The 57671-nt window shown below is 44.1% G+C and carries 47 protein-coding genes and 4 pseudogenes (2 of these 51 only partly in view); 35 read left to right on the forward strand and 16 right to left on the reverse strand.

Annotated elements, in window-relative coordinates; all coding sequences use genetic code 11:
* Positions 1-881 carry the 3' portion of a sigma-70 family RNA polymerase sigma factor gene (locus tag QMK20_RS02830; RefSeq protein WP_283654504.1) on the forward strand. The gene continues 49 nt to the left of window position 1, outside the view, so 881 of the gene's 930 nt are visible here — the last part of the coding sequence; its start codon lies beyond the left edge, outside the window; the stop codon is at positions 879-881.
* A gap of 92 nt (positions 882-973) precedes the next feature.
* Here the strand turns inward: QMK20_RS02830 and QMK20_RS02835 are convergent, their stop codons facing one another.
* The 3 genes from QMK20_RS02835 to QMK20_RS02845 form a co-directional block, all read right to left on the reverse strand.
* Complete coding sequence (locus tag QMK20_RS02835) at positions 974-1312, reverse strand: DUF4870 domain-containing protein (protein WP_283654505.1); 339 nt, start codon at positions 1310-1312, stop codon at positions 974-976.
* A gap of 378 nt (positions 1313-1690) precedes the next feature.
* Positions 1691-1972: a transposase gene (locus tag QMK20_RS02840; RefSeq protein ID WP_283654506.1), complete on the reverse strand. Its 282-nt coding sequence runs from the start codon at positions 1970-1972 to the stop codon at positions 1691-1693.
* Between the two features lie 29 nt (positions 1973-2001).
* Positions 2002-3171, reverse strand: a complete 1170-nt coding sequence (locus QMK20_RS02845; protein ID WP_283656181.1) for an MGDG synthase family glycosyltransferase — start codon at positions 3169-3171, stop codon at positions 2002-2004.
* A gap of 423 nt (positions 3172-3594) precedes the next feature.
* Here QMK20_RS02845 and QMK20_RS02850 point away from each other — a divergent pair, with 423 nt between their 5' ends.
* Together QMK20_RS02850 and map are read left to right on the forward strand one after the other, a co-directional pair.
* The gene (locus tag QMK20_RS02850) at positions 3595-3783 is read left to right on the forward strand and encodes a hypothetical protein (protein ID WP_007428354.1); all 189 of its coding nucleotides are present in this window, start codon (positions 3595-3597) and stop codon (positions 3781-3783) included.
* A 140-nt stretch (positions 3784-3923) separates the two neighbouring features.
* Positions 3924-4676, forward strand: a complete 753-nt coding sequence (map, locus tag QMK20_RS02855; protein ID WP_283654507.1) for a type I methionyl aminopeptidase — start codon at positions 3924-3926, stop codon at positions 4674-4676.
* A gap of 71 nt (positions 4677-4747) precedes the next feature.
* Here map and QMK20_RS02860 read toward each other — a convergent pair whose 3' ends face one another.
* Positions 4748-6034 carry a hypothetical protein gene (locus QMK20_RS02860; RefSeq protein WP_283654508.1) on the reverse strand — a complete coding sequence of 429 codons (1287 nt, stop codon included), beginning with the start codon at positions 6032-6034 and terminating at the stop codon, positions 4748-4750.
* Positions 6035-6179: 145 nt separating this feature from the next.
* On the opposite strand from QMK20_RS02860, the gene QMK20_RS02865 reads away from it, so the two are divergent.
* Complete coding sequence (locus QMK20_RS02865) at positions 6180-6689, forward strand: GNAT family N-acetyltransferase (protein ID WP_283654509.1); 510 nt, start codon at positions 6180-6182, stop codon at positions 6687-6689.
* Between the two features lie 116 nt (positions 6690-6805).
* Here the strand turns inward: QMK20_RS02865 and QMK20_RS02870 are convergent, their stop codons facing one another.
* Positions 6806-8065, reverse strand: coding sequence for a DUF438 domain-containing protein (locus tag QMK20_RS02870; RefSeq protein ID WP_283654510.1), 1260 nt, complete (start codon positions 8063-8065; stop codon positions 6806-6808).
* A 322-nt stretch (positions 8066-8387) separates the two neighbouring features.
* On the opposite strand from QMK20_RS02870, the gene QMK20_RS02875 reads away from it, so the two are divergent.
* From QMK20_RS02875 to QMK20_RS02925, 11 genes are all read left to right on the forward strand, one after another.
* Complete coding sequence (locus QMK20_RS02875; protein WP_283654511.1) at positions 8388-9107, forward strand: hypothetical protein; 720 nt, start codon at positions 8388-8390, stop codon at positions 9105-9107.
* 38 nt (positions 9108-9145) lie between these two features.
* Positions 9146-9547 (forward strand): GntR family transcriptional regulator, encoded by a 402-nt coding sequence (locus QMK20_RS02880; RefSeq protein WP_283654512.1) that lies wholly within the window; start codon positions 9146-9148, stop codon positions 9545-9547.
* A 26-nt stretch (positions 9548-9573) separates the two neighbouring features.
* A complete protein-coding gene (locus QMK20_RS02885) occupies positions 9574-10482 on the forward strand; it encodes an ATP-binding cassette domain-containing protein (protein WP_283656182.1) in 909 nt (302 codons plus the stop codon).
* On the forward strand, positions 10479-11381 hold the full coding sequence (locus QMK20_RS02890) for an ABC transporter ATP-binding protein (protein ID WP_283654513.1): 903 nt from the start codon (positions 10479-10481) through the stop codon (positions 11379-11381). Before QMK20_RS02885 ends, QMK20_RS02890 begins: the two co-directional genes overlap by 4 nt.
* Entirely contained in the window at positions 11374-12702 is a 1329-nt protein-coding gene (locus QMK20_RS02895) for an ABC transporter permease (protein WP_283654514.1), read from the forward strand. The genes QMK20_RS02890 and QMK20_RS02895 overlap by 8 nt, the downstream gene beginning before the upstream one ends.
* A 496-nt stretch (positions 12703-13198) precedes the next feature.
* Positions 13199-13558: a hypothetical protein gene (locus QMK20_RS02900; protein WP_283654515.1), complete on the forward strand. Its 360-nt coding sequence runs from the start codon at positions 13199-13201 to the stop codon at positions 13556-13558.
* A 23-nt stretch (positions 13559-13581) separates the two neighbouring features.
* Positions 13582-13788 (forward strand): hypothetical protein, encoded by a 207-nt coding sequence (locus QMK20_RS02905; protein WP_283654516.1) that lies wholly within the window; start codon positions 13582-13584, stop codon positions 13786-13788.
* Positions 13789-13846: 58 nt separating this feature from the next.
* Positions 13847-14179, forward strand: a complete 333-nt coding sequence (locus QMK20_RS02910) for an Imm8 family immunity protein (protein WP_283654517.1) — start codon at positions 13847-13849, stop codon at positions 14177-14179.
* 480 nt (positions 14180-14659) lie between these two features.
* Positions 14660-14857 carry a preprotein translocase subunit TatA gene (locus QMK20_RS02915; protein ID WP_283654518.1) on the forward strand — a complete coding sequence of 66 codons (198 nt, stop codon included), beginning with the start codon at positions 14660-14662 and terminating at the stop codon, positions 14855-14857.
* An 892-nt stretch (positions 14858-15749) separates the two neighbouring features.
* A complete protein-coding gene (locus QMK20_RS02920; protein WP_283654519.1) occupies positions 15750-16325 on the forward strand; it encodes a TetR/AcrR family transcriptional regulator in 576 nt (191 codons plus the stop codon).
* Positions 16326-16535: 210 nt separating this feature from the next.
* A complete protein-coding gene (locus tag QMK20_RS02925) occupies positions 16536-17576 on the forward strand; it encodes an NADH:flavin oxidoreductase (protein WP_283654520.1) in 1041 nt (346 codons plus the stop codon).
* Between the two features lie 277 nt (positions 17577-17853).
* On the opposite strand, the gene QMK20_RS02930 is transcribed toward QMK20_RS02925, so the two are convergent.
* Positions 17854-18777: a helix-turn-helix transcriptional regulator gene (locus QMK20_RS02930; protein ID WP_283654521.1), complete on the reverse strand. Its 924-nt coding sequence runs from the start codon at positions 18775-18777 to the stop codon at positions 17854-17856.
* Between the two features lie 89 nt (positions 18778-18866).
* Here QMK20_RS02930 and QMK20_RS02935 point away from each other — a divergent pair, with 89 nt between their 5' ends.
* Positions 18867-20300: a glycoside hydrolase family 1 protein gene (locus QMK20_RS02935; protein WP_283654522.1), complete on the forward strand. Its 1434-nt coding sequence runs from the start codon at positions 18867-18869 to the stop codon at positions 20298-20300.
* 312 nt (positions 20301-20612) lie between these two features.
* Here the strand turns inward: QMK20_RS02935 and QMK20_RS02940 are convergent.
* Positions 20613-21647, reverse strand: a pseudogene (locus tag QMK20_RS02940) (IS630 family transposase).
* Between the two features lie 77 nt (positions 21648-21724).
* On the opposite strand from QMK20_RS02940, the gene QMK20_RS02945 reads away from it, so the two are divergent.
* The gene (locus QMK20_RS02945) at positions 21725-22711 is read left to right on the forward strand and encodes an aldo/keto reductase (RefSeq protein WP_283656183.1); all 987 of its coding nucleotides are present in this window, start codon (positions 21725-21727) and stop codon (positions 22709-22711) included.
* A 135-nt stretch (positions 22712-22846) separates the two neighbouring features.
* A pseudogene (locus QMK20_RS02950) lies at positions 22847-23182 on the forward strand (TetR/AcrR family transcriptional regulator); the annotation flags it as partial.
* Between the two features lie 179 nt (positions 23183-23361).
* On the opposite strand, the gene QMK20_RS27310 reads toward QMK20_RS02950, so the two are convergent.
* Together QMK20_RS27310 and QMK20_RS27525 are read right to left on the reverse strand one after the other, a co-directional pair.
* Positions 23362-23631 carry an SDR family oxidoreductase gene (locus QMK20_RS27310; RefSeq protein WP_349361948.1) on the reverse strand — a complete coding sequence of 90 codons (270 nt, stop codon included), beginning with the start codon at positions 23629-23631 and terminating at the stop codon, positions 23362-23364.
* Positions 23632-23654: 23 nt separating this feature from the next.
* Positions 23655-24115: pseudogene (locus QMK20_RS27525) on the reverse strand (SDR family NAD(P)-dependent oxidoreductase).
* Positions 24116-24985: 870 nt separating this feature from the next.
* On the opposite strand from QMK20_RS27525, the gene QMK20_RS02970 reads away from it, so the two are divergent.
* The 3 genes from QMK20_RS02970 to QMK20_RS02980 all read left to right on the forward strand — a co-directional run bounded on the left by QMK20_RS02970 (position 24986) and on the right by QMK20_RS02980 (position 28216).
* Positions 24986-26383, forward strand: coding sequence for a DHA2 family efflux MFS transporter permease subunit (locus QMK20_RS02970; RefSeq protein WP_283656184.1), 1398 nt, complete (start codon positions 24986-24988; stop codon positions 26381-26383).
* 18 nt (positions 26384-26401) lie between these two features.
* Positions 26402-26839 (forward strand): DUF1064 domain-containing protein, encoded by a 438-nt coding sequence (locus tag QMK20_RS02975; protein ID WP_283654525.1) that lies wholly within the window; start codon positions 26402-26404, stop codon positions 26837-26839.
* Positions 26840-26947: 108 nt separating this feature from the next.
* Complete coding sequence (locus tag QMK20_RS02980) at positions 26948-28216, forward strand: acyl-CoA dehydrogenase family protein (protein WP_283654526.1); 1269 nt, start codon at positions 26948-26950, stop codon at positions 28214-28216.
* Between the two features lie 190 nt (positions 28217-28406).
* On the opposite strand, the gene QMK20_RS02985 is transcribed toward QMK20_RS02980, so the two are convergent.
* Both QMK20_RS02985 and QMK20_RS02990 read right to left on the reverse strand, forming a co-directional pair.
* Complete coding sequence (locus QMK20_RS02985; RefSeq protein WP_283654527.1) at positions 28407-29381, reverse strand: bile acid:sodium symporter family protein; 975 nt, start codon at positions 29379-29381, stop codon at positions 28407-28409.
* A 115-nt stretch (positions 29382-29496) separates the two neighbouring features.
* The gene (locus QMK20_RS02990; RefSeq protein WP_283654528.1) at positions 29497-30378 is read right to left on the reverse strand and encodes an AraC family transcriptional regulator; all 882 of its coding nucleotides are present in this window, start codon (positions 30376-30378) and stop codon (positions 29497-29499) included.
* Positions 30379-30514: 136 nt separating this feature from the next.
* Here QMK20_RS02990 and QMK20_RS02995 point away from each other — a divergent pair.
* The 5 genes and pseudogenes from QMK20_RS02995 (at position 30515) to QMK20_RS03015 (ending at position 41104) form a co-directional block, all read left to right on the forward strand.
* Positions 30515-33866 (forward strand): annotated as a pseudogene (locus QMK20_RS02995) (DUF5107 domain-containing protein).
* Between the two features lie 37 nt (positions 33867-33903).
* Positions 33904-35145 carry a cellulase-like family protein gene (locus QMK20_RS03000; protein ID WP_404580095.1) on the forward strand — a complete coding sequence of 414 codons (1242 nt, stop codon included), beginning with the start codon at positions 33904-33906 and terminating at the stop codon, positions 35143-35145.
* Positions 35146-35167: 22 nt separating this feature from the next.
* A complete protein-coding gene (locus tag QMK20_RS03005; protein ID WP_283654530.1) occupies positions 35168-37525 on the forward strand; it encodes a beta-galactosidase in 2358 nt (785 codons plus the stop codon).
* A gap of 347 nt (positions 37526-37872) precedes the next feature.
* Entirely contained in the window at positions 37873-38667 is a 795-nt protein-coding gene (locus tag QMK20_RS03010; RefSeq protein ID WP_283654531.1) for a Nif3-like dinuclear metal center hexameric protein, read from the forward strand.
* Between the two features lie 82 nt (positions 38668-38749).
* The gene (locus QMK20_RS03015; RefSeq protein ID WP_349361949.1) at positions 38750-41104 is read left to right on the forward strand and encodes a glycoside hydrolase family 2 TIM barrel-domain containing protein; all 2355 of its coding nucleotides are present in this window, start codon (positions 38750-38752) and stop codon (positions 41102-41104) included.
* A gap of 4 nt (positions 41105-41108) precedes the next feature.
* Here the strand turns inward: QMK20_RS03015 and QMK20_RS03020 are convergent, their stop codons facing one another.
* Positions 41109-41321: a hypothetical protein gene (locus tag QMK20_RS03020; RefSeq protein WP_283654533.1), complete on the reverse strand. Its 213-nt coding sequence runs from the start codon at positions 41319-41321 to the stop codon at positions 41109-41111.
* A 203-nt stretch (positions 41322-41524) separates the two neighbouring features.
* Between QMK20_RS03020 and QMK20_RS03025 the strand changes: the two genes are divergently transcribed.
* From QMK20_RS03025 to QMK20_RS03040, 4 genes are all read left to right on the forward strand, one after another.
* On the forward strand, positions 41525-42328 hold the full coding sequence (locus QMK20_RS03025) for an alpha/beta fold hydrolase (protein ID WP_283654534.1): 804 nt from the start codon (positions 41525-41527) through the stop codon (positions 42326-42328).
* Positions 42329-42507: 179 nt separating this feature from the next.
* Positions 42508-43248, forward strand: a complete 741-nt coding sequence (locus QMK20_RS03030) for a LytR/AlgR family response regulator transcription factor (RefSeq protein ID WP_044645367.1) — start codon at positions 42508-42510, stop codon at positions 43246-43248.
* A 1-nt stretch (position 43249) separates the two neighbouring features.
* A complete protein-coding gene (locus tag QMK20_RS03035; protein ID WP_283654535.1) occupies positions 43250-44554 on the forward strand; it encodes an ATP-binding protein in 1305 nt (434 codons plus the stop codon).
* Positions 44555-44677: 123 nt separating this feature from the next.
* Positions 44678-46717, forward strand: a complete 2040-nt coding sequence (locus QMK20_RS03040) for a serine hydrolase domain-containing protein (protein WP_283654536.1) — start codon at positions 44678-44680, stop codon at positions 46715-46717.
* A 73-nt stretch (positions 46718-46790) separates the two neighbouring features.
* Here the strand turns inward: QMK20_RS03040 and QMK20_RS03045 are convergent, their stop codons facing one another.
* The 4 genes from QMK20_RS03045 to QMK20_RS03060 form a co-directional block, all read right to left on the reverse strand.
* A complete protein-coding gene (locus tag QMK20_RS03045) occupies positions 46791-47774 on the reverse strand; it encodes a glycoside hydrolase family 5 protein (RefSeq protein ID WP_283654537.1) in 984 nt (327 codons plus the stop codon).
* Between the two features lie 390 nt (positions 47775-48164).
* The gene (locus tag QMK20_RS03050; protein ID WP_283654538.1) at positions 48165-49358 is read right to left on the reverse strand and encodes a Ger(x)C family spore germination protein; all 1194 of its coding nucleotides are present in this window, start codon (positions 49356-49358) and stop codon (positions 48165-48167) included.
* Positions 49351-50454, reverse strand: a complete 1104-nt coding sequence (locus tag QMK20_RS03055; protein ID WP_283654539.1) for a GerAB/ArcD/ProY family transporter — start codon at positions 50452-50454, stop codon at positions 49351-49353. Before QMK20_RS03055 ends, QMK20_RS03050 begins: the two co-directional genes overlap by 8 nt.
* A gap of 24 nt (positions 50455-50478) precedes the next feature.
* The gene (locus QMK20_RS03060; RefSeq protein WP_283654540.1) at positions 50479-52140 is read right to left on the reverse strand and encodes a spore germination protein; all 1662 of its coding nucleotides are present in this window, start codon (positions 52138-52140) and stop codon (positions 50479-50481) included.
* A 238-nt stretch (positions 52141-52378) separates the two neighbouring features.
* Here QMK20_RS03060 and QMK20_RS03065 point away from each other — a divergent pair, with 238 nt between their 5' ends.
* The 5 genes from QMK20_RS03065 to QMK20_RS03085 all read left to right on the forward strand — a co-directional run.
* The gene (locus tag QMK20_RS03065; RefSeq protein ID WP_283654541.1) at positions 52379-53389 is read left to right on the forward strand and encodes a LacI family DNA-binding transcriptional regulator; all 1011 of its coding nucleotides are present in this window, start codon (positions 52379-52381) and stop codon (positions 53387-53389) included.
* A gap of 403 nt (positions 53390-53792) precedes the next feature.
* Entirely contained in the window at positions 53793-54449 is a 657-nt protein-coding gene (rpe, locus tag QMK20_RS03070; protein WP_283654542.1) for a ribulose-phosphate 3-epimerase, read from the forward strand.
* Between the two features lie 19 nt (positions 54450-54468).
* Positions 54469-54918 carry a ribose 5-phosphate isomerase B gene (rpiB, locus tag QMK20_RS03075; RefSeq protein ID WP_283654543.1) on the forward strand — a complete coding sequence of 150 codons (450 nt, stop codon included), beginning with the start codon at positions 54469-54471 and terminating at the stop codon, positions 54916-54918.
* A 44-nt stretch (positions 54919-54962) separates the two neighbouring features.
* On the forward strand, positions 54963-55922 hold the full coding sequence (locus tag QMK20_RS03080; RefSeq protein ID WP_283654544.1) for a DUF7916 family protein: 960 nt from the start codon (positions 54963-54965) through the stop codon (positions 55920-55922).
* A gap of 140 nt (positions 55923-56062) precedes the next feature.
* Positions 56063-57671, forward strand: the 5' portion of a protein-coding gene (locus QMK20_RS03085; RefSeq protein ID WP_283654545.1) for a beta-glucoside-specific PTS transporter subunit IIABC. It continues 248 nt past the right edge of the window; 1609 of the gene's 1857 nt are visible here — the first part of the coding sequence; it begins with the start codon at positions 56063-56065; its stop codon lies off the right edge, out of view.

Here is a 57671-nt window from a genome sequence, read left to right on the forward strand (position 1 = left end):
TGGAGGAGCTATATCAAAGATATCGTAAATATTCTTTTGCCATTGCTTATCGAATGCTTGGGACAGTGACGGATGCCGAGGATGTAGTTCAAGACTGCTTTGTCGAGTTGAAGAAAAAGCCCCTGGATGACTTACAGAATCCCAAAGCCTATGTAGCGAAAATGACGATGAATCGGTGTCTGAATCTTCTGAACTCTGCCCGTAAGCAAAGGGAGACGTATGTTGGACAGTGGCTGCCGGAGCCGCTTGGTGAGAGCGCAGATCTTCCAGCGGATTGGTTGGAGCGTAAAGATATGATATCTTACGCTTTTCTGGTTCTGCTGGAGCAGCTCAAGCCGATGGAACGGGCTGTTTTTGTGCTCAGGGAAGCTTTTCAATATGACTATAAAGAGATCGCGGAATTACTGGGAAAGACAGAGAGTAATTGTCGTCAACTGTTCAGTCGCTCCCGCCGTATTCTTTCTTCCGAGGAATCTGCCCTTGCCGATTCGGTTAGCAGCAGTACGATGAATCCTTCCAGAATAAAGGTGCTGGAACGTTTTACAGCCGCCTTTCTCGCCTACGATGTTAGCGCTATGCTGGAGCTACTGGCTGAACAGCCCGTATTTGTGGCAGATGGCGGAGGCAACGTGCATACGGTGATGCGACCGATGGTTGTACGCAAAGGCGTTCTCGCTCTGTTAACCTCTCGTCGTGTATTAACCGTATTACGGGAGAGACAGCTGGTCCGCACCGTCATCAATGGTGAGGTACAGCTCGTATTCTTGAAAGAAGGTGCAGTGAGGGAGGTCTTATGCATCAGTCTGGCACCAGACGGGGAGCATATTCAGGATTTTTACTTGATGATCAATCCGGACAAGCTGGGGCATATTCGTGTATGAGCTGAAAAAGGCGACAAGCTACAAAACCTTGATTCCTTCTCAGGATCAAGGTTTTTGCTGTTTTTAAATCTTGGTTAAATATACACATGCTCTCACAACTGCCGGGCTTGATGGAGGGCCAGATCACCCACCCAAGGAAGCTTGAGCCACTTGCCTTGTCCAGCATGAATGATCAGGACGACCCATAAGACGATGCCTGCCAGTGTCAGCAGGGAAGCGAGTAGCGGGCCGAGTAGCGGAATGAGTCCTGCGAGCACATGCCCGATCATAAGGGCTACGAACAGAAAAATGGATTGCAGCGCGTGAAACAGGACGAACCGACTTTTCTTTTCCAGCAACACGAAGGCCAGTGCACCAAGGAATGCGAACAGGTAGCACAGGACAGCCGCTATATTTTCATCCATTCCTGTGGAAGACTTGTAGACTGACATGTAAGGCCAATCCCCCTTTATAAGTTATTCATGCGCAAGCTCCGTACTATACAGGGTATGAGGACAGGAATTAAGGTTATGCCAACCTGCGGCAGAAAAAGTTCAAGCCGAGCATGTGTATAAAAACACGAAAAAGGCCGAACGAATAGGTTTCGCTCAGCCATTTTCAACGTTATCCACAATTTTTGCACATGTTGTACGCAATTTATCCACTGATTCATAATATTTATCCACAAAACAAACAGTTGTTATACACAATTTGTGCACAAGTTGTAGACAACATAGGACATACCCACGCTTTATGCACAGTTTGTGCACAATATATCAACAAGATATACTTATCTGTGGATATTTCATTCAGATACTTTCTTACCCATGTTAACGATCTCCGCGTTGTAAACGACGGCGTGGATGTGTAATTTTACCCTTTTTATCCTCGTCATCCTCTTTAGGGACAAGTCGATCATCGGTACGTCCGTCATGATGATTGTCAAAGGCGTATTCGGTCATTTTCCACTCGGAATCGCCTAAAACAACATCAGAGGGAAAATGCTGTCCCCGATGTAAATGCTGCTCATGTCCGTCCTCATCGACATAAATACCGTCTACTTCTACCTTCTCACCCGTAAGCGGGAGCAAATCCTTTCCTTTGCGTTCCATGGTATCCCCTCCGTCTGGCTTATTCTTCGTTAATTTGTCCGTATGGAAGGGGTTTTATCCACAAGCTGGTGCAAAATATCCTCGGCAATCCGGTCTGCGGGATGAGGTTTGCGCAGTTGCTCAATCGACTGTTTCATTCCTAGAGCGAGAGAGGGATTGGAGATCAGGTCGACGCAAAGTTGAATTAGCTCTTGCGTATTACGGGCAATGCGAGCAGCTCCTTTTTGCTCCAGATACAGGGCGTTATTCAGCTCCTGACCGGGTACAGGCTTGAACACAAGGATGGGTAATCCAGAGGCGATGCTTTCCGAGAGTGTGATGCCGCCGGGCTTGGTAATGACCATATCGCTTGCACGCATGAGTGCGGGAACATAGTCGATGAATCCAAAGATGCGGATACCGGGATGATCTGCATACAGCGCATCCAACTCAGCTTTTAGCTGCGGATTACGTCCGCAAACGATCAGCAGTCGCAGCTGCGGGAGACGGCTCAATTGCCGACAGATGTCCAATATACCGGACATCACGCCATAGGCACCTGCCATGATAAGCAGTGTTGTAGTTCCCGGATCTGACGGAGGGATTGAGTAATCCTCAACCACATCAGCATCTTCTGGATTAGTATCTTCGGCAAATCTTTTATAAAACGAAGCATGAATCGGAATCCCTGTGGCGACAATCCGTTCGAGAGAGATTCCTCGCTGTGCGGCTTCCTGCTGTATATCCTCGGTTGCCACATAGTAGCGGTCGATATCGGGATGCAGCCAACGTCCGTGCAGATCAAAATCCGTAACCACGTTCACAATGGGCAGCCTCATCCCCAATTTGCGGCGTAACGCCGGGAGAGCGAGCTGAGGGAACGTATGTATGACAAGGTCAGGCTTCTCCTTCTCCAGAGTGAGCGCAAGCTGGCGCATCCCAAAGGAATGCAGCACACTGCCAAAGGCTGATTTTGCCTGCATTTCACGGGTTATGTTATAGACCCAACCGTAAAGCCCGGGAATGGTTTTGAAGCTTTGCATATAGACAAATTTCGTTAAATCGTTCAACCAGGGGTGGGATTCAGCCATCAGGTCGAGTAACAGAACCTCGCAGCGTCCGAGCCTCCGCAAACTGTCCATAATAGCTCGGGCGGCTTGCACATGGCCTTCTCCGTAGCTGGCATACAATATTAAAATTTTTGGTGCTGCGGCTTCCATCATGTCTAGCCCCCTATTATTCAATAAGCACATGTAGCTCATTTTCAGGAACGTTCGCATCCATTCTCCTTGTATGTTTATTTATTTTACCCCAAACACATACGCCGCAAAAGCCGATAAATAGGGTATACCCTCCTGTAACAGCCACAGATGGCAACCCGAATATGACGTGTAGCGTAAAATTTGGGTAAATTAGATGTAAAATTTCTGGAAAGCTGAAAGCTGTACCTGAATATGTTATAATGGGGAAGTGATTCAGCCAATAGAAATTCGATTAATAATAGTGTCAGGTACATGCCTTGCATAAGGCATTCCCGACCTGAGCTGCATTAAGACATACTACTTCACTGCATAAGGACATCAATACTTTTCGGCATTCTCTTCAACGGAGCACTTATTTTCAACGTTTTGGGAGGGAGTAACATGGCAACGAAAGGTCACAATGAAGTTAAGGAAAGTCTGCGGGAAATGACTCGAATTTTCCGGCCTAAGGATCCCAAAAAATTTGTAAAGGAATATGTGCGAAAATACCGGATTACAGGAGGGTATGAGGAAGAGTTGACCATGGTGGTGGAAAACGAACTCGGTCGCATAAATTCTTCAGTATCTTAAAGGGTTCGATGACCCGCAAAACATAGAAATCCGACTTTTATAAACCGTCTATCCACAGAGGAGACGGTTTTTTTTGTGTCCGCCCTGCATACAATGGGATAGGTTTAGTGAATTTGTATGCCTAAAGGAGGCGGATTCCAATGGAGGAGATAGCCATACGGACACCAGAGGAAATCGGCTATATGAGGGAGGCCGGACGTATTTTGGCCGATTGCCATCGTGCGTTGGAGAGTCGTATCCTTCCGGGAATGACCACGCTGGAAATTGATGCGTGGGTAGAGCAATTTTTGAGCAAGCGCGGAGCCACGCCTGAGCAAAAAGGCTATAAGGGCTTTCCTTATGCCACCTGTGCTTCGGTCAACGAGGTGGTATGCCACGGATTTCCCTCGGAGCGGGTGCTTCATGACGGGGATATTGTGACCATCGACATCGTCGTCAATAAGGACGGCTGGCTGGCTGACCGGGGCTGGACCTATGCAGTAGGTAACGTCAGTCGCCCGGTAGCGAGGCTGCTACGGCAAACGCATAAGGCACTGGTGCGCGGAATTGAAGTCGCTCGTCCAGGCAGGACGCTGGGGGACATTGGGCACGCAGTGGAAAAAGCCACGGGATGGCGGCGGTACGGCATCGTTAAGCCCTTGATCGGGCACGGTATTGGTCGTCAGATGCACGAGCCGCCAGATGTTTTGCACTATGGTCGTGCCGGAACGGGGGTACCGCTGCGCGAAGGGATGGTGATTACCATCGAGCCGGTATTTACCCTCGGAACGGAGGGGGCTGTATTGTGGGAGGATGATGGCTGGACCATCACCTCGGCGGACGGCAGTTGGGGCGCACAATATGAGCACACGATTGCGATCACGAAGAACGGCCCGTACATTTTGACCGCATAAAGATCGGTACAGCCATAGGGAGCCCCATTTGACCTGGCAAGTGCATGGGCTCTCTTGGCAGGTTTTTTATTTCAGGATGACACGTTCATCGTGTTCAGAGAGATTTTCCGGTAAAGCCACAGATAGATACCTAACTCGACGGGTGAGGAAACGGCCATAACGATTCCTGCCACCTGTCCGTCCAGCCCCGGGAAAAAGGAGATGCATAGAATGAGCGCGAGAATCGCAAAGGAAACGGAGAACAATCTGCCGATGAAAACAGGTTTGGTATTGCCGATCAATATCGACCGTCCTATGAAATATTCTACCCATGGATAAAATGCTACATAGATTGAAAGTATGCGAAGCAATCCTCTCGTCTCCACCAGCAGTTCCCCTTCCAGTCCCAACACATCCCGTAAAATAGGGTCACCTGCAAATTCAAAGGACAACAGCAGCAATAATAACGGCGACAGGGTGGACAGAACGCTCAAAAATATCAGAACCTCCCGACGCTTGCTCGTATAGAATTGAATGACGATCTGATGCAGGGAACTGCAAAACCAAACGAACAGATTCAGGATTTGCAGAGCCACGGAGAAGGAGGCTACGGCCAATAATGGATCGGTTGTATTGTTCAGCGCAGCCTGTATGGACGGATTTAGAACAACCAGCACCAGCGCCGAATACAGCAAGGGGAGATAAAAAGGAAGCAGATGGCTTGCACGGTGGATGGTTTGCTCGCCGTTGTTGGGCGGCAGCTTTCTTTTTAAAATGCGGCCTTCCAAAAAGGTAACGACCAGTTCAATAAAGATACCTGCAATAAAGATGGCAGCACCAATTCGCCCGTCATTTGTCCAGCCTGCCCGAATTAGAAACCAGGATGCGATTAGCATCGCGACAATACGAATGGACGAGCTGAACGTCATCCAGGCCGTACGGTGCTTGTTAATAATAAGACCCTGATAGATGTTGCGGACGGCTACTAATATGTATAGTAGAGTAAGCACCTGAAACACACTCTTGGTGGGTTCGATCAAGGCCGGAGATACGCCAAATACATATTGAAAGATCAGATTACCCGCAGGTGTAAGACCAATACTCCAGCCGATGACCAGTACAGCCGCCGCTACACACGCACATAAAATACCGATGGAGCGAACGGATTGGCGGTCATATCCGAATTTCGTGGTCATCTGTCGTACGGCGGTTAACGGGGTTTCCAGCAGCAGGCACAGGCTAACTGCCACCGCATAGCTGCTCAATGTGAACGAAGGATGCTCCGAGCGCGCGAGCACAGCATTGACGATGACATGGGTCAGCGCGGCAATCAATGATGAGATGCCAAGCGGAACGTAGAATGAAATGATTTTATTCAAGTCAAATCCTCCAGTAATGAATGATGAGTAAAGGGATTGCCGTTGCATCGAACTTCCGTAAACAATGGTAATTCTTATTATAGATCAAGAATGGGCTCGTCGGTATAATAGAGAGCATAATATTGGAAATGGAAGTGGAGCCAAAATGATGATCAGAGAAGCAACGATATCAGATACGGCAGGTATCGCCAAGGTACATGTGGATTGCTGGAGAACCACCTACAAAAATATCATACCCGCCGAGGTTCTGGAACAACTTTCCTATGAGCAAAGAACAGAGCTGTGGAAATCAAATATATCCAGTGAAGACGATCATCAGGTATATGTGTTTGAAAATGAGAAGGGGGAAATCATCGGATTTGTGAGTGGAGGGCCGGAAAAGTCAGGTGAATATCCCCCATATGAGGGAGAGGTAACTGCTATTTATGTGTTAAAAGAATACCATAGTTTAGGATTGGGAAAGCAATTATTCATGCGTCTTCTTCAACATTTAAGCAGTATGAACATTCACTCTGCCATCGTCTGGGTGTTAGCAGATAATCCGGCTCGGTATTTTTATGAACAACTGGGAGCCAAGCTTGTAGTAGAGCAGCATCTTATAAAAATGGGTGACAAAAACCTGAACATGGTGGCTTACGGGTGGGAAAATAAATAGCGGACTGTGCAAATGGAAAGAAGTCTTTCTCTACATGTAATGTGGAGGAAGACTCCTTTGATGTTAACTGGAGGCGACAGGAATACGGCGAGCAATCTTTTTGAAGCAGATGATGATTACTCGGATAAAATCCGTTTCTGCCCTTCCAAGGCACGAATAGGTGCGATGTTTTGCGTGAATTCCAGCGTTCCCAGATAGCGGTCTTCTGCATCACGGATGGCAAAATAGCGGATATAGACAAATTTATCCTTGATCGGAATCCAAAAATCTTCAGCATCCTTGCGGCCAGCCTTAAAATCCTCCAGCAGCTTCTCGACGACATGCACGCTTTGCGGCGGGTGGCAATTCTGCACGGTACGTCCAATGACAGCCTTCGTACGGGCGAAGACCCGTTCTTTACCATGGGAGAAATAACGAACGACATCGTGCTCGTCTATAAATGTCAGATCGACGGGCAGATGATTCAACAGCAGCTCCAATTGTTGCACAGACACAATCCCCGTCTCGAATCGCACAAAGCCTTGGGGAGTTCCTGATGTTCCTTCCTGTTGCTCATCCATTTCCACAGGCTCCTCTGCCCGCTCAGGTATCCATTCCCGCTCGGGAGCGGTCAGGCAGAACCCGATTTCTGCACTTTCACGGGCTATTTTCAGCCACTCATCCTCTGTTAGCTTACCCAGCGCCATCGGCAGCAGAATATTCTCTTCCTTGAATATCATTTCGTTCACTTCGGTCATGATATGGGTGAGCGTCTGCCCAATAAGTTCTTTGTTCCCATTATATTGGGTGAGCAGATTCTTCGCGTCCTTGATGGCGTTACGAATACTGTCGTCCACTCCCCACATTACCTTGGTTGGGCCGAAGATTCCATAGCGCTCCAAATAAGGAAAGACCAAATTTTCTTTACGGCTATAGTGCTTATCAAGATCCAGCAGCAGACTTAAATCCTCCAGCAGCTTGTAAATGATTTTGGGGCTATCATCCTTTTGGAATTGATCTGCGTGCAGTGCGAGCTGGAAGTTGACCAATCGTTCAATCTCCCGATTTTCCAGCTTGAAGGTATGAACGGGATGTCCCGGCTGTTCCTCCGGTCCGGAAGGACGGTGGATATCCTCAATCGAGCCCTTGAATATCGACGTGTGGACGGAACAGAGACGCTGCACCTCCGACACGGGGATTCCTTCCTCGGTAATCAGGGCGTGCTCCATGGCTGAAATTTCTGCCACACTTACCCCTCCAACTGCCACTGCAAAGCGCGCTTTGACTTCATCCACGCTTTTCCCGTCATGTAGTTCCTTCATAATTTCCTTTAATATTTGCTGGCGTTCTGTGAGTTCCTTTGCTGTGTGTTCGCGGTTGTTAATCAGCTCGCTCATAATGGTTCGCTCCTTTATGTTTGAATGCGTTTATCGCCTTGAATGAGAATGTTTATCAGTTATAGGGTAGCATAGGTATTGGCGGGCTTTTGTGATTGTACGCACAATTTGGCGGAGTGGACTGTACGAGCGATAAAGGGCGCCTTTGGGCCAACTTATTTGGAGAAATGTACGGTCTTAGTGTTGACAGATGTGATTCTTAGTTTATATACTGTGTATAAAGATATATACAGTAATAACACTTAATACTGTGACGGTAGCTCAGAAGTCATTGAGGCTGAGACGTCGTTACGGACAGTGCAGAAGGGATCAGGATAAGAAAATGACAATCATGAAGCAGGCATGGATGATCACTCGTCAGGATTTTCGCAATAATCCTTATGTAATGCTGTGGACGTTACTGTTTATTATGTACCTGGGGTTTACCATGAGCTTTGTTGTAAGTATGCAGTTGGGTGAGAGTGGAGCCTTGAATCCGGCAGCCGATTTTGTCATGCTGGTGCTGATTCCGTTTCTCGGATTCATTTATAACCGACGTACATTCAAATATTTGCAGGAAGATTCCTATACGCGCATGCTGGCTTTTCTCCGCATATTGCCTATACCAGTGAGTGCGGTGATTATGAGCCGAATTCAACAGGCGGTTTTGGCGTTTATCGTGAATAGCGTGGTATTTTTTATCCTTCTGTTTACAATTTCAGGTACACTTCGGGTATATGCTGGCACGGGCTTTTTTGTATCGTTTGCGCTCACCTGGATCGGTTACGGGATGCTGATTCAAGCCATTTATATTTATTTGGAGTTTCTTAAAAATGGAAAGGGCTATTTCTGGCTATCGCTTGTGATCATGCTGGTTTGCGGAATAATCGCGATTGCAGTTCGAATATACGGGGTGAACCTGGTATCGACGACGGCATATTTCAGCAAGGAGTGGCAGCTATTATCTCCGCTGATGTGGGGAGCGCTGGCAGCAGGAGCTATCGGCATGTTCGTGTCCTATCGGATGACACTGCGCAGGCTCGTGAAGCGCGATCTGGCTTAGGGGGCGTGTATATAAAGATCAATAAGGGGGAGAAGCAGGTGAACATACCGGTGCAAATTGATGAGAATAGCGCGGAACCGCTGTATGCGCAGATTGAAAAGCAGCTTCGTTCACTCATCGTGACCGGGCAGATTGCAGCAGGAACGCTGCTTCCCTCCATCCGGGAGTTTGCGGGGACACTCAGTTGTAGCGTGATTACCGTCCGGCGGGTTTATCAGGATTTGGAAAACGAAGGTTTGCTTCGTACCCGGCAGGGAACGGGAACCTTCGTAGCTATGGTCGAGGAAGATATGCGCTCAGGCTACCGCCTTAAAGCGGTGACCGAGGCACTGGAGACGGCGATTGATACAGGCGTGGCGGTACAGATGACGGAACAGGAATTGTTGGAGCTTTTCGCAGACATGGTGAAGAGAAAGTATGAAGTCCAAGCGAAGGAGTGAAGCCCGTGGAAACACCAATCATTGAGATGAGCCAAGTCTATAAAAAGCGGGGAAACCGGGAGATCGGACCGATTAATTTGACGATTGAACCGGGATATGTGATTGCTTTGGCCGGACATAACGGATCAGGGAAAAGCACATTGCTGCATCTGCTAACCCAGCTTATCCACCCGGATTCCGGTGTAATTCACTGGTTCGGTCAGGCGTATCCAAATGGTATGTCCGTAGATACGCGGCAGTGGGTTGGATATGTGCCGGAGCAGCCGACCCGTGAGGAAGACCGACTTACAGCAGAAGCAGCAGCGGCTTTTCGGGCATTATGGTATCCGGGCTGGGACGAAACGCGTTTCAAGCGGTTGCTGGAACGCTTTCAGGTCCCGCAGCACACGAGATTATCGCGTATGTCCAAGGGTGAGCGCCGCAAGTTTGAACTGGCTGCTGCCTTGGCACCTCATCCCCGTTTGCTGCTGCTTGATGAACCTTCGTCTGGATTGGACCCTTTTGCATGGAAGATTATGCTGGAGGAACTGCGGGATTGTATGGAAAACGGCAAAACGACGGTTATTATTGCCACTCATATCATGGAAGAGATCAAGCGCCTGGCCGATTATATTGTCCTGATGCATGAAGGAAGGCTGCTCGGTAAGCTGGAAAAGGACCACCTGCTCGAAAATAGCAAGGAAATGTGGTTTGAGGGGACGCCGGAGGAAGCATCGGAGCTGCCGGGAGTTATAGAGACAGAGAGCGAAGGCGGATTGCAGCGAATTGTAACGTTGGCAGCCGGAGAAGCTAGCGCGATATTGGAGCAGGCGGGCATTCGCCCGATTCGTATACGGAGTCTGGAGCTGGATGATATTTTATGGCATTGGTCTGCGGGACAAATCCCGGGAGGTACAGAGATTTTAGGGGAGAAAAAGGGGGCTGGAGATTCATGAGTATGCTGCAATTGGAGCAGGTTGTGAAGCAATATGGCAACCACACGGCGGTTAACGGCATTTCGCTGAATGTGAACGGCGGAGAGATTTACGGACTGCTGGGAGGCAATGGAGCAGGCAAAACGACAACGATGCGCATGGTACTTGGCCTAATTTACCCTGATGGCGGAAGCATTCAATATGAGGGCAAGCCATATAGCAAGGAGCTTCAACGGACGATGGGTTATTTGCCTGAGGAACGAGGGTTGTATCCCAAGGTAAAGGTGAGCGAGCAAATTAACTATTTAGGCAGGCTACGCGGAATGTCGTCCAAGGATGCGGACAAAAGTCTGCGCTATTGGCTGGAACGCTTCGGCGTGCCTGAATATTACAATAAGCGGATTGAAGAGTTATCCAAGGGTAATCAGCAGAAAATGGGCTTTATTGCAGCCGTTGTGCATCGCCCGACGTTGCTCATTTTGGATGAGGCATTCAGCGGGCTTGATCCTGTGAACGTCGAGCTGCTTAAGGATACGGTGAAGGAGCTACGGGACGACGGGGCTGCAATTTTATTTTCGACTCACCGGATGGAGCATGTAGAGGAGCTGTGTCGCCATATTACGATTTTGCATCGTTCGAATACAGTTGTGCAGGGAAATGTGCAGGAGATTAAAGGTCGCTACCCGCGTGAAAAAGTTCGTCTCATCACGACTGGCGAAGTGAACGGACTGGAACAACTGCCCGGCGTGCGCCTTGTAGAGCGAATGGACCAGGGCTGGATGCTGCATATTGAACAGCCGGATGCGGCCAAGTTGATTTTACAAACGGCGTTGGAGCAAACGGATGTAGAGCATTTTGAAATTAAAGAGCCTACGCTGAATGAAATTTTCATACGAGAGGTGGGTGATTCTCATGAATAGACTGGGTACGGTTATCAGTTTTACGTTTCGCCAGAAGGCGAGAACCAAATCTTTTGTCATTACAACGCTGGTGCTGGCATTGCTCATTACCATTGGCATGAATCTGCCGTATCTGATTTCTTTGTTTAAGGGAGAAGGAATGGGTGGTGCAGGGGGTTCCGGTAAATCCGCTGCTGAGCATCATCGTCTGGGACTGATCGCTGGAAGCCGGACTGAGATCGCGGATCAACTGGAGCAATTTACGAAGGCTCAGTCCAATCCGGCAGCTACCTGGGTGCGTTATGACAACGCACAAGCTCCCGCAATGCAGCAAGCTTTGAAAGACGGGGGGCTGCAAGGCTATGTGGAGTTTACACGGCCTACCGCAACGGGAGAAACTTTTCCCAAGGTAGAGTACGTATCGGTTGAAAAAGAGCCGTCCCCGGCTGTAATCACATTGCTGCAAACTGGACTTCAGGAGGCAAAGGTCAAGGCTATGATCGGTGTGAATACCTTGACCAGTGAGCAAGTCCGTGAAATTAGTACGCCTGTTACCGTGCACAGTCGAGAAGTGAACAGTCCCTCTGAGACAGGTCGTGCTGCCGGAACAGAGGACAAAGAAGCTTCCATGATTAACTATGGCTTGGTCTATGTACTCATGATTTTGTTCTTCACCTCGTCGATGATGACAGGCAATATGATTGCCTCAGAAGTGACTTCGGAAAAAAGCTCACGCATCATGGAAATTCTCATCACGAGCGTATCGCCTTTGACCCAGATGTTTGGGAAAATCATTGGTATCTTTCTGGTGGGCTTGATGCAAATTGCTGTTTTTGCCGCTGTGGTGTGCGCCAACCTTATGCTGCCGCATAACAGCGTTATCCTCAGCTCGGCTGGGCTGGATCTGTCGCAGTTGAATACCACAGTGCTTGGATATGGCCTGGTTTTCTACATCCTCGGTTACTTCCTGTACGCGGTATTGTTCGCTGCTGTCGGCTCCATTGTCAGCCGTACCGAAGAATTGGGGCAGGCGGTCATGCCGATTACCATGTTGTCACTGGCAGCCTTTTATATCGGTATCTTCAATATCGCCGCACCTGATACGATGTTCGTCAAGGTCGCCGGGTATATTCCGTTTTTTTCGCCGACCGTCATGCTGCTGCGGATTGGTCTGGAGCGGGCGAGCCTGCTGGAAATCTGGCTGTCACTTGCCATTCTGGTCGCATCCATTCTGTTCTTCGGCTGGCTAGCCGCCAAAATCTACCGTACTGGCGTCTTAATGTACGGCAAGCGTCCTTCGTTCAAGGAGCTGCGTAAGGCGATGAAGGCGTATAAGATATAGGATTGAATTTGATTTGTGTGTGTGGTGTCATAATTATTGAGAAATGAATATTTATGAATTGATATACATTAGTGAAGTTGTTGTATGGTGTCTGAGTAGAAGAAGGTGTCAGAGAAATGGACTATTTGAGGGGACGGCTTTAAAATGACAAAAGAAAAAAATTAAAATACGCTGATGTTGTTGAGTACGGTACTACTGATTGTGTTTGGGATGGCCATGAGTACAACAGGTTCAATGCTAAAGAAGCCGTTCAGGGAGGAATGATGGGCTTGGAAGCCTTACGTGGGACTGTGGTCGTTCGGTAAAAGAAAATAATTTCTTCGAATGGGTGGGTTCAATTGCGAACCTACCTTTTTTTCATTGAACACAGCTATGGTTCTTTCTGTAAACATCTGTCCGATACATACATAAGGATGATTTATTGTTAAATATACCCTTAAAAATTATGATTTCACATATCATTTATATTAGATTTCGGTTTAAGATAACCAGCTACTTGATACGTACAGCCTGTGTAAATGCGGAGGAACAGAGGGCGCGCGAACGGCATGCGATGATGGATTTTCTCGGCAAGGTGTGGACGAGTGCCAGGGGGTATGGAGAAGTACAATCCATACATGACTTTATCAACTATGTAAAGGGAGTCAATCAAGCTTCCGTACAAGCCTATAGCGATATTCCTTCTGATATACGAGAACGATGGTATCAAAGAAACGTGGATCAAGAATTTGAAAAGGCGCTGGATGCTTATTATAATAAGCAGGACCCCTTCACAGATATAGTCTCATTAATGGAACATCAACGGCAGACAGGCAACCATTTCCGATATAGTGACAGAGCTTTGATGAGTTTCTAGGCAGTTCTACTCGTACAGAGGCAATGAATGCTGGTAAAGCATGGGTAGGTGAGGGTGCTAAAGATATTATTGATAAAACGACAGGTGAAATTATTGGTTTTTCAAGTGCAGATGGAATGAGGGCTTTTAGAATTCAATTTAAGCCAGGAGAAAATATGGTAAGAGCAAATTTCCAAGAAAATATCATGATTAGGACAGAACGTAATTATAATAACTATAATAAGACATGAGCACCAAAGCAAATTAGAAATGTTCATATCGATATTTTGGATTAGGAGAGTAGATTAAATGCTTATTATAAAGGCTCTAACAAAGATATATGAGGACTGGGGTGATGATATAGACGATTTTTATATTACTTATCATATAGATATCGGTCCTAAGGACATAAATGGAGCATCAGACTTGTTTTCATTCGAATTAATTAGTCCTAAAGGGTTAGAACGGATGGTAGGTCCAGGTGATGTCATAATCGGACATGGTCATTTTATTACAAGTGACTTTAATGAAAAGATACTTGAAGCAACTTTGAATCGTATTATTAATAAATGCACAGATGATGATATTAATAAAGCATACAATAATCTCTCCAAATACTTTCGTTGGGAGATGGATGAGTAGTAACACATATAACCCATGTAATACCCGTAAAAAGATTTCCCCATTATGTTTGTACGCACATTAATACCTTAATTTTATACCCTAAATAACGTAATAGCGTTACATTGAACAGGTTGATTATGGTCAAATACTACCATGGTTGATCTGTTTTTTCATCTGCTGTACCGCCACAACCCATGCGCACCATGCACCGTCAATTAAGCGGGCAGCAGATAGCGAAGCCAAGCAAAATTCGATTATTCTTACCCTTGCTGATAATGAACCGATCGGAGTAGCATCCAAATAGTGTGACGAGATGCGGAAATCTAATCGAATCTATTCGGGGCTTACCGTTATTAACTAGGCTGTCTTGTTATTAATGAGTAATTCTGATGTGACAAATACAAGAGTCTTCCTAATGCTTCTGTATGTCTGGGTGTGATTCCTGCCTGTAGAGTGTCTAACCTATAAGGGAAAACATCTCGAAAGGAGAATACGTTCATGAATCATCCTGTTAAGGAATGTATTCAGAAGTTAGGGCTAACTCATCGGGCGTTTGTTGTCCTGTATGACATCTCATGGGAAAGGTTTCGTAGTTGCTTGTACGGTTACACCAATTCCATCTCCCGCGCCATCCTGAACGTCATGATACATAACAGCTACGATGAACAGGAAGCACAACAGAAATATCTGTTATGACGAAAGTGGAGAGTACAGCAAGAGGTTCTATCTGATTCAAAATCGTCAAGCTTGCTAATGAGTACATGGTAGTTGAAGAAGTATGGGGAAATGCTAAAGGTTCGGATGGCAGAATTACGCAGGGTGGAATTATGTATAAATACGATATGAATATGGAAATAATGGTGTAATGTGAATTATTTATAAGTAAAATCCAAAGATATTGAGTGGCATGTAGTACAATGGAACAAGGTTTTATATGGTGAAATTGTTTTTATTGCCAGTAATTTGATATAAAGTCGTGCAAAAAGTTAAATTAAGTAACACTAACAACAATAGAAGGGGAGAAAGTCTGGTGGACGAGAAAGTTAAATATATTAATGAGCTGTTCAAATATTTAACACAAAATAATGATACCAAAGAACATCAAACCTTTTTTGCTCTATTAGACAACAGACAGTAGGCATTCACTACAGCGAGGAAGCGATTTTTTTTACTCATAACTATCTATTTAAAAACTATCTAAATAAATATACAGTTAACAGGCCTGCAAATCGATTATCTACACTCATAGCTGACCTTACGTCTATACAATTCGGCGAATTTAGTATTATCGGCCTACTCAGAGTTTAGTAGAAGCTGATTTTTTTATATTTTGATCTACCGCTAGTCATAGAAAACGTAAAGTCTCAACCATAATTATATAAAATACAAAAAGTCTCAAGTTACGATATAATTAATCTCATTTGTAAGCATAAAAACAGCCTATTTTATGCTTTTTTAGTCTCATTTATAAGAATTACTCACACCTTATCAGGCTTCAACTTTTATGGGTTTATTGAGAATGATCACCAAATAGATGAAGAGATATTTTATTGTTGACTACATGGTCAGGAAGTGATAGTTTTACCCTATGAGCAGACCAAGAGAATTTGATGTCGATCGTGCATTGCAGCAGTCTATGGAAGTGTTCTGGAATCAAGGATTCAAGTCAACCTCTTATGAGGATCTTACTCGTACGACAGGGGTCAAGAAGCAAAGTTTGTATTGTGTATTTAATGACAAACGCTCATTGTTCCTCAAAGCGCTGGCACTCTATCGCGAACAGAGCGTAGGGAAATTGAAGAAGATCGAAGCACAAGCCTCATCTCCGCTTGATAAACTGGATTCTTTGCGCCATTCACTTTTAGACGACGAATCCGGCTGCCAAGGATGTCTAATGGTGAATTCCTCACTGGAATTCGGAACAGATGACGAGCAGGTCACGCTAGAAAATGAGCTAATGTTAGAAGAGGTTCAACAGATTTTAGAGAAGATCATCCGTAACGGTCAGGAACAGCAGTTAATTTCGAACCGTTTTTCTAGCAAAGAGCTTGCAGCTTATCTAAATAACACCATACTGGGTGTAAAAATTATGGAGAAATCCGGTTCATCGCGTGAACAGATCGAGGCGGTCTTACGTACGTCTTTTGCCATGATGTTGCCTTGATCTTTTTTTTGTCTCATTCTTGACTTTGTAGTCAAGAACTGATGCATTGTTGTAGTGAAGGACGGTTTAACGATGAAATTTGAGGAGGTGGGGCTTTTCGATAAAGTTCTTTGAACGATTCATCTGTAAGTCAAGCTGATATTAACATGGGTCATGGCCGGTGAAGCGATCTAAGCATTTTATAAAAAAACTAAATTTTTGGAGGCTATTATGAATTATTCTCAATCAGTAGAACCGCTGTTCCAACCTATAGAATTAGGAAACTTGAAATTATCCAATCGGATTGTGATGGCACCGATGACTCGTCAATTTTCTCCGGACGGTATACCAGGTGCAAATGTCGCTTCCTATTACCGCCGCAGAGCGGAGAACGGTGTGGGTCTTATTGTGACAGAAGGAACGGTAATTAATCATCCGGATGCATCCAATCAAGTTAACGTGCCGCACTTTTATGGCGGAGCTGCACTAAATGGCTGGGCGAACGTAGTGTCAGAGGTACATGAGGCTGGTGGACGGATCATTCCACAGATCTGGCATATGGGAGCTAAAGGTCATGTTGGCGATTATTCGGAAGCTGAAATTACTGAAATCGTCCAGGCATTTGCACAGGCAGCTTCTGAGGCGAAGCGTCTTGGGTTCGATGGTATTGAGTTACACGGTGCGCACAGCTATCTGATTGATCAATTCTTCTATGAGAAAACCAATCCGCGTACAGATCGTTATGGTGGGGATATGCTTGCACGCACACGCTTTGCAGTTGAAGTCATTGAGGCTTGCCGTGAGGTAGTTGGACCGGAATTCCCGATTGTTCTGCGTTTATCGCAATGGAAGACTGATGACTTCCAAGCTAAATTGGCAGAAACTCCGGAATTGCTGGAGCAATTCTTGGCGCCACTTGTTAATGCGGGCGTCGATATTTTCCACTGTTCCACACGACGTTTCTGGGAGCCGGAATTCGAGGGCTCTGATCTGAACTTTGCCGGATGGACCAAAAAGTTGACTGGCAAACCAACAATTACAGTTGGATCTGTTGGCCTTGACGGTGAGTTCACAAGTCTTTTCACCGAAGGAAAAGGAGCCAATAACGTCGGTATCGATGGACTGGTTCAACGACTTGAGAATGAAGAATTTGACTTGGTGGCAGTTGGACGTTCGCTAATGGTCGATCCTGCATGGGCTAAGAAAATTCGTGAAGGACGTATAGACGAACTGATTCCTTTTACTTCAGAAGCGACTAAAGTACTTACTTAAGTAATATACCATATCTCTTGGATCGGTTTGGCGACAAAGTCAACGCCGAGCTTGCAGGAGGGGTTAAACGCTCCAAAACTGCAACGGAGGCTCTTCAGTTTATTTTTGGCTTCATGATTTATGAATTAGTCTGCTCTAAGAGAGTTAGTTTGTAAGAAACATCGCTACCTATGTCGGAGGACGAGAACTTTGGTATCATGCCTGTTTTGATGATAACCTAATTACACTAGGAAGCGACGATTTAAGTACAAGGTTAATCCAAATGTTAAATATGAAATCAAAAGGTGATCATTTGCAAATGTTCTACCGCATCGATATGTCGTCTGAGCAGTTCCTGCCGAATATGGGGAGGTTTAACCACGGTCAACTCCGCTCCAAATGACATCAGGAACGAATACAATTGTTCCCCCTCATGTACTTCCAGAGAGACGTGCAGCCTGCCATCAGGTTGCTTTTCAATCCGGGAGGGTTCAAAAAAATCATGCACTCTGTATGCAATGGTACTAGAGAATATCAGTTTCATGGAAACTGGAGGACTGGTAACGTGTTTTTCGGAGACCCTTAATCCCGCTGTCATGCTCTGATCGAGGGGCTTTGACAGCAGTTTGAGCTCAGAGACCCTTTTCATCTTGAAAGTCTGTGCTTCTGTAATGCTCGGCGTGCTCTGACCGTTACCTTTGAAGTACCAGGTGTTATTTTTGAATATTAATTTGACAGGTTCGACGGTCTCTAAACTTGGTTCACCATTGGAGTCGATATAATGAAACGTCATAAGCTGTTTCGTGAGTATGGCCTGCTTCACCTGATTGAACAGTTCTCTCTCCTGCAGTGAAATGCTGCGCCAGGGGGAGAAATCGAATTCGATCCATTCCAGCTTGTGATCAAACATCGCGGTCAACCGTTTCAGCATATGGGCACTGTTGAGATGAGGGATGGCACTGACGCTGTATAGTCCAAGCAAAATTTCATTTTGATCGTCTTCGGACAAGAGAGACTTGTCCATGACAAAGTTGTCCATAAGATGAATGCCGCCATGTTTTCCGGTTGTGGTGTACACAGGAATGCCTGCTGCACTCAGCCTGTCGATATCACGGTACACCGTGCGCACGGATATTTCGAACAAACGGGCCAGTTCCGGGGCGGTCGCTTTCTTTTTCTCCAATAACAGCAGCATCATTCTGAATAATCGGTTATTTTCCATGCCATGATTATACCATGACAGAAGGTGTCAGGGTATGGATGTTACACTAGTTTTGAAGTCTTGATGAGACATTGGAGGAGGAACTGGTTATGACAATGAAAGATGGATTTTTCTGGGGTGGAGCAACGGCTGCCAATCAATTTGAGGGTGGATGGAACAAGGGCGGCAAAGGCCCGAGCACTTCCGATATGATGACAGGCGGAACCCACACGACACCGCGGCGGATCACGCCTGTACTTGAAGAGGGAACGTATTATCCGAGCCATGAAGCGGTTGATTTTTATGGACATTACAAAGAGGATATTGCCTTGATGGCCCAAATGGGATTTAAAATGTTCCGCATGTCGATCAACTGGTCAAGAATCTATCCGAACGGTTACGATCTGGAGCCGAACGAAGAGGGATTGCAGTTCTACGATAACGTTTTTGCCGAGTTGAAAAAGTACAACATTGAGCCGCTGGTGACCATTTCCCATTATGAAACGCCATTCGGTCTGACCGAGAAGTATAACGGCTGGGCATCACGGGAAGTTATCGATTGTTACATCCGATATTGTACAACCCTCTTCAACAGATACAAGGATCAGGTTAAATACTGGCTGACCTTCAACGAGATCAACTGTCTGACGATGCCGTTGGGGGCTTATATGGCCGCAGGTATTCTGTTCGAAGGCAAAGAGACGCTGACAGATGGGGTCGATGATCCGCAGACCCGCTTCCAGGCGCTGCACCATCAATTTGTGGCAAGTGCGAAGGCGGTCAAGCTAGGGCATGAGATCAACCCCGATTTCCAAATCGGCTGTATGGTCGCTTTCATGACAACGTACCCGAACACATGCAATCCGGACGATATTTTGCTTGCACAGCAAAAGGACCAAATTTCGAATATGATCTGTGGTGATGTGCAGGTCAGAGGGGCGTATCCCGGGTTTGCCAAACGCTTCTTTGCCGAGCAGGGAATCCGTATCGAGATGCAACCGGAAGATGAACAGACACTGCGGGAAGGGTGCGTGGATTTCTACTCCTTCAGCTATTACATGTCCATGGTCGAAAGTGCGGATGATTCGCTGGAGAAAACAGGCGGTAATCTGCTGGGCGGCATCAAAAATCCATATCTGGAGTCGTCCGACTGGGGATGGCAGATCGATCCAAAAGGTTTGCGTTACACGCTGAATCACCTGTATGACCGTTACCAGATTCCACTGATGGTGGTAGAGAACGGCCTGGGTGCTGTAGATGTGGTGGAGGAAGATGGTTCAATTCAGGATGATTATCGCATTCAATATTTGAGAGGTCACATTGAACAAATGAAGGAAGCGGTAGCAGACGGCGTGGAGCTCATTGCTTATACGATGTGGGGTTGTATCGACCTGGTTAGTGCTTCAACAGGCGAAATGAAAAAACGCTACGGCTTCATCCATGTTAACAAAGACAACGATGGCAATGGTGATCTGAGCAGAACGCCGAAGAAGAGCTTCTACTGGTACAAAAAAGTCATTGAATCCAATGGCGAAGAACTGTAGCCAAATTTGTTTTTGCCCAAGCACAAGAATAGAATGCTTAAGAAACCGTGATAATTGCGGTTTTTTTTGTTTTCTCTATAGGGGTTGTTCAGACAGCAAATTTTATGGCTAGCTGCAAAAGGACAATAAACAGAACCTCGTTTGGGGCCCCCGCAACAAACTGCTGGTTTAAAAGGTTCTCATGAGAAAGGCCTGTTTCCCATCTTGGTTGTGTTCGGCTGCAACGATACAGCGTGTTCGCGGAGATGCCCAAGATGACCTTTTCATTGCCAAATTGTTGGAAATGACTTGCTATATAAAGCGCACTAAAGATTATAACCTAACAAGCAAGCGATCAATGGTTTCTTTCGGGTGCTTGTTCAGTCGATTGATAAATTTCGTGACGTGGAGACGAATCTGGTAAAATTTTTTTGAAAAATACGTTGTTAATGACATCACTTTTGAGCCACTTCCAGACGCCCTCCATGAGTTGAGATCGGGGCTGTAGGGCGGCAAGAATACAAGCTCCAAACGACGGTGTTTCTGTAAAAAAGGTTGGAGCGCCCGGGCATGATGGATGCGACTATTATCCAAAATAAGGACTATTTTCCCGGTCGGGTAAGCTTCCAGCAGCATCGTCAGAAAACGAATCCAGGCGTCCACATTCGCTTGTTCGACTTCATAGTGATGGACTTGCCCCGTCTCGTAGTGGATCGCACCAAACAACTTGGCTCCTTCATGCTTGCCATGGGTTTGAATCTGTTGCTGTTTTCCTTTCGGAAACCAGTTATATTGTAGCGCCTGATACGCCCGGATTGTGGACTCATCATCAAATAACAGATGGTCGATGTCTCCATCCTCCAGTTTGCGTTTCAACTGCGGGAATGTGACATCCCGAAACACGGCCTGCTCCTGTGGATCTGCTTTGGCTAGGGTATACGTTGCTTTGGTGAAGCTAAATCCCAGTCGTCCCAACACTTTGCGAACACCGCGAACGCTGTATTCCTGTCCAAACTCACGCCGAATCCAGGCGGCGATTAAGGCCAGTGTCCAGGTGTACCTGGCTTCAAAACCGACATCGGCGGGCCGCTTGCTCACCAGCATTTCGGCAAGTTGTTCGTGCTGTTCCTCGCTCAGCTTTGGTGGCTTTCCTGGTGAATGCTTCATAGGAAGGCCTTCCAATCCATAGGTTTGGTACAAATCCCAATACTTGCTAATGGTCTGGCGAACCAGACCTAACGTATGTGCAATTTCAGTAAACGACTGTCCTTCGAGGTGAAGGCGGACAGCCAAATAGCGTTCATATAGCCGTTTGTCATGGGTATGCTTCATGGCTTCGTTTATTTGATCCATTTCGGATGAACTCATGTGTTTCCCCACCTTACATTTGGTCTTACTTTTAATTACCCAATTGAAGGATCGTTAACTTCTTTAGTACTTTTTATATAGGTACAGGTACATTTGGTTTTTGGGGGAACAATACGGAGAAAGAAGCTGCAGTCATACTGGATGAAGCTTTGGCTGGAGGAATTAACCTGATCGATACTGCGGATGTCTATTCAAGTGGTCAATCCGAAGAAATTTTAGGTCACATTCTAAAAGGACGCAGACAGGATGTCATTCTGGCCACTAAAGGCGGTCTTCCCATGGGCAGTGGACAAAATCAATCAGGAAATTCAAAATATTGGATTAAACGAGCAGTAGAGGATAGTTTGAGAAGGCTGCAAACCGATTATATCGATTTGTATCAACTGCATCAGCCTGATCTCGATACCGATATTGAAGAGAGTCTTGGTGCACTTACGGATCTGGTCAGTGAAGGGAAGATACGCTACATTGGTACATCCAATTTTCAGGCATGGCAAGTGACCGAAGCTCAATGGACTAGCGAACGCAAAAATGTAGCACGTTTTGTCTCTGAGCAAGCCCCGTATTCCATTTTAAACCGAAGTATCGAATTCGATCTGCTTGCTGCCACAGCAAAATATGGAATGGGTGTTTTGGTTTGGAGCCCACTTTCGGGTGGCTTATTAACGGGAAAATACCGTTCAGGAGAAGCTGTCGCCCCGGATTCAAGAGCAGCCACCTTCGCTGGACGCTTAAAATCTGTTGTTGACCCTAGTCGAGAAGAAAACCGCATCAAGTTTGAAGCCATAGCCAAACTCCAAACACTTGCAGATGAAGCAGGATTAACTTTACCGCATCTTGCCATGGCATTCACACAAGCTCATTCGTCCATTACTTCTGCCATTGTTGGGGCAAGAACAATTGAACAACTCCGGGAAACGTTAAAGGGTAGTGACATCCGATTAAGTAGCGATATACTGGATGCGATAGATGCCATAGTTCCACCAGGAGTAACCCTGGATGCGATGGAAAAAGGATGGACGCCCGATTGGTTACAAGCAGACAAACGAAGAATCCTTCGTTAAGCATTTAAATAGGTCTCATACCTGTAATGCTCACAAAGAATAAAATCAAGCGCCACGCTTGATTTTATTCACGTTTTACTCTCTAGTTTGCCGATCGTTCACTTCAATGTAAAATGAATGCATGAGGTGATTACAATGGCAAGATCCAAAGAATTTGAAATTAATGAAGTATTAGATAAAGCGATACACCTGTTTTGAGTGCAAGGTTACGAGAAAACTTCAATGCAAGAATTAGTTGACTTTATGGGAATTCACAGAAGAAGTATCTATGATACTTTTGGTGATAAGCATGCCTCATTTATGAAGGCACTCCAACGATATGAGGCTATTCAAAATAAAAAAATGAAATTCCTGGTTGAAAAGCAAGAACCGGTAAAGGGATTAATTCGACAATTTTTAGAGTCCACAATGAGGAAAGAAGGAGAACGTCAAGGGTGTTTCATCGTTAATTCGGGCGTGGAGCTGGGATTAACCAAGAACGTATTCAATTTGGTCTAAACCATAAGGTCCGGTTGAATACCGGACCTAGGCTGCTTAATTTAACTTCGTTTTCGTTATTGCCCGCTTTGGACTTGCAAAGTGCCAAGGCCATTACAGTCGCTCTTCCTGCTGGAAGCAATACTTATCTCATCAGAAAAAAGCTCAGCATCTCATCTGAGCAGATTATGAATTCTAGATTGCAGTTCCCCGTCCACATTTATTGTGGCTCCGGTAATATAGCTAGCTTCTTCGCTAGCTATGAAAGCTACCATACTTGCAACTTCTTCAGGAGTTCCATACCGACCAAGCGCAATAGAGCGTGCATATTCCAGTGCAGCTGGGGAGTCAGCGGGATTCATGTCTGTATCAGTGGCCCCTGGCTGAATATTGTTAATCGTTATTCCCTGGGGACCCAGATCACGCGCCAACGCACGAGTCAGACCAGCTAAAGCCGCTTTTGAAGTTACATAAAGAGTATGGTTGGAAAGGGATTGTTTTGCGAATTAAGACTGCCAATATTAATGATTCGTCCACCGTGACCCATCTGCGGTGCAACCGTCTGTACTGACAGGAAGATTGACCGAACATTGACGGAAATCACATGATCAAATTCATCTGGGGCAATCTGTTCGTATGGTTTACGGATGGAAACTGCGGCATTATTGACAAGGATATTGATATTTCCAAATGCATTTATCGTTTCAGTAATTGCAGCACGAATATCTTCAAATTTGCTACTATCCGCCTTCAAAGCCAGGGCACCCCTCCTTCTGCTTCGACTACCTTGACTAATTGTTCAGCTCGTTCTTGTGAACTTGAGTAAGTAAAACCTACTGACGCACCTTCTGCAGCAAGTCGTTTTACGATAGCAGCCCCGATTCCACGCGATCCTCCAGTAACAAAAGCGACTTTCTTCGTTTCCATTACATTTTTCCTCCATTCATAGCAGCTCAGTTAATCTCATTCTCAAAGAGACGTTTCAACGTGGTCCTCTTGAGTTTTTTTCAATATATCCATTGTCAGGCACAGATATCTATTCACATCAAGAAGAAGGTTGGAACTCCATAGATTTTCGGCTGTTAAAAATGGTGTTTTTTTTATTGCTGCTGTTGGTAAAATATCAGGCTATCTGTCTAGCTCTTAAAGAGAAGGGGTAAGACAAGCAAGCAATTGGGCGATCCCGAGGAGGATTAAGCGCGAAAATTCACGCCGTGGTCGATGCGCTGGAACCCACTTCGTTTTGAATGGACAGAGCGACAAGCCCATGATTCTGTCCATGGATACGAAATGCTCCAGACCATGAAACTACACCAAAGGCGACAGAGCATAAAAAAAGTGGCATCCATTTCCGAGTTTGATAAGGCGATTGAGCAGCCTTTCATTTGTAGGTCGAAAAAAAAGGGGGTTGACTTTTTTCTTAGTTGGGGGGGGACTTGACACGCGTGTGCTATGATCAAAAAGCTGAAAGTTCTCTTCTACTCGACAGGTCCGATATTTTTATCAAATGTGGCTGAAGTTGAGGCGGTGGCTATACTGTTCGCTTCCGAGTTTACTTTTTCAGTGGGTTTTAGAGAGAGAATGAGATAAATATACAAGAGGAGGTGCAGATATGAAAATAACTCAATGCGCTGCCTGTTACCGTGGTTCTGGTGAACGCGCTTACTAATATAAAAATATCCCGTGCTGCGGATAGTAATGCAGTGAAAATTAGTAAGAAATAGAGGAGTGAAGGTTTTGCAATCAGGTACTGTTTCAGAACAGCAATCGGTTCCAAATGTTAAAGTTTTACCTATCATGTTTTCGTTAATGCTGGCCGGTATAATAGGTACGTTTAATGAAACTGCAATTAATATAGCTCTTAGCGATTTGATTAACCGTTTTGCTATTACCGAATCCACAGTCCAGTGGCTAAGTAGTGGTTATTTACTCACACTGGGAATTTTAGTTCCGCTTTCAGGATTGTTGATCCAGTGGTTTACCACGAGGCAACTTTTCTTAGCCTCACTCATTATCTCAAGCGTAGGTTCAGCTATTGGAGGCATGGCCGGAAGTTTTGAAATCCTGTTGGTAGGACGTATATTACAAGCCGTAGGAGCGAGTCTCCTGTTCCCATTGATGTTCAATACAGCTCTAATCATATTTCCGGCTGAGAAACGCGGATCAGCGATGGGCCTGGTTACGCTTGTTTTCACGGTGGGACCTGCTATTGGTCCAACCATCTCGGGTCTATTGCTCGATAAGCTGAGTTGGCATTGGATATTTTGGTTGTCTTTAATGACCCTCCTGATTGCTTTGCTTGTTGGCGCCACGTATATAAAGAATGTATCACCAATAACTAAACCACGTATCGACCTTTACTCTTTGATCTTGTCAACCTTGGGTTTTGGGGGTGTCGTGTACGCTGTTAGTACAGTTGGAGAAAGCGATCATGGCTGGAGCGACTCCAAGGTCATTGTATCCCTAATCATGGGCATTGTAGCCTTGATACTATTTGTATTCCGGCAACTGAACATGAAGGAACCGCTTATGAACTTAAGAACGCTTAAAAATCCGATGTTTGTTATCGGTACATTGCTGGTGTTCGTTTGCATGATGTCTGAAATGTCGGCCATGTTCATTCTTCCGATGTTTATGATTCGCGTTCTTGAAATAAGTGCTCTGAAGGTGGGTCTCATTCTTCTTCCGGGCAGTATCCTTTCTGCTGTTCTTTCCCCCGTCATTGGGACGCTCTTTGATAAATTTGGAACCAAATTTCTGGTTGTTCCCGGTTTGCTCTTAGCCGTGGCCTCACTGTGGTTCTTTTCTAGTATCACGACGGCATCCACGATTACTTTGATTGTGATACTGCATTCCTGCCTAATGATTGGAATTGTAATGGTATGGATGCCTTCTCAATCGAATGGGCTTAACCAGCTTCCTGCCGAAATGTACCCGGATGGAACGGCAATAATGACTACGCTACAGCAGATTGCTGGGGCTCTCGGATTAGCAGTAGCGGTTAGCGTTATGACAAGCGGAGTAGCAAACTTTATGAAGGATGTACCTAACCCTTCAGACCCGGCTAATGCAATACTGGCATTGACTGCAGGCATGCAGAACGCACTTTTGTTCGCTATGTTGATTGCCGTTGCTGGGCTTGTTCTTGGAGTGTTCGTTAGACGAGTGAAAGTCGCCAAATCAGACTGGTCATAATGAGGTGAGCCTATGCATATGTCTGAAGCCGATCTCATGGAGCTCCTTACATCGAATCCTCATGTGAAAATTCGAGAACAAGATCAACGGTTGGTAAAACCTCGGGAGCCATTGCCTACTCAACGCCCCACATTTGATAGCGAAGCGGAGGAGCGCTTCTATAATAAAAGAATTGTTCCTTTGACTATTGCAGGTTTCCTCCATAAGCTGGAACTGCATAAAACCTTTGAGATTGTGGAGGCTGTGGAGCATTGCGGCAAGAAATATAAAAAACGTGTGTATACACCGGACTTCTTCATGGAACTCAAAGATGGCTCCGTTGAAGTCGTCGAGGTTAAAGGCCGTATCATCAAAAAACTGCAACGAGATTATCCTCTTCGGCGTCAGCTTTTTATTTTAAACTACTGTCTTCCAAATAACTGGAAGTTTATTGAGGTGCACGATGATGAGATATAGAGTGGAAATGGCCCCATCTTGATCGGAGCATTATAGAGTAGTTTATGAGTCATTTTATCTCTGAATCCATATCAAAACCTAATACGTGTAATGAGGAGAGTGTTTCTATTGTCAACCTTAAGTAAAGTAGTTCAACTTACCGCTGAAGAGCAAAAACTTCTCCAGAATGCGACGGAATTAGTTCCATTGCTAATGGAATATGGAACAAAAATTGATAAAGACATGCATATACCCGAAGAGATTATTGAAAAAGTTTCAAGTGCAGGACTCTTCAAGCTTAGAACACCGAAAAAATACGGTGGATATGAAGTGAGTATTCAAGCCATGATTGAAATTGTTTCAGAAGTGGCAAGAGGAAATGGCTCCGTGGGTTGGGTGGTTCAAAATATAAATGGAAATAACTATAGTTCATCGCAGCTACTGCCCACAGAAGTTGTTGATAAGATTTTTAAACAAGAAAAAGAGGTGAAATTTTGTTCGGTACTACAAGCCATTAAAGCTGTTGTGAAGAAGGTGGATGGAGGCTATTTGGTTGAGTATGGTCGTTGGGCATTTGGTTCTGGGTCAAAGCATGCAACCCATGCATTGTTAAATTTAAAAGATGCTAGTGCGATGCAACAAGACCCTAAAATGAAGCTGGCCGTTGTTCCAATGGATGAAATTAAAATTATCGATGATTGGCATACGATGAGTTTAAAAGGGTCGGCAAGTAATAGCTTAGAAATGAATTATGTCTTTATTCCCAATGAATATGTTGCTGACGAAAATTTCGAGGAAGTGGATGAGACTAGGTTACAGCATTTACAGGGGGAAGATCGATATAAGCATTATTTATTTCTGATTACCAGCATTACAACAGGTATAAGCACTATTCTTGGGCTTGCAAGAGGGGCAGTGGAGCACTTTATTGAAAGGGCACCTAACAAGGGAATAGCCATGACCATTCACAGATCGCAGGCAGAAGTTGGACATATTCAGTACAAAGTAGGGCTGGCAGCTATGAAGGTTGAATCCGCACATCTTCATATCAATCGATCCATCGACATTCTAGAGGATTATGTACAACGTGGGGAACTATTAAGTCAGGAAGATTTTGTACAAATCCAAACGGATATTGGGTATGCTGCTATGTTGTGTTCGGAAGCAGTTGAAATGCTAATGGTAGAAAGCGGCGGTAGCGCAATTCTGGATTCGAACCGATTATCGCAAATATTCCGTGACATTAGAGGCGGAGCTAACCATGCGTTTACCACAGCTTCTACCTGTCTGGAGCTATACGGGAGAGTACTTTTGGGATTACCGCCACAGCATATTGTAACAATAAGCAGTGCGCATTTAGTAAGAAATCAATCTGTTCAGCAGGAGCAAGCATACTAAAAAATAACAATAATATCCGGTAGTCCAATTGGAAATTCCCGAGATAATGGTGTCATCAACAATCGTACTAGCAATTATATCAATTCCAATTAGTACGAGAATCAAATATTAACGGCAGCCAATTTATTGGCTGCCGTTTTTGAGGTGATAACACATATCGTATTTGCCCATGGTCTGGTTGGAGTAAAACTTAAGAAGCAGAGGCTGTGCTGTGCTTCTCCTTGGTCTTGCCACGGTCGCGACGACTTAGCAGAAATCCAACCAGAGACGCCGTAGATTGCTGGAAAATCATTCCGAGTACAACAGGCAGCGCTACCGGGGCCGGGAAGTAGGTGATGGCAAGCACGGCTCCCGCACTGATATTGCGCATGCCGCCGTTAAAGACAAGCGCCGTACGATCTGCATTATTCCACCGCATCAGCCCTGAGATCAGATAACCGATCGCATATCCGGTGGAAGCAAGGATGATTATGGATAGGCATACTCCGACAAGCTTAAGATTAAAATCGACCAGATAAGGCGCGATTACAGATCCGTTAATCATCACGACAAGAGCCATGGCCAGCTTGGAGAACGGACCCAGCCGAGGTCCCCACACCTGCTTGATCTTCCCTTTGGTCCATTCGTTCAAAACCATGCCGATTAGCGAAGGAACGACAATCATCCAAAACAGGCTTTGCATCATCGCCCAGGTGTCAAGCTGTACATCCGCTCCGACCAGCAGGGACATAATGCCAGGTACGGCGAATGGAGCCAAAATCGTATCGATCAGAATAATAGCCAATGTCAGCGCCGTATTGCCTTTGTAGATGTTGACCCACACGAAGCTGGAAATGCCCGTAGGGATAGCCGCGCCAAGAATAAGCCCGGTAATCGTATAAGGATCGTCGCCGAAAGCCAGATGCCCAAGCATCATGGCGAGAAGTGGCATGGCCAGGTGAAGAATAAACAGACAGGCGATCAGCGGACCGGGATGCTTTATCACATGGACAAAATCCTTGAAACCCATGCTGATGCTGCCCGCGAAGGTCATGAACGCAAACAGCCAGGGAGAGAGTTCGGTGTATTCCGACAACGACGTACCGATCAGGACGCCAATTAGTATGCTGGTAGGCGTGATTAGCGGCATAGCTGTATTTAGTCTTCGATTCAACGTTCGGAGCATACAAAACTTCCTTTTTTAACCTTAAGTATAGACCTTGCACCCCCGATTCGTAAATGATCTGTGACCTTGCGGTAGCCTGATAGAAGCAAATTTGAACGCTCCTGATGAATATAGATCAACCCTTCAAATTATTTCGGTATTCCAAAGGAGAGCAGCCCATTATTTTTTTGAACAGTCTGGAGAAGTAGTACGGGTCCCTAAAACCGAGTTGTATGCTAATCTCTTTAATAGAAGCATTAGTTAAGTCCAAAAGCTGACTGGCCCTCTGTATCTTCATTCTTAAATAGTAATCGACAGGAGAGTAGCCGGTTGATTGCTTGAATATCAAGTTCAAATGCTGCTTGGATACCTGAACATGTCGACTAAGCCCCTCCAACGAAACGGTGGATTCCAATTGTTCGCTCATATAACGTGTTGCCTTATCAACATGGCTCTGGTACGTACTGTCTTCCTTGCGAAATGCAACAGATAAAACAAAACTCAGCAGATAACGAACAGTTTGCGACACTTGAACTAAATGTATAATGGAGTATGGTTTGTTCAATAAAAGGTCGTAACACTGATGAAATAGCTCCAGTAGTTTGACTTCATCACTGGCTGCCATCGTAACATACGTTTTAAAAGGGTCAAACAATACCATGAAATCGTCCATTTGGTCCCCTTGGAGATGAAACCAGTAAATCGTCCAAGGATCTTCATCGTTAGCCCCATAAGCATGCGGCATGTCCCTGGGAATGTAAGCAAAGCTTCGCTCCGTCATGCAAATGGTTATGTTATCCTCCGTTCGTACCCAACCTTTTCCGCTGGCACAATAAATGAATATATGAGAGTCACAGCCATGCGTTCTTTCGCGAAAATGATGGCGGGCATGGCTAAAGCAGCCTATATCCGTAATATATAGATTGCGTGTAAGCGGATTCAATTTTAATTTATCCAACATATAGGGTGGAAGGACATATAACTTTTCACCTTCAAATCCATCAGCTTTCTTATTCATAATTTATTCATCCCCCAGCCGGATGCGTCTTTAATGATGAAATACGTATATAGTCCATCATAAACAGTGGATTGTCAATTGTCTGTAATGTCGCTTACTTGTAAGCTCTGAATATAAGAGCGACTACAAAGGAGTGATGGATTTGAGAAACTTCGAGGCTAAGGCACGCGTGTGGGAGGAAACCGTGCAGATCCCTACGTACGGCATTGGCAAACCCGACAAAAATCCAATGTTTCTGGAGAAACGTGTCTACCAAGGAAGTTCCGGTCGAGTGTATCCGCATCCGGTAATTGATAAAATTGAGGATGATAAGAAACTCGAAAATTATCAATTAGTTTTTCTGGAGAATAAATATTTGCGTATTGAGATCATGCCAGAGCTTGGAGGTCGCATTTATCGTGCGGTCGACAAGACCAACGGTTACGATTTTGTTTATTATAACAGGGTCATCAAACCAGCGCTTGTTGGCTTATTGGGGCCATGGATATCGGGAGGCATTGAGTTTAACTGGGCCACAGCATCACCGTCCCAACACTTACGGACCCGTCGAATACAAGCTGGAAGAACGTGAGGACGGAAGTGCGACAGTATGGGTGAGCGAAATGGATCGTATGTTCGGCACTAAAGTAACAGCTGGTTTTACACTTCAACCGGATAAAGCATACCTTAAAATTGGGGTCCAGCTATACAATCGGACTGCCGAGCCTCAAACGTTTCTGTGGTGGGCAAATCCAGCCGTAGCGGTACATGATCACACTCAATCTGTTTTTCCTCCGGACGTATCGGCTGTGTTCGATCACGGAAAGCGAGATGTATCCCGTTTCCCGATCGCTACAGGCACTTATTATAAAATGGATTATTCTGAAGGCGTAGATATTTCCCGATATAAAAATATTCCTGTCCCCACTTCGTATATGGCCTATAAATCGGGCTACAATTTCATAGGTGGTTACGACCATATGAAACAAGCCGGACTTTTGCATGTGGCCAACCATCACATCTCTCCCGGAAAAAAGCAATGGACATGGGGCAATGGCGAATTCGGGCAGGCATGGGATCGGAATCTGACTGACGAAGACGGTCCTTACATCGAGTTGATGACGGGGGTATATACCGATAACCAGCCGGATTTTACTTGGCTTCAGCCGTATGAAGAAAAATCGTTCTCGCAGTATTTTATGCCTTATAAACATATTGGTATGGTCAAAAATGCTTCAATTGATGCAGCTGTAAGTTTGGACATGGATCGTAGCGAAGGGATAGCACAGATTGGAGTCTATGTGACTTCGCCATTCCGTAAAGCCGTCGTGGAATTAAGCAGCCAGCGGAGAATCTATATTAAAGAATCTGTAGATCTGGAACCTAGTAAGGCCTTTGTACAGAAGATCAATCTCTTGGCTGAGGATGAGGATGATGAACTATGCTTAACCGTCAAAGACGCAGCAGGGAGGGAACTGATTAGCTACCAGCCGCAGAAAAAGCAAGTTGAACAGATGCCAGCTGCGGCAGCCCCTCTGCCGGAACCGGAGGAATTAAGAACTAACGAAGAATTGTATCTAGCAGGACAACACTTGGAGCAATACCGTCATGCCACCTTTGAACCCGAGGCGTATTATCTGGAGGGCCTGAAAAGAGATAAAAATGACAGCCGCATAAATGTAGCGTATGGTACGTTGCTTCTCCGTAGAGGGTTGTATTCAGCAAGCGAAGCGTGCTTCCGTAAAGCCATTTCGCGGATAACCTGGTGCAACTCTAACCCCTATGACGGTGAGGCCTACTATCAGCTTGGTTTGTCACTAAAACACCAAGGACGGATGGATGAAGCGTTCTCTGCATTTTATAAATCAGTATGGAGTGCGGCATGGCAAGACAGCGGGTATTTCTCACTTGCGCAGATTGCGACAGAAAAAGGGAACTATGAAGAAGCATTGGAGCTCGTGGAGCGTTCGATCATCCGAAATGCTCGTAATTACAAAGCACGTAACCTTAAGTCGGCCATTTTTCGTAAGTTGGGCAACTACGAAGCGGCAATAGCTTTTTCCAAGGAAACGATCATGCTCGATATCGCCGATTTTGGAGCTTACCGTGAGCAAGCATTATCATTAGAGGCTCTCGGTTTACGATCTGATGCTAAAACGGTCTTCGAAGAGTTGAAAAAATGGATGCGTGGAGATGTGCATAATTATATAGCAGTAGCATCGGACTATGCGGCGGCGGGACTCTATGAGGATGCAGCATGTGTGCTGGAAGAAGCTCCAGAGCAGGCGAAAACATACCCTATGCTGTATTACGTTCAGGCCTTCTGCTATGCTAAAATCGGCAAGCTTGAGCAGGCGAACAGGACTCTCGTTCATGCAGCCGAAGCAGTGCCTGATTACTGTTTTCCTAACAGTCTGTTTGAGTTGGACGTGTTACTATTTGCAATTCAAACGAAACCGGAGGACGGAAAGGCTCATTATTACTTAGGCAATTTACTCTATGATAAGAAACGGCATTTGGATGCCATTGCTTGCTGGGAAACATCTCGTACCATTGATGATACCTACCCCGTCGTTCACCGTAATCTTGCTCTTGGATATTTTAACAAACAAGGCCAAATAGAGAAGGCTCGCCATTCGTTAGAGCAGGCCTTTGTATGCAATACATCAGACGCGCGTGTTCTTTATGAGCTTGACCAGCTTTATAAGAAGCTGAACATTAAGTCCGACGAAAGATTGAACCTGCTGGAGAGTTATCCGGGGATCGTAAAGCTTCGCGATGATCTGTTTTTGGAATATGTAACCGTTCACAATACGATGAAGCAACATAAGATAGCGTTGTCCTTGCTAGCAGGGAGAACATTTCACCCATGGGAAGGCGGAGAGGGTAATGCAACCGGACAGTATAGGCTTGCCAAAATAGAGCTTGCCAAGTCCGACCTGAGGTCTGGACGGATTGAACAGGCTGTAAGAGGGCTGCGTGAGGCTTTAGTTTATCCAGAGAATCTTGGGGAAGGTAAGTTAAAGGGTTCCCAGGATAACGATATCTACTATTATTTGGGCTGCGCGTATGAGCGATTGAAATTAACAGATAAGGCAATGCTGACCTTTTCCACGGCCTCTCAAGGACTGGAGGAACCCACCAACGCCATGTATTACAACGATCAACAGCCGGATATGATATTTTACCAAGGATTGGCCTGGAAGAAACTTGGTCATGTGAAGGAAGGCACTCGTCGATTCAACAAGCTAATTGATTACGCTGAAAGACACTTGTTCGAACCCGTGAAAATGGATTACTTCGCGGTTTCATTACCCGACTTTCTTATTTTTGAAGATGATTTGAATATTCGTAATCAAATCCATTGTACCTATATGAAAGCACTTGGCTTGCTTGGATTAGGGCGACAGGACGAAGCTATCCTGCATTTTGAATCGGTGCTTAAACTGGAAGCTAACCACCAAGGAGCATTGAATCATATGAACTGGGAGGGGAGCTTAATTGAGTAATCTCTTGAAAAAGGTACCACGCAAATTGACGATCACAATGTGGGATTTCTCTTGGTATACAATGACACAGGAAGGTGAGCCCTATAGCGATCTTGAAGCCCGTTTTAAAGAAGCGGTCGAAAGAGGCTACAATACGATCCGAATATGTGCTATGCCATTCATGTTGTTTACGGCGGATGGCAAACGCCCCGGACCCTTAAAGTTTGCGAGCCTTGGGGAAGTAGGTCAGCGTACACGCTGGTATAACTGTCGCGGCGGTGCAGTGCTGGATGGGCATGCTCATTTGCTTGAACTGTTTAGACAAGCAAAGGCTCATAACTGTTACATTATGTTATCCTCTTGGGAATATCAGCAGAGTCCCAGCTTCCTGGCTTTTGCTGAGCTTAGAGATGAATTAGCTGCAATTCCTCCTAAGGAAAGATTTATGGCCATCGCAAGGTCGATGGATCAGTTGATTCGTTTCGTTACAGCAGAAGGCTATAGGAACCAGATTATCTATACAGAGTTGCATAACGAAGTGGAGTTTGGACAGTTAAACGCCGTCGCAACGTCTCAAGGCATTGCGGAAACGAATGTACCAGCCACTATTGAAGCCATGCAGCCCTATGTAGAAGAAGCTGTTGGATATCTTCGCCAATGTCATCCCGATATGATGATGACGGCCAGCTATACGTTAAATGAAGCCTACCCTAAGGCTTACGTCGCGCGTAATATGCAGGTTGCCCATTTTCATCTTTATATTAAAGGGGTGCTCAATGAGCTTATGGAAGCGGCAGGGCTTTATGATGAGTTGTCGCCGTTCCCCAATCCATTCGTACAATCCCTATTAAGAGAAGACGCTCCTCCATTTGCAGAGTGGACCCTGCCTCCAGAGCAGAATTGGCGAATGGAAGGCAATCCGGTTGGCATGAGGCTTATTTATTTGCACGACTGGGTGGATACCAATCAATGGGATTTATTTTTGTATGATCGGTATGGAGACCATAAAATGGCCATGTTGCAGAAGGCGGACTCCCGATTGGAAGAAATTCATGAATGGACCCGTCATTCCGGCATTCCAATTGTCATAGGAGAAGGCTATGTAGGCTACACGCCGCTGTATGCCCAATTTGAAGAAGGTCCCGTCGGTAAATTTATCGCTGAATATGTGTTGCGAAAAGGAATGGCACTTGGGTTCTGGGGAATGACCCTCTGCTCCAACTGTGCTCCGCATCATCCGTTCTGGAATGATGTAGCCTGGCAGCGCAAGTGGAATCAATTTATCCTGAATTCAATATGAACGAGTGAGGGGAGTGAACTTCATGAGAAACTATCGAATTACGGTCACAGACGATCTAAAGCATATTGTTAAAGGACATATCGAACTTGGCGGGACCAATCCAAAAGGAGAGGAGATCGGATTCACCAACTATTTTATGGAGAAGGATGGAGAGCCCTTTTTCGGCATTTGTGGTGAATTCCATTATGCCCGTTACGATGAACGCTATTGGGAAGATGAAATGATTAAAATAAAAATGGGCGGCGTAAACATCATTGCAACTTATATTTTTTGGAACCTGCATGAAGAAGTTGAAGGCGTTTTTAATTGGAGTGGGAACAAAAATCTTCGCCGTTTCATCGAGTTGTGTGGCAAGCATCAGCTATACGTCATGATTCGAATTGGACCCTTCAATCATGGGGAAATCCGAAACGGCGGTATGCCGGATTGGTTATTCGGTCGGCCCTTTGAGGTTCGTTCTAATGATGAGGGGTATCTGTTCTATACAAGAAGAATGTATAACGAAATCGGTACCCAGGTTAAAGGATTGTTATACAAGGAGGGGGGACCGATCATCGGCACCCAAATCGAAAACGAGCATAATCATTCATCTGCTCAGTGGGCATTGACTGTAGGGATTAATGATATGTGGTTAAACAGTGGAAGTGACGGTAATTCGCATATGTTAAAACTTAAAGAAATAGCTCTGGAAGCGGGGATTGATACTCCGATCTATACGTGCACAGGATGGGGAGGAGCCACAACGCCTGTACCTGATATGCTGACCTTGTGGGGCGGGTATGCCTACTGGCCATGGATATACTACGAAGAGGGACGTCTGGAGGGGATGGACGAGCATCCTGCGACACCGGAATACATTTTCCGAGACAAGCATAATAACAAGATTCCGAAGAGCTACAATTTTGAGCCCCAATACGCCCCGGAAGACTATCCGTACGCTTGCTGCGAGATGGGTGGCGGCATGGTTCAGTTTTATAAATACCGGTTTGCCTTTCCCTATCGTAGTGTTCCAGCGATGACTGTCATGAAGGTTGCAGAAGGCTGTAACCTGATCGGATACTACATGTATCATGGGGGTTCGAATCCTCGGGGTAAGGTTAACCCGTTCACAAATGATCTGGCTACACCTAAAATATCCTATGATTTTAATGCCATGATCGGCGAATTCGGTCAAGTAAGGGAATCATACCAAAGAACAAAGATACAGCATTATTTTTTTTCAACCTTCCAAAAGCAATTCTCCCTAACGAAGACCATTCTGCCAGGGGATACGTCCCAGATGGATCCTTACGATGTGGATACCTTGCGATATGCAGTGCGCTCCAGTGCCGGATCGGGTTACCTGTTTCTAAATAATTTCCAAGATCATGTCGAAAATGACGACCTGTGCGATTTTAAGGTAAGCATTGAGCTGCCAGAGGAAACGATTGTCATACCTAGTCAAGGGGAGCTGGCGTTAGGACGTGAAAGTTTCGCCATATTGCCATTTAATCTCGATCTGGATGGAATGAAGCTCAAATATGCAACGGCACAGCTGATAACAAGGATAGAAGAGGCTGGAGAAGTATATTATTTTTTCTTTGTACCGGAGGGCATGACAGGAACTTATGCAATGGAGTCAAAAGATATGATCAGTGCCACCATCGACAAAGGTTCGATAGACCAAATGGATGGGAACACGATCATTAAGGTTGCTGAAGAGGAAGATAATCTCATCCACCTGGTATCTGAAAGTGGCAAAAAAGTTACCATTTACACGATGACTGATGAACAAAGTCTAAAATTTTGGAAGGTAAACTTGCAAGGCCGGGACAGAGTTATGTTGACAAGTGCCAATGTGCTTGTATCTGGAGCTGAGATCAGGCTGGAGTCAACAGACCAGGAAATGGTAAGCCTGAGTGTATTCCCGGATTTTGACGCCTCAATCACATCCATTTCTGGTGGAGAGCTGCTTGAAATAACAGAAAACAATTTATTCAAAACGTATCGTTTAAGGGCTCCTAAGAAAGAAATCCAGTTCTATTTGAAAAGGGTTAATGACGATAAACTTACTCTTGATTTCGAAATAAATGCCTTTGACGGAATCAAGGAGGCTCTACTGCGTATCGATTATACTGGAGATATTGGTTATGCTTTTATTGATGGCGAACTGATTCACGATAACTTCTGCAACCATACGACCTGGGAAATGGGTTTGAAACCATTTGAACATCGGCTCATGGAGCAAGGAATGTATGTATATGTTTCCCCCATTCGAAAAGGCAAGGTTCTCAACAGCAATACGACCATGGCTGGCTGGAAAGAGACGACGGAGGAACGAATCGTGGACATCGGCTCGGTCAGCATTGTACCTGTGTATGAGATCAAAATCACCATGTAACCTGGGCAGTTTTCGATGTTGATCTACAGATCGATGATGGTCCTCATAATGTAGTGCCTGAGTGAGAAAAGGGGAGAGCTATAACCGTTATTAACAGAAGCTGTTGTGAGTAACGGTTATGATGGAATTTGCTGAATCAATGGGAGGCGAGGAGATCTTCCGCAATCTTCACCAAGTCCTGCTTGACCAACGGACTATTCGGATTGTCATGAATTAAATATATAATAAATAAATTTATACTACAGTCGGCTCCCTTGGAGCTGGCTGTTTTACTAAAAGAAATAGCGCCTATGACTGAAATAAAATGGTACAATTGATGTACATTCTCCATGAGGAGGGATACATGCATGACCATGACTATGGGGCAGATTGTGAACCATCTGACCAAGGGAATAAGCACACCTAACACGACCGTAGATCTGCTTAATCCAGGGCATGTGGATACTGAGGTGCAAGGAATTGTAACCGCTTTCTCAGCGTCGCAGTATGTGATAGAGCAAGCTATTTCTCTAGGCGCAAATTTTATCATTACGCATGAAGGCATTTTTTATAGTCATCAGGGGATGCAGGAATGTTTACGACATGACCCCGTTTTTTTGCAAAAATCTCGCCTGATTGCCGACTCGGGTCTAGGTATTTATCGTTTTCATGACACCATACACCGTTATCAACCGGATGGAGTGATGATTGGACTTCTCCAGGCACTTGATTGGCACACCTACGTTGTGGAACAGCAGGCGACGGCCGCCATTTTGACGATTCCGGCGATGGAAGTTAAGGAGGTCGCCGAATATATCAAGGCCAAGCTTCATATTCGTTATGTACGGGTAGCTGGCGAGCTTTCCATGCCATGTGAACGAGTGGGAATCTTAGTAGGATACAGGGGAGGTGGTGAACTAGCCATTCCATTATTTCTAAATGAAAATGTGGATTTGATCATTGCTGGTGAAGGACCAGAATGGGAAACACCAGAATATGTGAAAGACGCTGTCTATCAGGGCAGAAGTAAAGCCCTTATTATGCTGGGACATGCTGAAAGCGAAGCACCTGGTATGAAATATCTTGCTGATGTACTTTCCGCCCAATTTCCAATGATTCCCATACACTTTGTTGAAGATCGTCCGGTGTTTCAAATATTGTAATTGAGAACCCGTCTATTGTGATGATAAAGCCTGTACTGTTGTTATATCCGTTCATCAATTTTTATGAAATGGAGGCAAAATGATGGGAAGCAGAGTGATTACGCCATTCAACACAGACTGGAAATTTATGGAGGGTAATTACACGGGTGCCGAGAAGATGGATTATAACGATGAGCAATGGCGGCTCCTTCAAGTCCCTCATGACTGGAGTATAGAACAATCCTTTGATCCACATATGCTGTATGGCGGGAATCAAGCTTATTTGCCCAGATGGTCTGTCGGATGGTACCGAAAGCATTTTAATGTGAAGCCCTCTTCTCCAAAACAGCGCGTATACATACAATTTGATGGTATTCACAATAACAGTGAGGTTTGGATCAATGGGCATTTTGTGGGCAAGCGGCCTTATGGATATGTTAGTTTTCAATATGATTTGACCCCATATATTCGGTGGGATGAGGATAACGTGATTGCTGTCAAAGTGGACAATACGACTCTTCCGCCTGACAGATGGTATTCGGGGTCCGGTATTTATCGTAATGTGTGGCTGATTTGTACGGATTATATTCATGTAACCGAATGGGGGACTTACATCACCACACCTGAAATTTCGCCAGATGAAGCCAAGGTGAGTGCCAGAATCCAGGTTACTAATCATCATGAGCATGCCGTAGAGTGCAATATTGTGACTGAAATTCTGGACTCACAGGGACAAGTAAAAGGAAAAATTGAAAACCGAGTGACTCTTTCGGGCTTTGAAGCGGGCGAAATGGAGCAAAAAACGCGGGTTTTAGAGCCAGAATTATGGTCACCGGAGAACCCAGTGCTCTATGAAGCTCAAACAATCATTTATTGCGACAATAAAGAGGTAGATTGTTATCGAACCCCTTTTGGCATAAGAGAAGTGAAACTGGACGCTCAAAAGGGTTTATTTCTGAATGGAAGCAGCTTGAAGTTAAAGGGAGTTTGCATTCACCATGATTTGGGCTGTCTGGGAGCTGCTTACCATGATACAGCCATGAAAAGAAGACTACAGAAGCTGAAGGAAATGGGCTGTAACTCGATTCGTTTTGCCCATAATCCGATGGCACCTGAATTGTTGGATCTTTGTGATCAGATGGGGTTCCTGGTAATTGACGAAGCTTTTGACAAATGGAAATCTCTTTCCTATGAGCATTTATATGATGAATGGTGGGAAAAGGACCTGGAGGCGATGCTCGTAAGAGACAGAAATCATCCCAGCGTTTTCATGTGGAGTGTTGGGAATGAAGTAGAGAACCAGGGCCAACCGTCCATGCTCAAAATGTTGGAGCAACTCGTCGCCTTTTGCCATGAAAAAGATCCTACCCGGCCTGTTACATGTGCGCTTGAGCCGCATAATACACCGATCAGCTTGCGTGATGGTTCGATTGAAGCCAAGGTAGAGCATACCAGGCTGCTGGCACAACGAGTGGACGTTCTGGGGTTAAACTATCAGGAGCAGTGGTATGAGCACTACAGAAGGGCCATGCCGGATACGCTAATCATTGGAACGGAGACTTTCCCATACTATCGTGGTAAAGATAACCGGGTTAAAGGTTATTTGCCCCACAATCCTTGGTTTGATGTCGTTAATCATGATTATGTGATGGGTCAATTTGTTTGGAGCGGGATTGACTATCTGGGAGAAACAAGCTATCCCTCCAAAGGGTGGTCCTCGGGCCTGATTGATACTTGCGGGTTCCGCAGACCTGTATCCTATCTTCAACAAAGTTTATGGTCAGATGAGCCTATTGTGCACATTGCTGTACTTCACGAACGTATGAAGCCGGAACACAATCCATCGTGGACGATGCACTGGAAATCTCCGGGTATGGAAGATCATTGGACATTTCCTGAATACGGCGGAAAATTGATACGGTTAGTTACCTTCACCAATTGTGAGAGCGTGGAATTGATCGTGAACGATGAATCTTACGGTGAGAGAAAGCTTGCCGATTATCCTGATCATTTAATCAAATGGGAACTCCCCTATACACCGGGCAAAATCCGGGCTATTGGCAGTAATGGAAATCAGAAGGTCTGTGAGCATGAATTAACCACTGCCGGACTTCCCTATGGTCTAAAGTTGCAGGCTGATCGGACGGTTCTACCTGCTGATGGTCATGAAATATCTCATGTAGAGGTAACTGTTACAGACCAAGATGGAATTATTGTACCTAATCAGGAATTTGGTTTAGCCTTTAAACTACATGGTGATGGTCGTATCCTTGGAATAGATAACGGTGATCTCACCAGTGATGAACCCTTCCAGGGAAACCAGATACGAACACACAGAGGCAGGTGTCTCGTTATTGTGCAATCCGGGTATCTGGCAGGTGAGCTGTTGCTTCAAGCTTCAGCAGATGGAGGGTTGCAGGGAGAAACCAGACTAAATATTGAGCATGAATACAAATGACAGTTCAAGGTTGAGGAAGCGGTCGATCTGACACGTGAAGCGGATGTAGCCGTATTGGTACGGCAGCAGCAGTGCCGCCAGTTCGGCGTAGCCTTACGGATACGGTAACGTCCGAGTTTGTGATCGAGCGTTCATGATAGGCCTGATGATTCATTTTGGAGCTTGCCGTTTCTGATATGTAGAAGCACGAGATGATGGAAGGTGCGCGTTTTTTCACTCGTCTTTGTCCTTTGAAAAACAGTCGAGTTTAAAATTGAAAATGTTGTGTAACTCACAATATTTTCGGAAATAATTATGATAACTCCTTTATGGTGAGCCAGCTTTTGTTAAGAGCTTTTGAAAAACGCATTGTGAAAGGTCTTTGCGTTTTTTTTACGCTTTGTTTTTTTCTAAATATAAGCAGTGAGGATGTGTTTCGCATTGCCCAAAACCAATATAAACGGATATAGTATGCATTACACGGATCGTGGAAAAGGGACGGCGATCCTGTTCGTTCATCCTCCAGTGTTGACAAGTTCGAATTTTCAATATCAAATTCAGGAATTGTCTGATCGTTTTCGTACAGTCGCTTTTGATATTCGGGGTCATGGTCAAAGTGAGCCTTCCAAGAAAGCGATTACCTATCCGTTAATTGCCGAGGATATGAGGCAGCTCATGGACGAGTTGAAGATAGAGAGGGCATTTTTATGCGGTTATTCGATAGGTGGCTCCATTGTGCTTGACTTTCTGTTAGCCTATCCTGATCGATCCCTGGGCGGCATTATCATCGGTGGCATGTCGGAAGTTGGCGGTAGGGAATTAAAAAATAAAATATCACTTGGACATATGTTCTCCAAGCTGGGATTGATCAGTCCGATTGCTTTCTCCACTGCTTGGAGTCAAGCTCATAAAAATTTATCATTGTTCTGGACGTTGTTTAACGATGCCAGAAAAGGAAACGCCAAAAACGCGGAGCAATATTACAATTATAGTCTGCACTATAACTGTACAGCACATTTGCAGGAAATAAATCATCACGTCCTGTTGATTTACGGAGAGAAAGACAAACTCTTTTATCCATATGCCCGGTTGTTGCATGAACGATTGCCCCAAAACGAGCTGATTTTTATCGAAGATATGGATCATCGAATTCCTACGAAAGCAGCCAAACCATTAAACCGATTAATTAGCCAGTTTGTAAGTCGCTTAGGCCATGATGTAATGAGTGAAGAGAACGGAGTCTAGACCTGTATCAAAAGCAGACACTTTTACTACTATAGCCATGTGAACTGGAGCTGAAGTGCATTTGAGGGATTTGAATTTGCGTTTTATCCAAAAGCTATGTATAGAATATTAAAAAAATTGTATACTGTTCAGACTATAATTCCATGCTACATGCCGTGGGAATGAGAGGTATGGCATTTATGTATAGAGTGGCTATCTGCGATGATGAGTACAAGCAAAGAGAGCTTGTTAAAAATATGCTGATCGCTTTATCAATCAAAACAAATATAGAATTTAAAGTGGAGTTATTCGACTCAGGAGAACAACTGGTATCTCATTATCTAAACCATGAATCGCCATTCCATATCTTAATATTGGATATTGAAATGAACGGCATGAACGGAATTCAAACAGCCCAAAAAATAAGGAGTTTGCGTCACCTTGATGAACAGATTGTTTTTTTAACGAGCTATCCCGAGTATATGCTGGAAAGCTTTGACGTGGTCACATTTCAGTATTTAATAAAACCGATTGCTTCCCATATCCTTGAGGAAAAAATGATAAAGCTGTGTCAGTACTTTCAATCTCTCGATAAAAAATTCGTTATCATCAAGTCAGCTTATGAAGAGGTGCTTTTAAAATATGATGATATCATTAGTATTGAAGTGGCCAAAAGCTTAACCATAAAAAACAAGCTGCATTTTGTAACCTCTACACAAACCTATGATAGCAAAGGGATTCTTTCAGATTATGCATCAGCATTAAAGGAGTATAATTTTCTGCAAATTCATCGTTCGATTATTATAAACTTAATTCATGTCAAAAAATTTGCTGGCGGTGATGTTTTGATGTCAAATGGTGTGAAGCTGCCTATTGGACGTTCTAAAGTAAAAGAAGTTAAAGATTTGTATACCAAATTTATGATCATGAAGATGCATTAATATGATGGAATATAACTACCTGCTTCTTAATTTATGTGTTGTACTGGTGATGTGCTTTCAGGTAAATTTTTACTTTAACTCCGTTTTTGATAAATCCAATCGAAAACCAAATAGAAGATTCATGTATTTCATCATTTTTGGATCACTGAACATCTTATACTTAAATGTTTATTTGTCCCCGACGCTATCCTCTATTTTGGCATTAATCGTCATATTTAGTTTAGCGCTATCTTATACAGTGGAAATCAAGACAAAGATCATTTTTTCCATACTTTATGCTGTATTGTTCACCATTGTTAATTTTATATCCCTGTATATTTTATATGCTGTAGACTCCGTCAAGATTAGCAACTTCAGTCATTTGAGCGGACAAGATCACTTGATATTTTCTAAGGTTATGTTACTCAGCTGTATTATCATGTTTGCTGTCATTCAGATTATACGATTATTTGCCAAACGCAGAACCTTCCCTTTGCATACTCGTTACTACATTTTATTTTTAATCGTTCCCATCATAAGTATATACCAGGTCAATGTTTTATCTGTTTATAGTGAAAAGAATATGTATTATTTTGTATCTATTATTAGCTTTATTTTCTTAAATGTTTTTATCATATACATCTTCGATAATATCATTGAAAAATTCCAGTTAATGCATGAAAATGGCCAATTACAACATCAGATGGACTACCAGGATGCTAACTACGAAAAAACGGTTCACAGCTTTAAAAATATGAAAAGAATCATTCATGACACACACCAACAGTTTTTGTATATTGAAGAATGTATCAAGAGAAATGAATTAGCTGAGGCAAGTGAACATATTAAGGTCACATTAAATAAAATCGAAGGAGCCTATCAAAGGGTTAACACCGGTAATCTGGTTATAGATGCTCTTGTCACGAATAGTCTTAATATTGCTCAGGCCAATGGCATCAAGGTGGATACCCAACTTAACTTATACTCACAGAAAGTGAATATTGAACGTTATGACTTGTGTGTCGCTCTGGGCAATATGCTGGATAATGCCATAGAAGCATCTAAAAAGGTCAAGATTGCGGATGACAGATACCTTCTTATTAAAATACATTCCAATGAATCTGGGCTTTTTATTCACATCCTGAATCATATGGAGAATGAAGTTGCCCATTTGCATAGTCAAAAATCAAACCCGGATATTCATGGTATTGGCTTAACCAATATATCCAGAATATGTGATAAATACGGTGGAAACATGACCATTGAAACGAAAAATAAAATATTTAATAATATGGTTTTATTACCATTTTATAAGGATAATCCTTAGACAGTATGTTGTTTAGGGATTGTTTTTTTCGTTTAAGGGTGCCTTTTATATATAGAATCCTCGTTCATTGTATGATCAGTCCAGTAATAAAATCTGGGAAGTCATAAGAGGAGGAAATATGGAATGAAGAAAATAATAGCTGTGTTCATTTCGGCTATGCTTTTTGTACTGCCGATGACGAATGCTTTTGCTCAAGGCAATCCTGAACCTATCAAGGAAAAGGCTCGCAATCTGGCTTCAGAACTAGTGTCCAAATACGGTGTTAGCGGTGTGCAGTATGCCATTATGGGCCATGGAAACATCGTATTATCGGATAGCGTGGGTGTAAAGAATAAAGCAACCAACGAGCCGATCACCAAAGATACGATGTTCGGTATCGGCTCTATCAGCAAAATGTATGTATCTGCTGCAACGATGATGCTGGTGGATGCCCATAAGGTAGATATTGATCAGCCGTTAACAACGTACATTAAGGACTTTAAAATGTCTGATGAAAGATACAAACAAATTACACCGCGTATGCTGTTGAATCATTCATCAGGTCTTTACGGTGCCCACTATACAAATAGTATGTTGTTTAATGACAATGATACAGAAAATCATGATGAGCTATTACTGAGATTACGATCAGAAACTTTAAAATCCAACCCCGGCGAATATTCTGTATATAGTAATGATAGTTTTCAATTGCTTGAAATATTGGTTGAACGGGTGAGTGGTCTAAGTTATACCGAATTCCTGACAAAGCATATTAGCGCCCCTTTGGGTTTGAACTCTACGAAAACACCACTCGATCAGTTTGACAGACAAAAGCTGTCCAAAACTTATTTTCCTGCGATTGAGGGAGCCTTACCCGTTGAAAATGCCAATGTGCTTGGAACAGGAGGCTTATACTCCACCGCAGAAGAGTTGGCTATGTTTTCAGAAGTATTAACGGGGAACAGAACCGATATTTTATCTGCACAATCAGCACAGTCCATGCAAAGCCATGAATATCGAAAAGGAATATGGGTACCTGAAGAGACAAACAGCTTTAATTATGGGCTTGGCTGGGATGCGGTTCAGTTGGCACCGTTTAGTGATTACGGAATAACTGCGCTATCCAAGGGTGGGGATACTGTTTTGTATCACTCTGCTTTGATCACCCTACCTGAGCATCAAATTTCTATGGCTGTGCTTTCATCTGGAGGGTCTTCCATCCTGGATAGCATTTTTGCTTCTAACGTTTTATTGGAGCTTTTAAAAGATAAGGGCATCATAAAAGACATCATACCAGATAAAACATTTGAGCCGCCTGTAAAAGTGGAAATGCCATCTGATTTACTTTCTTATTCGGGATTATACGGTTCTGTGGGTACAACCATCAATGTAGAGATTAAAAACGGTGAGTTTGATTTACCTGCTCTGGAGGGATTCGTCCCGGCGCAAAAATATGTGTATACAGGCGATGGACGATTCAAAAGCAGTGATGGCAGTGTAGCCGTAAGTTTTGACAAACAAAAAAACGGGAAAACATATATTAAGGCTAACATATATTTAAACTTTTCGGGATTAGGGCAAATGGTTATGGTGGTTTATGAATATCAAAAGCTGGATGCCAATCCTCTAAATACTACAGTTAAAAAGGCATGGGAACATAGAAACGGAAAAAATTATTATGCTTTGGATGAAAAGATTTCTTCCATATTCTATCTGTCCTCATCATTTATAACGAAAAAAATATCCGTTGATCATGATGGATACGCAAGTGGTACTAAAATTGTGGATGAGAATAAAGCAGTTAATGCCGTTGAGATTCCTGTTATGAGTGGAAGAGATGCATTTGACCTGAATTTTAATACCAAGGATGGTTCAGAGTATTTAACTATAGATGGACAGTCCTATATCAGTGAAGATACTGTTAAACCCATCCCGGGCGGGAAATCAGTGTACACCATACCGTCTAATGGCCAAGCCACATGGTTTAAAATAGATAAAAACTCAGCCAATAAAACGATGACGGTTGATGTTCCAACAAGCGGAGGGTTTGCTGTCTATGATGAAAAAGGAGCAGTTGTAGATTTTTCAACTGCCAGCCACAACAATTCGGTTGTTCTGCCCCAAGGTGGCTTAATCGTTTTGGGTGGCAATGCAGGGGATGTATTTAAAATCAATTTGAATTAAGCGTGTAGCCGCTTCTGAAAAAATTCAGGAGCGGCTATTATGATATAAGGTCTTCATTTTAGGTTGTGTGTTTTTAAAAGATACCCGCTTTTTTCGATGTTTCTTTGATCCCATTGGCTCCGTTAACTACAGTTTTACCCCAATCAGTCAGACTGCCATTAGGTCCTGTTACAAGATCAAGATAGGAAAGGTCGGAATTGTTACCATACCAGGACCAGGCTAACCAGCCTATACCTTTGGATTGGCCGTATCTCATGATTTCTGTCTCATCGACATCCGCTCCCTGATGGTAACCGCCAAATTCACCAATAATCAGTGGAAGTCCTTTATTCAGAACGTTATCAATATTGGTGCGTACAGTTTGAGCATCTTTACCAGCGAACTCATACATATGGATGGAGAATACTGTATTCTTCAATGTATCAGCTGCAAAAACAGATGTACCATAGTCCGTGATAGACTGAGGATATTGTCCCCATCCGGCACAATCGACGATTAGCGTATTTTTGATTCCTGCGTTTCTGAGCTTGGGAATGGCTTGCTTGTACCCATCAGCCCAACCGCTTCCATTCCACGTTCCATACCATTCGTTAGCAATGTTTACGATAACTCTGTCTTCCCTGCCGATCAAAGCATCTTTTATGCTAATCCAGTAATTCACAGCCGCATCCAAAGACGCATAATCGTCTTTGCCTGTAGCGTCATGAACTTCAAGTACAGCAATCATTTTATGATTTGAGATAAGAGAGATCATATTTTTGACGGAATTAATATCATCCTTGGTATATTGGCTTCCGTTAGAAAGTACAACCCGAACTGTATTGGCTCCTGTATTGGCAATTGCAGGGATGGCTGTAGAAAGGTCGTTTTTGAACCAAGAGTGACCATGATTGACGCCTCGCATAACAAATGGCTTACCTGTAGAGTCATACAATTTGGTACCGCTTACATAAAATCCTGAAGCAGCTTGTGCCTTCGAGAAGAACCCTCCTAATCCTATCATGATGAGTAGACCGACTAATGCAGATAACAATATTTTTCTTAACAACACTTTCATTTTTAGCCCTCCTTAAATATATTATTCAACTCCCTGCTACACAGGTGTAATGAGTATGTAGGTCTATGTATAGTAGTAAGTTAAACACATTATTAAGCGCTTTCAAAAATAGCTGAGTTATTATTTGTTATTATAGTATTGAAATTTTTGTTATTCAGTATATTTTATTAGTTAGTTTATAAATATTGAGATTTTAATGTATTTATTACAATTTATATATAATTAAAGCGTATAATTAAGTGATTTTATAATGTTTATTAGATATAATACTAACATTGTTATTTATTTGTTAGTTTGTTTAGGCGATTTATTCATTAATTCTCACCTTGAATAAAGGTTGGTGTGACTAATATTATGGAGATGCGTAAACAGTTTTAATCAAGGGAGGGTTTATTCAGCAGATGAACCTAAATCCGTAATGGATAACTTAACATCGAAAGTTACTGGTATTTGACTGAATTTATAATCCCAATCATTCTTTACTTTTTTCCACGCTTGAGGTTGCTCAATATATAAGCGCTCGCCAAAACCCGCAACATCCACTTTATATTCCGATTGTAGCTTGTGCATAAGAGTTTTAATCCTTCTTGTTACTTCCTTTTCAAACTCTTTCTCAGCCTTTTTCATGTTTTGTGTCTTAGTCGGGTCCATTTCCTCATCCCAGTCTTCAATTAAACGCCCTTTGGATTCAATCTTGACATGAAAGGAGATGTCGTTTCCCTCGGTCACCTTAGTTGTTATTTTGCTATTTACCGATTTGATCTCATAAGTTATAGGTTGATTCCGCTCATCGTATATTTTGATAGCTCCACCCTCAACATCATCTTTAATCCATGCAATACTTTCCACGTCTTGTTGCCCCAAATTGCCGATCCAGTGGCCGGTGTCTCCCTTAATAATGCCAGCACCTGAAAATTCAAATTCTCCCTGGGATTCTAAAATGTTTTGCAAAATATAGCTTTTTTTGGAATGCATCAACCCATCCAGTTCAGATAAATTAGTTCCTCTCATCATCTTGCTGGTTCTAAAATGGTTACGAAGCATATACAAAAGATGAAAGGACGGGACCTCCTCCTTATATTTTGTAACTAATGTGTTAGCTGCTCGTTCCTTACTTAAGAAAACCATGCAGCTTGGGCGAATATCATTATCACGAAGCACAAAATCCATCAATTGCTGGATCGTCTGTTGTTTCGCCAGTTCGGTGGAAACCACGATGACCTTTAGATGTTGACCAATAATCGGACGATCCAGGCGGAGGGAGAATTGCCGGAAGATTTCAAGTACAGAATCCCCGGTGCCAGCGATATTTATATAGTTTGGTCCTTGTCCACCGCCTTGTTTACCTGCGCCCCCAAAAGTTTTTTTAGGGACGATTTGCACGCTGGCAGTAATTTTATTTTTCTTGAAGTAACTGCTGCCTTCCTTCTCCAGATCTTGTTCCAATGGACTGAGTTCACCCTTGTCCAGAGCCAGTCCTGTATATATGCTTAGTTCCTCCACTTCTTTGCTGCTCCAACAACCAACTTGAGTTACCAGAAGAATGAAGGCAAGCAGCAAAGATAGGATATGTCGTCTATACATTTTGTTTCATTCCCTTCTTCCTGATCATAAATACGATTGAAAGAAGTACCGGAACCAGAAAAAATAAAATGATTCCCATGTACCCGATTGCATCGCCGAGACTAAACACTTCAGTCATACGTACAGGAGTCATTGTGGAGATAAAGATAACCGGGATTAGGCCAAATATTGCATAACGATATTTAAGGCCAAATACCTGTGAGATACCTAAGGATGCATTGAAGAAAAAACTGCAAAAATTACAAAACATTTGCATCATCCAGATCACCAGCAGCGGAAATTCAAGGCGTTCAAAAAGAAATCCCGGGATTTCAAAACTGCGCATTAAATTAAAGGTGGGCCAGGTACTTGTCACAGTAGAGTCCACAGATAACCCGCCGACCACCATAACGACTGTCAAAAAGTACAAAACCCAAGGGATGCTGATTCCCACTACCATGGCCTTGACTGCTTTTTCAGGGTGCTGCAGGAACGCGACCAGTGTCATGATCACCTCACAACCAGTGAAAACAAGGACAGTCGACTTTAGCCCCTTAATTACTGGAAGCATACCTTCACTTAAAACGGGACGCAGATGGTCAATTTCAAAGACCCTTAGGCTAAGGACAAAACAGAGGAGCAGAAAGAAGAGACTGATCGGGAGTACAATCTGGTATAATCGCGCGATGGCATTAATGCCTCCAAAAACCAGATAACTTCCCACCCAGATGAATGGAATCACAATCGCCCATATGGGTGTCCCTTCAAGCAGAAAATATATCGTCACTTCAGCTAAAACGCGAATCTCAAAGCCGGCGATGATTAGATAATATATAATTAATAACAGACTTAAAAATCCTCCCGGAATGATACCCACGATTTTTCTGGAGTATTGATACACGGTGCTTCCGGGAAACTGCTGGCTTAATTTCACCATTAGCAAGACCACCAATATGACAATACATCCGCCGATCAGGACAGAAAGCCATGCATCAGGAGTCTTTACTGTTTCAGTTACACCTCTCGGTAGTGTCAAAATCCCTGCGCCCAATACCGTATTGGTCAGGAATACTGCCGCCTGTTTGGTTGTGATCTTATCATCAGAGCGTGTAAACACTATAATTCCTCCTTCCTCCGGGTACTATGATCTGCGCTTGTTTTGCTGAGTTTTCATCATCACGGGTCTTCGCTTCATCAGAGTCAAAGGAGCTCGAATAAACAGATCCTTCCAGTCGTTTAGACGAATAGGGGAGAAGGGAGTAATATACGGTACCCCAAAGCTCTTCAGTTTCGTCATATGGATACAAATTAGCAGAAAGAATAAAACCGTACCGAACATGCCCAGAATGGCTGCAAAGAGCATTCCGGCGAAACGCAAAAGACGCAAGGTAATACCCGCACTATATGACGGTATCGAAAACGAAGAAATGGCAGTGACCGAAACCACAATCACAAGAAAAGGGCTAACAATGCCCGCATTTACAGCAGCGTCGCCGATGACCAAGCCTCCCACAATGCCCATCGCAGGGCCAATGGGTTTAGGCAATCGTATGCCGGCTTCCCGCAGGATTTCGATAGAGATTTCCAGAATCATAACTTCTATGACAGATGGAAAAGGGACACCTTGACGGGTTTCAATGATACTAATGACCAGCTTGGTCGGAATCAAACCGGGATGAAAAGATATAAAAGAGATATATAAAGCAGGACCCATAAGCGCTATAAAGGCTCCGCAAAATCGTAACACACGTAAAAGTGTCCCTGGAATCCAGCGCTCATAATAGTCCTCCGGAGATTGAAGCAGCATACTGAAGGTTACTGGAACAATGAGCGCAAAGGGGGTACCATCAAGCAGAATAGCTACTCTTCCTTCCAACAAAGCACTCATGACACGGTCGGGGCGCTCAGTGTTGTGAGCCTGCTGGAATGGACTTAAATAATTGTCTTCAATAAGTTGTTCCACATAACCGGATTCAGGTAAAAAATCCATGTCTATTTTTGAAATTCTGTGGTTCACTTCTTGAAGGAGCTCCGGATTCACAATATCCTTGATGTACGCGATAACCAGATCTTTTTTGATTCTGCTTCCAACCTGGAATTTCTTTATTTCCAGACTTTTATTTAAGCCTTGGCGTCTAAGCATCGAAGTGTTTTCACTTAATACTTCCGTAAAGCCGATTCTGGGACCCCGAAGTAATGCTTCAGAGGTCGGTTCATTCACTGATCGAACAGAACCGTTAGGGGACCCGACCAGGAGTGCTTCCTTCATTCCTTCAATTATTAATACGGTATGGCCTAAAAGGGTTAATTCGTGCAGATTCTCCATATCTGCAACTTCACTAATTTGCGTAAGTGGCATCAAGCTTTCTTTTATAAAAGATTTACTTATACGTTCCGGCTGCTCCTGTTGGCCCTCAAACATCAATACCTGCAATACCTGCTTGTTTATAAGTTCCTCATCCTGCATACCTTCTATAAAGATTAACACGGACCGTGCATGAAATTTCTTCACCATAAACTCACGAAAATGCACATCACTATTCTCGCCTATCGCCTCTTGGATGGATTTCAAGTCGGCATCATAATCCCCCGTAATTTTGGAGCCTGGTTCCTGCTGCTGATCAGCGTGGTCTTTGTCATCCTTAGGACGGTCAGCAGGTTGTTTGGAATTCGCTCCCTTACTGCCTACAAGTGAATATATCGAGGTGTTTATATAATAAACCAATAATGGAAAAATCAACGCGAGGCCGGCCTGAAATAATGTAACCCAGCTTGGAATATAAGGTACTATTTTAGACCACATGATGATAACCCCCAAATGATTCAATTCATTTTATTTCCCCGTAGAATAGCAGGTTGTCCATAAAGTATTCCTTGTAAAGGATTTATTTACTCATTAAACTGTCTGATGACTTGCTATCTCCTCATACTTTGCGGAAACCTCGTTCTACGCTACTTCGTCAGTTGACATGAATAGTAAGACTATGTTAATCTCCAATCAGGAAAACGATTACTCAAAATAATTATTTGAGGGAAATAATATGAAAAAAAATCAGGTGTCAATAAAAGATATTGCCAGATTGAGCGGGGTTTCTGTAGCAACGGTTTCCCGTGTTATTAACGAGAATGGTCGCTTCTCTGAGGAAACACGACAGAAGGTTAATGAAGTAATCCAAAAGTATCAATATGAGACCAATAGTGTCGCCAAAAGCCTGCGGATGAGTAAATCGCAGACGATTGGCGTTTTAGTGCCGGATATTAATAATGAATTTTTTTCGGTCATTGTACAAAAAACGGAGAGCTTCTTTTTCAAACAAGGGTACTCTACCATTATATGTAATACTGCCAAGGATGCGGAGAAGGAACGAGAATATCTGAAAACTTTGGATGGGAAAATGGTAGATGGCCTGATCTGTATTTCGGGACAGGAGGAGCTTTCCGCAGAATTGCTTAAACGGCCCATTCCCATTGTATGCATTGACCGTCGACCGAAGATTAATACGAATGTAGCTTTTATCGAGTCCAATCATTATGAGGGTGGATTTCTGGCGACAGAGGAGCTGATTGACAAAGGCTGCAAGGATATTTTACTGCTGACCAAGCAAAACAATCTTTCCTCTGTTAATGAGCGTCTACACGGCTACAAAGATGCTCTGCAAAAGCATGGACTATCTCCATCTGAGGACCGCTTGGTTGCAGTTCGTAATGATGGGCCTACTTTGGAAGCCGCACAGGCTGCTATTGAGCGCGTCTTGGAAAAAAAACTCCGGTTTGACGGCATTTTTGCTACCAATGACTGGCTAGCTCTGGGCGGATTGCTGGCGTTACAGAAACACGGAGTACAGGTTCCCGGTGAAGTCAAAATAGTAGGTTTTGATAATGATACAATTTCCCAATACTGCAATCCACCGTTGACTACAATTGAACAGGATAAAGAAACACTTGCAGATCAAGCCTGCAATACGCTGCTTCGTATGCTGAGTGGAGAAAGGCTGGAACAGGAGCAGCATTATTCCGTCCCGGTACGCTTGATACAACGCAGTACCACCTGATTTCGTGTTCAGATAACATCTTGGATTAGCCACGGGAGAGGTAACGTAAGGTATGTTCTATCTCACATAGTGTAAGATGGTTCTACCACGTTATTCTTTTCCCGTGCAAGATCCGACAAAAAAATGTTTGACAACAGTATCATTAAATGATACTTTAATTACGTCAAATGTAATCGTTTACTCAAACGAGTACAGAAATCAATAATACGTGAAAGAAAGCAACGCGTGATGGATTTCAATCCATAACTGTTGCTATTATTTTCAATGAGTAAACGTTATCTCAACTATTTTTCTCGTTACCAAAGGGCAAAAAAAACATTCTAATGAGTTTTGTGGAAATTGTAAAATATATTATGACGTTTGAGTAATCGTTTACTCAATTTCTTGAAAAGGGTGAGTATTAATGAGTATGCTATTATGTCCTTCCATGATGTGCGCTAATTTCAGGTCATTGGAGCATGAAGTAAACGCACTGGAAGAAGCGAATGTGGATATTTATCACATTGATATTATGGATGGTAGATTTGTTCCTAATTTCGGAATGGGGCTTCAGGATTTGGAGTATATCCGTAAGCAAACCCAAAAAACAGTAGATGTACATTTGATGATCGACAACCCTTCCGCCTATATTGATTTGTTTGCTGATAAGGGTGCGGACATCATTTATTTTCATCCGGAGGCTGATATGCACCCGACACGCACAATTGACCGAATAGTTGGCAAGGGAAAAAAGGCAGGGATCGCTCTTAATCCGGGAACCGCCCTTGCTGCGGTTGAACCTTTGCTTGGCATGATCGATTATGTGTTGGTCATGACCGTAAATCCCGGCTTTGCGGGTCAAAAATATTTATCCTTCGTGAACGACAAGATCATAGCACTACACGCATACAAGCTTGAAAAAGGACTGAATTATACAATCGTGGTAGACGGTGCGATCTCCGAAGAGAAGATCAACGAACTGGCAAGCTACGGCGTTGAAGGATTTGTTTTGGGGACATCCACTCTGTTCGGCAAAGATGAACCCTACAAAACCATCATTAACAGATTAAAAAATATCTAATTTGGGGAGGAATAGAGCCATGAAAATTGCCATTGGGAGCGACCATGTGGCTGTAGAGCTTAAAGCGATTATTTCGGCTTATGTTAATGAACTGGGTCATGAGGTCATTGACTACGGGCCGGAAAATTCGGAAAGAACCGACTATCCGAAGTATGGGAAGCTTGTTGCCGAGGCTGTAGTCGGAAAGCAGGCTGACGCAGGTATCCTGATTTGTGGCACAGGTGTGGGGATATCCATCTCGGCCAACAAAGTGAAGGGAATTCGGGCTGTGGTATGCAGTGAGCCTTATTCGGCACAGTTGTCCAAGCAGCACAACAATACGAATGTTCTTGCATTTGGTGCGCGTGTCGTCGGAAGCGAATTGGCGAAAATGATTGTGAAATCATGGCTGGAGGCTGAGTTTGAAGGAGGGCGCCATGGCGACCGCATCAAGATGATATCCGACATCGAGGAACAGCATTTGTGCTGATCAACAACTGCTTATAAAACATAAATGATATGGAGGAGATTACAATGGCTAAAAGATTAATCGCGAGCACAAAGAGTGACATTATGAAATTTAATGCAGCAGATTTGAAAGAGTCCATCCTGGCTTCAGAAGGACGCGTCATTATGGGACAACATCTTGTAATGATAAACACCGGTTTGGTTGATGGTGTCACTAATGCAGAAATCCAGGCTGCCTACGGCGCAGATATGGTTATGCTGAACGGCTTTGATATGATCAAGGAAGAATCCAATATCGGATTGCGTGAAATGAAGCATGGTAAGCTGGCTGAGAAGCCGTACAGCCTGAAGCAAATCAAGGAATGGGCTGGAGTTCCGCTTGGTATTTATTTTGAGTGTCCAAGCCCTGATGCACAGGTTGCGGGAGAGCAATATGTAGAGGCAAAAGAAGGCAGAGTCGCTTCCAGAGAGAACTTCCTGCGTGCCTTGGAGATCGGAGCCGATTTTATCGTACTTGGAGGAAACCCTTCTGCAGGTACAACCTTTGAACGAATCATTGAGGCTACCAAGCTGGCAAAAGAAACGCTAGGGGATAGAATCTTAATCTGCGCCGGAAAATGGGAAGACGGCACCATCGAGAAGGTGCTGGGCGATCCGCTGAGCAAGCGACCTTCCAATGATATTATCAAGGATTTGATCGATTCTGGTGCTGATGTTATTACGTTGCCTGCACCTGGCTCCAGACATGGCATTACAGTAGAGCATGTCAGACAGTGTGTAGAGTTTGTCCATTCGTATAAACCCGGAACTCTTGCTCTTTCTTTCCTGAACAGTTCGGTTGAAGGGGCAGATGTTCAAACGATTGCCTTAATCGCACTCATGATGAAGCAGACGGGGGCGGATATCCATGCTATTGGAGATGGTGGTTATGCCGGAACACCTCTTCCTGAGAACGTATACCAGCTTGCACTATCCATTAAAGGACGCAGACATACAATCAAGAGAATGGTAGGGAGAAGCCGGTAACGATTGACCCGTGTAATTTAAAGACTCTATATTCTTTTTGTACTCCTTGGAGTGCGCGTAGAGTCTTTGGATTACTACCATTTATGTAAACGTTTACTTTCATAGAAATATGCCAAATGAGGATTAAAGGAGCGAGCAGCATGTCCAATGAAAAACTGGCAAAAGACATTTTAGCGTCCGTTGGCGGAGAAGGAAATGTCTCTAGCTTGGTGCATTGTGCCACTCGGTTGAGATTTAAATTAAAAAACAAGGATCAGGCCGACAAGAACCAGACACAAAATATTCCCGGAGTTATTACAGTTGTTGAAAACGGTGGACAATATCAAGTGGTCATTGGAAATACGGTAGGCGACGTATATAAAGAAATTTTAAAGATCAGCAGCATTGGAGATGACGACAAATCGGATGCAGCCGCTGCTCCTGAAGGCAACTGGTTCAACAAAACGGTGGACATTATTTCCGGTATTTTCACACCATTTTTGGGGGCACTAGCAGCTTCCGGGATCTTGAAAGGGCTTTTATTAATGCTTGCCTCGTTGGGATGGCTCACCAAAACAGGTGGTGTCTATTCGATCTGGTTCGCTGCTGCAGACAGTATCTTTTATTTCCTGCCGCTGGCGATTGCAGTCACTTCTTCGAGAAAGTTTGGAGCGAATACATTTGTAGCGCTTGCATTAGCGGGAGCTCTGGTATACCCGAATATTATTACTTTGTATAACGATAAAGCGGATATTACGTTCTTCAATATTCCTGTTGTTCTTATGAGTTATACTTCTTCGGTTATTCCAGTGATTATCGCGGTTTGGTTACTATCCATTCTGGAGAAATTCCTGAATAGAGTTATTCATGATAGCGTGAAAAACTTTATAACGCCACTTATCTGTCTTATGGTCATTGTTCCCTTGACTCTGATCGCGGTTGGACCGATTGGAATATATGCGAGCTTGGGACTGGCTAAGGGTTACACTTTCTTATATAATTTGAGTCCGATTGTAGCAGGAATCATTTTGGGTGCTGGGTGGCAGCTGCTGGTAGTTATGGGTCTTCACTGGGCGTTTGTGCCTATTATGTACAATAACATTGCGGTATACGGTTATGATACCATGAAACCATTAATGGCACCTTCTAACTTTGCACAAGCAGGTGCGGCACTGGGTGTATTCCTTAAAACTAGAAATCCAAAAGTTAAAGCGATTGCAGGCCCTGCGGCAATAACCGGTTTGTTCGGCATCACGGAACCGATCATCTACGGGATTAGTATTCGCTACAAAAAACCATTCGTATGGGCTATTATCGGTGGTGCTATCGCCGGGGCGATCACGGGTGCTTCGGGTTCCGTGGCCATTGCTCCAGGTATCCCGGGCTTGGCATCCCTGCCGATTTTCTTCGGTACAGGATTCGCCGGATTCGTAATTGCTATTACGGTAGCTTATGTATTCACAGCCATTACCACATATTTCTTTGGATTTAATGATTCCATGGAAAAAGAAATGGTTGCAGTCCATGAAGAGAAAAAAGAAACTGAACCAGCTCCTGTGCTGACGAATGAGACCATTTCCAGCCCACTGACAGGTGTCGTCAAACCGTTATCCGAGATATCTGATGAAGTGTTCTCCACGGGAGCCATGGGTAAAGGCGTTGCTATTGTACCTGAGGAGGGCAAGCTGCTCTCGCCATTCAACGGAACGATAGCTAATGCCTTCCGTACAGGCCATGCGATTGGCATTGTGTCGGATGGAGGAACAGAGA

The organism is Paenibacillus sp. RC334 (assembly GCF_030034735.1).
In the GTDB taxonomy this organism is placed as follows: domain Bacteria; phylum Bacillota; class Bacilli; order Paenibacillales; family Paenibacillaceae; genus Paenibacillus; species Paenibacillus terrae_A.

Excerpts from the sequence above, each read along its gene's own strand:
- QMK20_RS02835 (WP_283654505.1), bottom strand. The coding sequence starts at position 1,312 with ATGTCAGTCTACAAGTCTTCCACAGGAATGGATGAAAATATAGCGGCT.
- QMK20_RS02840 (WP_283654506.1), bottom strand. The coding sequence starts at position 1,972 with ATGGAACGCAAAGGAAAGGATTTGCTCCCGCTTACGGGTGAGAAGGTA.
- QMK20_RS02845 (WP_283656181.1), bottom strand. The coding sequence starts at position 3,171 with ATGGAAGCCGCAGCACCAAAAATTTTAATATTGTATGCCAGCTACGGA.
- QMK20_RS02850 (WP_007428354.1), top strand. The coding sequence starts at position 3,595 with ATGGCAACGAAAGGTCACAATGAAGTTAAGGAAAGTCTGCGGGAAATG.
- map (WP_283654507.1), top strand. The coding sequence starts at position 3,924 with ATGGAGGAGATAGCCATACGGACACCAGAGGAAATCGGCTATATGAGG.
- QMK20_RS02865 (WP_283654509.1), top strand. The coding sequence starts at position 6,180 with ATGATGATCAGAGAAGCAACGATATCAGATACGGCAGGTATCGCCAAG.
- QMK20_RS02870 (WP_283654510.1), bottom strand. The coding sequence starts at position 8,065 with ATGAGCGAGCTGATTAACAACCGCGAACACACAGCAAAGGAACTCACA.
- QMK20_RS02875 (WP_283654511.1), top strand. The coding sequence starts at position 8,388 with ATGACAATCATGAAGCAGGCATGGATGATCACTCGTCAGGATTTTCGC.
- QMK20_RS02885 (WP_283656182.1), top strand. The coding sequence starts at position 9,574 with ATGAGCCAAGTCTATAAAAAGCGGGGAAACCGGGAGATCGGACCGATT.
- QMK20_RS02890 (WP_283654513.1), top strand. The coding sequence starts at position 10,479 with ATGAGTATGCTGCAATTGGAGCAGGTTGTGAAGCAATATGGCAACCAC.
- QMK20_RS02895 (WP_283654514.1), top strand. The coding sequence starts at position 11,374 with ATGAATAGACTGGGTACGGTTATCAGTTTTACGTTTCGCCAGAAGGCG.
- QMK20_RS02905 (WP_283654516.1), top strand. The coding sequence starts at position 13,582 with ATGAATGCTGGTAAAGCATGGGTAGGTGAGGGTGCTAAAGATATTATT.
- QMK20_RS02910 (WP_283654517.1), top strand. The coding sequence starts at position 13,847 with ATGCTTATTATAAAGGCTCTAACAAAGATATATGAGGACTGGGGTGAT.
- QMK20_RS02915 (WP_283654518.1), top strand. The coding sequence starts at position 14,660 with ATGAATCATCCTGTTAAGGAATGTATTCAGAAGTTAGGGCTAACTCAT.
- QMK20_RS02920 (WP_283654519.1), top strand. The coding sequence starts at position 15,750 with ATGAGCAGACCAAGAGAATTTGATGTCGATCGTGCATTGCAGCAGTCT.
- QMK20_RS02925 (WP_283654520.1), top strand. The coding sequence starts at position 16,536 with ATGAATTATTCTCAATCAGTAGAACCGCTGTTCCAACCTATAGAATTA.
- QMK20_RS02930 (WP_283654521.1), bottom strand. The coding sequence starts at position 18,777 with ATGGAAAATAACCGATTATTCAGAATGATGCTGCTGTTATTGGAGAAA.
- QMK20_RS02935 (WP_283654522.1), top strand. The coding sequence starts at position 18,867 with ATGACAATGAAAGATGGATTTTTCTGGGGTGGAGCAACGGCTGCCAAT.
- QMK20_RS02970 (WP_283656184.1), top strand. The coding sequence starts at position 24,986 with ATGTTTTCGTTAATGCTGGCCGGTATAATAGGTACGTTTAATGAAACT.
- QMK20_RS02975 (WP_283654525.1), top strand. The coding sequence starts at position 26,402 with ATGTCTGAAGCCGATCTCATGGAGCTCCTTACATCGAATCCTCATGTG.
- QMK20_RS02985 (WP_283654527.1), bottom strand. The coding sequence starts at position 29,381 with ATGCTCCGAACGTTGAATCGAAGACTAAATACAGCTATGCCGCTAATC.
- QMK20_RS02990 (WP_283654528.1), bottom strand. The coding sequence starts at position 30,378 with ATGAATAAGAAAGCTGATGGATTTGAAGGTGAAAAGTTATATGTCCTT.
- QMK20_RS03000 (WP_404580095.1), top strand. The coding sequence starts at position 33,904 with ATGTGGGATTTCTCTTGGTATACAATGACACAGGAAGGTGAGCCCTAT.
- QMK20_RS03005 (WP_283654530.1), top strand. The coding sequence starts at position 35,168 with ATGAGAAACTATCGAATTACGGTCACAGACGATCTAAAGCATATTGTT.
- QMK20_RS03010 (WP_283654531.1), top strand. The coding sequence starts at position 37,873 with ATGACCATGACTATGGGGCAGATTGTGAACCATCTGACCAAGGGAATA.
- QMK20_RS03015 (WP_349361949.1), top strand. The coding sequence starts at position 38,750 with ATGGGAAGCAGAGTGATTACGCCATTCAACACAGACTGGAAATTTATG.
- QMK20_RS03030 (WP_044645367.1), top strand. The coding sequence starts at position 42,508 with ATGTATAGAGTGGCTATCTGCGATGATGAGTACAAGCAAAGAGAGCTT.
- QMK20_RS03035 (WP_283654535.1), top strand. The coding sequence starts at position 43,250 with ATGATGGAATATAACTACCTGCTTCTTAATTTATGTGTTGTACTGGTG.
- QMK20_RS03040 (WP_283654536.1), top strand. The coding sequence starts at position 44,678 with ATGAAGAAAATAATAGCTGTGTTCATTTCGGCTATGCTTTTTGTACTG.
- QMK20_RS03045 (WP_283654537.1), bottom strand. The coding sequence starts at position 47,774 with ATGAAAGTGTTGTTAAGAAAAATATTGTTATCTGCATTAGTCGGTCTA.
- QMK20_RS03050 (WP_283654538.1), bottom strand. The coding sequence starts at position 49,358 with ATGTATAGACGACATATCCTATCTTTGCTGCTTGCCTTCATTCTTCTG.
- QMK20_RS03060 (WP_283654540.1), bottom strand. The coding sequence starts at position 52,140 with ATGTGGTCTAAAATAGTACCTTATATTCCAAGCTGGGTTACATTATTT.
- QMK20_RS03065 (WP_283654541.1), top strand. The coding sequence starts at position 52,379 with ATGAAAAAAAATCAGGTGTCAATAAAAGATATTGCCAGATTGAGCGGG.
- rpe (WP_283654542.1), top strand. The coding sequence starts at position 53,793 with ATGAGTATGCTATTATGTCCTTCCATGATGTGCGCTAATTTCAGGTCA.
- rpiB (WP_283654543.1), top strand. The coding sequence starts at position 54,469 with ATGAAAATTGCCATTGGGAGCGACCATGTGGCTGTAGAGCTTAAAGCG.
- QMK20_RS03080 (WP_283654544.1), top strand. The coding sequence starts at position 54,963 with ATGGCTAAAAGATTAATCGCGAGCACAAAGAGTGACATTATGAAATTT.